General features: G+C 39.1%; 47 protein-coding genes (2 of these 47 only partly in view). 13 read left to right on the top strand and 34 right to left on the bottom strand.

What is annotated here, in order from left to right; genetic code table 11:
* The 5 genes from EZ444_RS08080 to EZ444_RS08060 form a co-directional block, all read right to left on the bottom strand.
* Nucleotides 1-288, bottom strand: partial view of a F0F1 ATP synthase subunit B gene (locus EZ444_RS08080; protein WP_131608217.1) — the 5' portion only. The gene continues 207 nt to the left of window position 1, outside the view; 288 of the gene's 495 nt are visible here — the first part of the coding sequence; its start codon is at nt 286-288; its stop codon lies off the left edge, out of view.
* Between the two features lie 77 nt (nt 289-365).
* Nucleotides 366-575: an ATP synthase F0 subunit C gene (gene atpE, locus EZ444_RS08075; protein WP_062551197.1), complete on the bottom strand. Its 210-nt coding sequence runs from the start codon at nt 573-575 to the stop codon at nt 366-368.
* A gap of 41 nt (nt 576-616) precedes the next feature.
* Nucleotides 617-1,744, bottom strand: a complete 1,128-nt coding sequence (gene atpB / locus EZ444_RS08070) for a F0F1 ATP synthase subunit A (RefSeq protein ID WP_131608216.1) — start codon at nt 1,742-1,744, stop codon at nt 617-619.
* 17 nt (nt 1,745-1,761) lie between these two features.
* Nucleotides 1,762-2,148, bottom strand: a complete 387-nt coding sequence (locus EZ444_RS08065; RefSeq protein ID WP_131608215.1) for a hypothetical protein — start codon at nt 2,146-2,148, stop codon at nt 1,762-1,764.
* A gap of 47 nt (nt 2,149-2,195) precedes the next feature.
* Nucleotides 2,196-2,417 carry an AtpZ/AtpI family protein gene (locus EZ444_RS08060; RefSeq protein ID WP_131608214.1) on the bottom strand — a complete coding sequence of 74 codons (222 nt, stop codon included), beginning with the start codon at nt 2,415-2,417 and terminating at the stop codon, nt 2,196-2,198.
* A gap of 104 nt (nt 2,418-2,521) precedes the next feature.
* Here EZ444_RS08060 and porW point away from each other — a divergent pair, with 104 nt between their 5' ends.
* The 3 genes from porW to uvrC are packed head-to-tail and all read left to right on the top strand — an operon-like array spanning nt 2,522 to nt 9,422.
* Entirely contained in the window at nt 2,522-5,353 is a 2,832-nt protein-coding gene (gene porW / locus EZ444_RS08055) for a type IX secretion system periplasmic lipoprotein PorW/SprE (RefSeq protein WP_131608213.1), read from the top strand.
* 1 nt (nt 5,354) lies between these two features.
* Entirely contained in the window at nt 5,355-7,574 is a 2,220-nt protein-coding gene (locus EZ444_RS08050; protein WP_131608212.1) for a penicillin-binding protein 1A, read from the top strand.
* A 24-nt stretch (nt 7,575-7,598) separates the two neighbouring features.
* Nucleotides 7,599-9,422, top strand: a complete 1,824-nt coding sequence (gene uvrC / locus EZ444_RS08045) for an excinuclease ABC subunit UvrC (RefSeq protein ID WP_131608211.1) — start codon at nt 7,599-7,601, stop codon at nt 9,420-9,422.
* 320 nt (nt 9,423-9,742) lie between these two features.
* Here uvrC and EZ444_RS08040 read toward each other — a convergent pair whose 3' ends face one another.
* The 12 genes from EZ444_RS08040 to EZ444_RS07985 all read right to left on the bottom strand — a co-directional run bounded on the left by EZ444_RS08040 (nt 9,743) and on the right by EZ444_RS07985 (nt 27,417).
* Complete coding sequence (locus tag EZ444_RS08040; protein ID WP_131608210.1) at nt 9,743-10,291, bottom strand: DUF3885 domain-containing protein; 549 nt, start codon at nt 10,289-10,291, stop codon at nt 9,743-9,745.
* Nucleotides 10,292-10,293: 2 nt separating this feature from the next.
* Nucleotides 10,294-15,555, bottom strand: a complete 5,262-nt coding sequence (locus tag EZ444_RS08035) for a DUF6443 domain-containing protein (RefSeq protein WP_131608209.1) — start codon at nt 15,553-15,555, stop codon at nt 10,294-10,296.
* 29 nt (nt 15,556-15,584) lie between these two features.
* Complete coding sequence (locus EZ444_RS08030; protein ID WP_131608208.1) at nt 15,585-15,971, bottom strand: hypothetical protein; 387 nt, start codon at nt 15,969-15,971, stop codon at nt 15,585-15,587.
* Between the two features lie 3 nt (nt 15,972-15,974).
* Nucleotides 15,975-19,277, bottom strand: coding sequence for a hypothetical protein (locus EZ444_RS08025; RefSeq protein WP_165503557.1), 3,303 nt, complete (start codon nt 19,275-19,277; stop codon nt 15,975-15,977).
* Between the two features lie 44 nt (nt 19,278-19,321).
* Entirely contained in the window at nt 19,322-19,501 is a 180-nt protein-coding gene (locus EZ444_RS08020; RefSeq protein ID WP_131608206.1) for a hypothetical protein, read from the bottom strand.
* A gap of 738 nt (nt 19,502-20,239) precedes the next feature.
* Nucleotides 20,240-21,181, bottom strand: a complete 942-nt coding sequence (porN, locus tag EZ444_RS08015; protein WP_225874667.1) for a type IX secretion system ring subunit PorN/GldN — start codon at nt 21,179-21,181, stop codon at nt 20,240-20,242.
* A 5-nt stretch (nt 21,182-21,186) separates the two neighbouring features.
* Nucleotides 21,187-22,728: a type IX secretion system motor protein PorM/GldM gene (porM, locus tag EZ444_RS08010; protein WP_131608205.1), complete on the bottom strand. Its 1,542-nt coding sequence runs from the start codon at nt 22,726-22,728 to the stop codon at nt 21,187-21,189.
* A 47-nt stretch (nt 22,729-22,775) separates the two neighbouring features.
* A complete protein-coding gene (gene porL / locus EZ444_RS08005) occupies nt 22,776-23,579 on the bottom strand; it encodes a type IX secretion system motor protein PorL/GldL (RefSeq protein ID WP_131608204.1) in 804 nt (267 codons plus the stop codon).
* A 49-nt stretch (nt 23,580-23,628) separates the two neighbouring features.
* Nucleotides 23,629-24,996: a T9SS ring complex lipoprotein PorK/GldK gene (gene porK, locus EZ444_RS08000; RefSeq protein WP_131608203.1), complete on the bottom strand. Its 1,368-nt coding sequence runs from the start codon at nt 24,994-24,996 to the stop codon at nt 23,629-23,631.
* Between the two features lie 168 nt (nt 24,997-25,164).
* Complete coding sequence (locus EZ444_RS07995; RefSeq protein ID WP_131608202.1) at nt 25,165-25,935, bottom strand: uroporphyrinogen-III synthase; 771 nt, start codon at nt 25,933-25,935, stop codon at nt 25,165-25,167.
* 17 nt (nt 25,936-25,952) lie between these two features.
* A complete protein-coding gene (locus tag EZ444_RS07990) occupies nt 25,953-26,945 on the bottom strand; it encodes a DUF4271 domain-containing protein (protein ID WP_131608201.1) in 993 nt (330 codons plus the stop codon).
* Between the two features lie 31 nt (nt 26,946-26,976).
* A complete protein-coding gene (locus tag EZ444_RS07985) occupies nt 26,977-27,417 on the bottom strand; it encodes a universal stress protein (RefSeq protein WP_131608200.1) in 441 nt (146 codons plus the stop codon).
* A 426-nt stretch (nt 27,418-27,843) separates the two neighbouring features.
* On the opposite strand from EZ444_RS07985, the gene EZ444_RS07980 reads away from it, so the two are divergent.
* From EZ444_RS07980 to EZ444_RS07955, 6 genes are all read left to right on the top strand, one after another.
* A complete protein-coding gene (locus tag EZ444_RS07980) occupies nt 27,844-28,515 on the top strand; it encodes a DUF6266 family protein (protein ID WP_131608199.1) in 672 nt (223 codons plus the stop codon).
* A gap of 1 nt (nt 28,516) precedes the next feature.
* Nucleotides 28,517-29,155, top strand: coding sequence for a DUF6266 family protein (locus tag EZ444_RS07975; RefSeq protein ID WP_131608198.1), 639 nt, complete (start codon nt 28,517-28,519; stop codon nt 29,153-29,155).
* Nucleotides 29,156-29,223: 68 nt separating this feature from the next.
* On the top strand, nt 29,224-29,814 hold the full coding sequence (locus EZ444_RS07970) for a hypothetical protein (protein WP_131608197.1): 591 nt from the start codon (nt 29,224-29,226) through the stop codon (nt 29,812-29,814).
* Nucleotides 29,815-29,924: 110 nt separating this feature from the next.
* A complete protein-coding gene (locus EZ444_RS07965; RefSeq protein ID WP_131608196.1) occupies nt 29,925-30,245 on the top strand; it encodes a Dabb family protein in 321 nt (106 codons plus the stop codon).
* A 9-nt stretch (nt 30,246-30,254) separates the two neighbouring features.
* Nucleotides 30,255-30,782 (top strand): protease, encoded by a 528-nt coding sequence (locus EZ444_RS07960; protein ID WP_131608195.1) that lies wholly within the window; start codon nt 30,255-30,257, stop codon nt 30,780-30,782.
* A gap of 136 nt (nt 30,783-30,918) precedes the next feature.
* The gene (locus EZ444_RS07955; protein WP_131608194.1) at nt 30,919-31,779 is read left to right on the top strand and encodes an SDR family oxidoreductase; all 861 of its coding nucleotides are present in this window, start codon (nt 30,919-30,921) and stop codon (nt 31,777-31,779) included.
* 5 nt (nt 31,780-31,784) lie between these two features.
* On the opposite strand, the gene EZ444_RS07950 is transcribed toward EZ444_RS07955, so the two are convergent.
* From EZ444_RS07950 to EZ444_RS07915, 8 genes are all read right to left on the bottom strand, one after another.
* Nucleotides 31,785-32,825, bottom strand: coding sequence for a DNA topoisomerase IB (locus tag EZ444_RS07950; RefSeq protein WP_131608193.1), 1,041 nt, complete (start codon nt 32,823-32,825; stop codon nt 31,785-31,787).
* A 102-nt stretch (nt 32,826-32,927) separates the two neighbouring features.
* Nucleotides 32,928-33,506, bottom strand: a complete 579-nt coding sequence (locus EZ444_RS07945) for a YdeI/OmpD-associated family protein (RefSeq protein ID WP_131608192.1) — start codon at nt 33,504-33,506, stop codon at nt 32,928-32,930.
* A 122-nt stretch (nt 33,507-33,628) separates the two neighbouring features.
* On the bottom strand, nt 33,629-33,835 hold the full coding sequence (locus EZ444_RS07940) for a hypothetical protein (protein ID WP_131608191.1): 207 nt from the start codon (nt 33,833-33,835) through the stop codon (nt 33,629-33,631).
* Nucleotides 33,825-34,664 carry a class I SAM-dependent methyltransferase gene (locus EZ444_RS07935; protein WP_131608190.1) on the bottom strand — a complete coding sequence of 280 codons (840 nt, stop codon included), beginning with the start codon at nt 34,662-34,664 and terminating at the stop codon, nt 33,825-33,827. The genes EZ444_RS07940 and EZ444_RS07935 overlap by 11 nt, the downstream gene beginning before the upstream one ends.
* Nucleotides 34,665-34,914: 250 nt before the next feature.
* A complete protein-coding gene (locus EZ444_RS07930) occupies nt 34,915-35,403 on the bottom strand; it encodes a YdeI/OmpD-associated family protein (protein ID WP_131608189.1) in 489 nt (162 codons plus the stop codon).
* A 139-nt stretch (nt 35,404-35,542) separates the two neighbouring features.
* On the bottom strand, nt 35,543-36,334 hold the full coding sequence (locus tag EZ444_RS07925; RefSeq protein ID WP_131608188.1) for an SDR family NAD(P)-dependent oxidoreductase: 792 nt from the start codon (nt 36,332-36,334) through the stop codon (nt 35,543-35,545).
* A 48-nt stretch (nt 36,335-36,382) separates the two neighbouring features.
* Nucleotides 36,383-36,964, bottom strand: coding sequence for a TetR/AcrR family transcriptional regulator (locus EZ444_RS07920; RefSeq protein ID WP_131608187.1), 582 nt, complete (start codon nt 36,962-36,964; stop codon nt 36,383-36,385).
* Between the two features lie 473 nt (nt 36,965-37,437).
* Entirely contained in the window at nt 37,438-39,243 is a 1,806-nt protein-coding gene (locus EZ444_RS07915) for a hypothetical protein (protein WP_131608186.1), read from the bottom strand.
* Between the two features lie 548 nt (nt 39,244-39,791).
* On the opposite strand from EZ444_RS07915, the gene EZ444_RS07910 reads away from it, so the two are divergent.
* The 3 genes from EZ444_RS07910 to hepB all read left to right on the top strand — a co-directional run bounded on the left by EZ444_RS07910 (nt 39,792) and on the right by hepB (nt 44,016).
* Nucleotides 39,792-40,472 (top strand): helix-turn-helix transcriptional regulator, encoded by a 681-nt coding sequence (locus EZ444_RS07910; RefSeq protein WP_131608185.1) that lies wholly within the window; start codon nt 39,792-39,794, stop codon nt 40,470-40,472.
* A gap of 154 nt (nt 40,473-40,626) precedes the next feature.
* Entirely contained in the window at nt 40,627-41,397 is a 771-nt protein-coding gene (locus EZ444_RS27800) for a LuxR C-terminal-related transcriptional regulator (RefSeq protein ID WP_131608184.1), read from the top strand.
* A gap of 300 nt (nt 41,398-41,697) precedes the next feature.
* The gene (gene hepB / locus EZ444_RS07900; protein WP_131608183.1) at nt 41,698-44,016 is read left to right on the top strand and encodes a heparin/heparin-sulfate lyase HepB; all 2,319 of its coding nucleotides are present in this window, start codon (nt 41,698-41,700) and stop codon (nt 44,014-44,016) included.
* Between the two features lie 14 nt (nt 44,017-44,030).
* On the opposite strand, the gene EZ444_RS07895 is transcribed toward hepB, so the two are convergent.
* Both EZ444_RS07895 and EZ444_RS07890 read right to left on the bottom strand, forming a co-directional pair.
* A complete protein-coding gene (locus EZ444_RS07895; RefSeq protein ID WP_131608182.1) occupies nt 44,031-44,831 on the bottom strand; it encodes a GNAT family N-acetyltransferase in 801 nt (266 codons plus the stop codon).
* Between the two features lie 39 nt (nt 44,832-44,870).
* Nucleotides 44,871-45,620: a DeoR/GlpR family DNA-binding transcription regulator gene (locus tag EZ444_RS07890; protein WP_131608181.1), complete on the bottom strand. Its 750-nt coding sequence runs from the start codon at nt 45,618-45,620 to the stop codon at nt 44,871-44,873.
* A 121-nt stretch (nt 45,621-45,741) separates the two neighbouring features.
* Between EZ444_RS07890 and EZ444_RS07885 the strand changes: the two genes are divergently transcribed.
* Nucleotides 45,742-46,914 (top strand): MFS transporter, encoded by a 1,173-nt coding sequence (locus EZ444_RS07885; protein WP_131608180.1) that lies wholly within the window; start codon nt 45,742-45,744, stop codon nt 46,912-46,914.
* A 128-nt stretch (nt 46,915-47,042) separates the two neighbouring features.
* Here the strand turns inward: EZ444_RS07885 and EZ444_RS07880 are convergent, their stop codons facing one another.
* From EZ444_RS07880 to EZ444_RS07850, 7 genes are all read right to left on the bottom strand, one after another.
* The gene (locus EZ444_RS07880; protein WP_131608179.1) at nt 47,043-47,855 is read right to left on the bottom strand and encodes a hypothetical protein; all 813 of its coding nucleotides are present in this window, start codon (nt 47,853-47,855) and stop codon (nt 47,043-47,045) included.
* A 17-nt stretch (nt 47,856-47,872) separates the two neighbouring features.
* Nucleotides 47,873-51,100: a TonB-dependent receptor domain-containing protein gene (locus tag EZ444_RS07875; RefSeq protein WP_165503556.1), complete on the bottom strand. Its 3,228-nt coding sequence runs from the start codon at nt 51,098-51,100 to the stop codon at nt 47,873-47,875.
* A gap of 209 nt (nt 51,101-51,309) precedes the next feature.
* The gene (locus tag EZ444_RS07870) at nt 51,310-52,353 is read right to left on the bottom strand and encodes a FecR family protein (RefSeq protein WP_131608177.1); all 1,044 of its coding nucleotides are present in this window, start codon (nt 52,351-52,353) and stop codon (nt 51,310-51,312) included.
* A 133-nt stretch (nt 52,354-52,486) separates the two neighbouring features.
* Nucleotides 52,487-53,083, bottom strand: coding sequence for an RNA polymerase sigma factor (locus tag EZ444_RS07865; RefSeq protein WP_131608176.1), 597 nt, complete (start codon nt 53,081-53,083; stop codon nt 52,487-52,489).
* A gap of 138 nt (nt 53,084-53,221) precedes the next feature.
* On the bottom strand, nt 53,222-54,346 hold the full coding sequence (locus EZ444_RS07860; protein ID WP_165503555.1) for a PepSY-associated TM helix domain-containing protein: 1,125 nt from the start codon (nt 54,344-54,346) through the stop codon (nt 53,222-53,224).
* 2 nt (nt 54,347-54,348) lie between these two features.
* Nucleotides 54,349-57,171, bottom strand: a complete 2,823-nt coding sequence (locus tag EZ444_RS07855; RefSeq protein ID WP_225874666.1) for a TonB-dependent receptor — start codon at nt 57,169-57,171, stop codon at nt 54,349-54,351.
* Nucleotides 57,146-57,671, bottom strand: partial view of a FecR family protein gene (locus EZ444_RS07850; RefSeq protein ID WP_131608174.1) — the 3' portion only. Its footprint extends 443 nt past the window's final position; only the last 526 of its 969 coding nucleotides appear in the window; the start codon falls outside the window, past its right edge — the gene reads right to left on this strand; its stop codon occupies nt 57,146-57,148. Before EZ444_RS07850 ends, EZ444_RS07855 begins: the two co-directional genes overlap by 26 nt.

Genomic DNA, 57,671 nt, shown 5'->3' with positions numbered 1-57,671 from the left:
AGTTTTTGCCTCATTAAGGATGTTATCCTTTAAAGTTTTAGCTTCTTTCAAGATTAAATCACGCTCAGCACGTGCTTCTTTCATTAACTCCTCATTTTGTGAAGTCAAACGAGCCATTTCTTGTTTTGCTAATTCAGCTTTGTTTAAAGCTTCATCAATAGATTGCTCACGCTCTTTAATTGCCGCTAAAATTGGTTTCCATGCAAATTTTGCCAATAAAAACATTAGCAATAAGAAAGCAATGGATTGAAAGATAACTAGGCCGAATTCAGGTAATAATAATTCCATCTGTATATGTATAAAATATTTTGTTCTTTTTTAACAATAAATGGTACCAGATATCTCTACCTGGTACCGTTTAATTTCTAGCCATTACCCATTAGGGCAACAACTACTGCGAAAAGCGCAACAGCTTCAACGAAGGCAGCAGCGATTAACATTGCAGTTTGGATTTTAGATGCAGCTTCTGGTTGACGAGCAATACCGTCCATAGCTGAACCACCAATGCGTCCGATACCTAGACCAGCGCCAATCGCAGCTAATCCTGCACCAATTGCAGCAATACTTCCTGTAATCATGATTTTATATATTAATTGTTGTTAAAAAATAATTCTTATTAATGGTGTTCTTCAATTGCCATTCCGATAAACAGGGCCGACAAAATCGTAAATATAAACGCCTGGATAAATGCTACCAGTAGTTCGATCGCGCCAATGAATACTGCAAAAGCAATAGAGATCGGAGCTATATATAGACTGTTGAATACAAACACAAGACAGATCAATGACAACACCAAGATGTGTCCTGCAGTAATGTTAGCAAACAAACGAATCATTAAGGCAATAGGCTTAGTAAAGATACCGAACAACTCAACCGGAACCATAACGATATACATCCACCATGGTACATCAGGCATAAAGATGTGTTTCCAGTAGTATTTATTACCGTTGAATACAGTAATACCAAATGTAGCAATCGCAAGAATCATGGTTACCGCAATATTACCAGTTAAGTTTGCACCTCCAGGTAAAAATGGAACCAGACCCAACATATTGTTGAACCAGATAAAGAAAAACACGGTTAACAAATAAGGCATGAAACGCTCGTATTTATGACCAAGGTTTGGTTTAGCGATATCATCACGTACAAATAGAATAATCGGCTCCATCCATGATTGCAATCCTTTTGGAGATTTACCTTTACGTTTTCTATAACCACTAGCTACATTGAAAAACACAGCAAGCAAAACGATGATAGATAAAAACAACGTACAAACGTTTTTGGTGATAGACAAATCAAGCGGACGTGCATTTAATGCATGATGTTTTTCATCTAATTCTACATACTGTCCGTGCGCATTCGCAATTTCAGAAGCATAGTAAATCTTCTCGTGCATTTTAACAAAACGCTGCCCTTTACGTTCCACTACTACAGTAGCTTCATCATCATGATTGAAATCTCCAGAACTGAAGGTAACTAAACCACTTGGGGTATACAAAATCACTGGTAGGTTGATATAGGTATGACCTATAACGTGCCAGCTATGAGAATCGGCAATGTGATGCAAAGCAAACTTACCGATATCAAACTTCTTCTCAGCCTTAGTCTCGGCATGAGTACTATCAGTTGTTACACTGTCAACCTGGGCAAAAGCCGCCGGTGTAGCAGAGAAAAGCGCTAAAAAAAGCGTAAAAACAACAATTAACCTATTAACTTTAAATTCAAAAACGTGGCTACAATCCATTTAGTCGCAGATTTTTACTATTTATTTTGGTGGCGCAAGTTACGTAACAAAGAGTATATTTCAAAGAAGCTGAACAATAAATATAAAGAAAAAAAATTCAGGACGAAAACCATCCCCTTTTCTTTACTGTTCACACTGTAAATCAGTACAAAAGCCATAGAGAAAATCATCTTCAGTGCAATTGATGCCATAATGGCCATTACACCCGCTTCAGGATTGCGCTTCATCCCCAGATCAGCTACTACATAAGCTATAAAAGTAATCCCAGCCAGGAATCCGAAGACCACCCAAAACTTGTTGGCCAGAATCTTAACGTCAGGAAAAACAGATGGTAATAAATAAGCGATGGCACCAAGTACCACCGTAAATAACAAATAAGAAAATGTAAATCGTGCTAAACTCAAATCAGTAAATTTTCACAAAAGTATATATTTAGCCCCGATTTATGTAATCATTTCTCTTTATTTAATTGTTTAACAACCTGATACAAGGAGATCACCACACCCAACAAGCTCAATATGGCAGTAAAAATCGGACTCTTGCTATTCCTATGGGCATCAATCTCATATCCTGCATAAGCGAACACACCAATCACAGCAATCATTTGAAAACTGATCGAGGAGTAACGGGCAAAGTTATTTACTTCCTTTTTCTTCTCATTAGGATCTATCATAGAGAAATGATTTATAAATAAAACAGGTTTTGTTAAGAAGTTAATGATGAATAAAATACTTTTGCATATATTTTGTTGTTTATAAGCACTAAACCACCCTATAATTGAAAAACTACGCTATTCACAATATAAAGGTAGTACTATTTAGTATATGCGTTTGTATAATCTACGCCTGCGGTTCACAAAAAGACAATGCAACAACCCGCAGTATGCAGAATTTGACTGCCCGTTATAATTATATATATAACTCCAATGTAATCCTTACTGCCCATCAGCAAGAACTTGCCGAAAGCTTCCCGGAAAATTATGATCAGATTTTACCCGTTTACCTCGGACCAGAGATCGATGATAACTTTATGGTAAAGGAAGGTACAGGTGGTAAATCAATAGATGAAGTCATTAAAAAGGCCCAGGTCATCATCCTTGAAAAAAACTATAGCAACTACCTCGACGATGCCTATAACCTGATGGGAAAGGCTCAATTTTATAAAGGAAACTATTTTAATGCCACAGAGTATTTCGACTATACCACCAAAAACTTTAAAAAAAGTACCAATAGCTATATCGAAGCTTTAAACTGGAAAGCCAGAAGTTTAATGCAGGTAAAAAGACTTAGCGAAGCCAAACAAGAACTAGACACCTTGGCTTATGCCATTGCCGCTTCAAAGAAAAACAAAGCAGAACCTTTGGCAACCCTTGCCCAAATGGCTATTTATCAGCATAAGTACCCTGAGGCCATTTCATTTTTAAAAGAGGCCATCAAAGAGGGTAGCAATAGTCAAAACAAAATCAGGTGGACCTATATTCTGGCGCAATTGTCAGAACAACAGAAAAACTATAAAGAGGCTTTATTAAATTACAGAAGAGTCGAAAGAAGCAATGCTCCGTTCGAAATGTATTTTAATGCCAACCTAAACCAGATTAAGCTCAATGCCTTATTGAGCACTAAAAAAACCAATCGCCAGGATGAACTGCTTGCACTTCTAAAGGACGATAAAAACACAGACTATAATGACCAGGTGTATTATCAGATAGCCGAAAGTCTATCCGCAGATGGAGATTATGACAACGCGATAAAACAATACAAAAAGTCTATCCAAAAGAGTGCTAAGAACCAATATCAAAAAGGTCTTTCTTATTTAAAAATAGCCGACCTCAACTTTAAACAGTTGCATAATTATCTAAATGCCAAACTGTATTATGATAGCGCTGTAAATACACTACCCAAAAGCTATCCGGGCTACGACATTATTGTTAAAAAGACTCAAAACCTGGAATACCTAACCAGTCGTTACCAGATCATTTCAAAAGAAGACACGCTACAGGCGATCGCTAGATTACCAGAACAAGATCGCTTACTTAAAATACAATCCCTATTCGTTCCTGTGGCAGACAAACCACTAGTTATTGCTCAAAATAACGCGGTCCCATCACCATTTGGAGCTTACGAATCTGGCAGTAAGAAAGCACCAGGTTCCAGCACCTTCTATTTTAATAATCCAGCTGCTTTAAGCACTGGTTATTCAGATTTTAAAAAGAAATGGGGAAACAGAAAATTAGAGAACAACTGGCGTCAAAGCATCCGTTCATCTGCACAAACTACCATTCAGGAGATCACAAATGTCATTAATAACCCTGCTGTTACAGATCCAGGTCAAAATGCATTGGCGCTTGCAGGTAAGGAAGCAGAAATCAAAGCCTATGCTGATGCTTTACCTGGTACTCCGGAGCTATTGGCTAAATCAGATCAAAAAATCATTGATGCCTATTACGACATTGCCAACTTCTATTTGCAGGAACTCAACGACCCTGAAGAAGCTGACGAAGTTTATCAAATTCTTTTAGCTCGTTTCCCAGCAAACAACCATTTATCGGCCACCTATTATAGCCTATTCCTCATCAATAAAAATAAAGATGAAGCCAAAGCCGAGCAATACAAGAACAAAATATTAAAAGAGTTCCCGAACTCTGTATATGCAAAAACAATCCTTGATCCTTCTTTCTCTATCAAACAGACAGAAATGGAAACAGCGATCAATAAGCAGTATAACGACATCTTCGACCAATACCAACAGAAAGAATTTAATAACGTTATTCAACGTGTTGATGAAGCTCAGCAAGCAAACGCAGCGAACTATCTGTCGCCACAGTATGCCTATTTGAAAGCCATTTCGATCGGACGAACCAATTCTATAGATCCGTTATTAACCGCATTGAATGGGATCACTACAGCATTCCCTGATGACAGGCTGATCACTCCGCTCGCAAAAGACCACATTGCTTATATCAATGCGCATCTGGCTGAATTCAAAAACAGAAGAATTGCATTGCCTGATTTCGATCCAGGAGAATCTCCTTTCAAAGCAGCACAAGTATATACGCCAGCACCAATGCCTGTACAAACACCGGTACAGAAACCTGTCGCGACAGTAGTACCGACACCTGTGCCGACTGTAGTACCAAAACCTGTAACTGTTCAACCAACACTCCCGGTAACCAAAACTGACACAATTGCAGCTATTAAACCAGTTGAAATCCCAGCAACACCTGTTCCAGTACCGGCTAAAGTAGAAAGTATTTTCAGTACGGCTACCTCTACAGTATACTATTATGTGATTGACGTAGCGGATGCGGCTTTAACGCTCAGCTCATCCCGATTCGGCATCGGACAATTCAATAGAGGGAACTATGCCGGATCCAACTTAAAACATCAACTGAAAGAATTTGACAATGATCAGCTGGTATATGTAGGGAACTTTAGTAATTTTGACGACGCGAAAGCTTACGCATCGGGAATTGCGCCTCAATTGAAACAGATCATGAAAGTCCCTGCTAACATCTACAGTAGCTTCATCATCAGTAAAGAAAACTTTGATAAATTAACCAGTAAAGATTTGTTAAACAAATACCTGGTATTTTATAAAAACAACTATTAGAATGAACAAACAACTTTCGAAAGAAGATATCAGGAAGTACAATTTTGGGTTATGGAAGCTATTAATAGGTGGGATCGTAGTATTTGCACTGTTCATTATGGCTATTGGATTTGGTGTATTTGGTACCCTTCCCTCTTTCAGAGACATAGAACACCCTAAAAGTAACCAAGCATCAGAAATTCTAGATGATGAGAACAAGGTATTGGGTACTTATTTTATACAAAACCGTTCCAATATCAACTATCAGGAAATTTCTCCGAATGTTATCAATGCCTTAATTGCTACAGAAGACATCCGGTTTAAAGAGCATTCTGGTATCGATTTCAAACGTACATTCACCATATTCCTATATGCCTTGGTTGGAAAAAAACAAGGTGGTAGTACCATTACGCAACAGCTTGCTTTGAACCTTTTCTCTGAAGAAGGCAGACAAAAAAACTTTGCCAAACGTCTCCTTCAAAAATTCCAGGAATGGGTGATTGCGGTGAAGTTAGAACGCAACTATACCAAAGAGGAAATTCTGGTGATGTACCTGAACACTGTTGATTTTGGTAATCAGGCGTACGGCATCAAATCGGCCGCCAGAGTTTATTTCGATACCACTCCAGATAAATTAACCGTTGCACAATCAGCTACCCTAATCGGTATTCTGAAAGGTATTAGCCGATACTCACCTACCCGCAACCCTGACCGTTCATTGGCGCGTAGAAATACGATTATGGGATTAATGGTAAAGAACGACTTATTGACTGAGCAACAATACGAGACTGAAAAAGAAAAACCACTTGGTCTTCACTTTAGTGCAGCAACCGTAAATGATGGCATTGCTCCTTATTTCAGAGCAGTCCTAAAAACCGACATCAAAAGAATCTTCCAGGAGCGTGACATCACCAATAATGGCGTGCCTTACGATTTGGATAGAGATGGGTTAAAGATCTACACCACCCTAAACTACGACATGCAGACCTATGCCGAGGAGGCACAGAGAGAATACATGAAGACGCTGCAAGTTTCATTTGACAAGAGTTGGAAAGGCAGAAATCCTTTTAAAGGCAAAGAGCTTCAGATAGAACAAGGGATGAAAAGATCAGACCGTTACAAGGCGCTTCAGTCGGAAGGTAAATCTGAAGAAGAGATCAAAAAAGACTTCAACACCCCTACCAGGCTAAACATCTTTACCTGGAGAGGAGACATTGATACGTTAATGAAACCGATCGACTCGGTAAAATACTATAAAATGCTACTTAGAAATGCCATGATGGCTATGGATCCGCAAACAGGATTTGTTAAAGCATGGGTTGGTGGTATCAATTATGAGCATTTTAAATATGATCAGGTAAAAATGGGAACAAGGCAAGTGGGCTCTACCGCCAAACCATTCACCTATACTGTGGCTATAGAAAATGGTTATTCGCCATGTACTACCGTATTAAATGAGCCTGTAACTATCGAAGTTCCGGGAAGTCCAGCATGGACGCCAAAGTCTGGAGGAACAGTCCCAGGTTATATTACCCTACAAAAAGGACTGGCACTATCACAAAACTATATTGCGGCCTATTTAATGAAACAAGTGGGACCAAATGCAGTAGCTACATTGGCAAAAAAAATGGGTATTACCTCCGATGTGCCGGCTTACCCTTCTATCGCACTAGGTTCATTTGATGCTTCTGTGTACGATATGGTTGGCGCGTACAGTGTTTTTGCCAATAAAGGAGTATGGACTAAGCCTAGCTATATTGTAAGGATTGAAGATAGAAATGGTGTTGTACTTTATAATGAAAAGCCCATTCCAAAACCGGTAATTAGTGAAGAACTTGCCTATGTGATGACCCGAATGCTTAGAGGTGTGATCACCCATGGTACCGGTTGGCGCTTGGCTGCTAAATACGGCGTTAAAGGAGCTATCGGCGGCAAAACAGGAACTACCCAAAACAACTCTGACGGTTGGTTTATGGGGATCAGTCCGCAATTAGTTGCTGGCGTTTGGACAGGCTGTGAAGACCGTGCGTTCCATTTCACCAGTACTGCTGGTGGTGATGGTGCAACAACCGCATTGCCAATCTTTGCCGGTTTCATGAGGCGCGTGTATGCCAATCCAAAGTTGAAAATTTCACAGGCAGATTTTGCTCCGCCTAAAAATGGAGAAACAATTGTTTACGACTGCGATAAATATCAACAACAGGAACAAAAACCTGAATCAGAAGAAAAATTAGGTTTTTAATAAACCATAGCATATTATATTTCAATGAGTGCTTTCGATTATAAAAAGGCCCTGTCCGACATTCCAAATAATCCTGGTGTATACCAGTATTGGGACGTTGATGGCACGCTCATTTATATCGGTAAGGCCAAGAATTTAAGAAACAGGGTTGGCTCTTATTTTAATAAGGACAACCAGATGAACGGAAAAACCAAGGTACTGGTTTCTAAAATCCGTAACATCACGTTTACCATTGTCGACACTGAGATTGATGCCTGGCTTTTAGAGAACAGTCTGATTAAAAAGCACCAGCCGAGGTACAACATCATGCTTAAAGATGATAAGACCTATCCATGGATCATCATCAAAAAAGAGCCCTTTCCGCGTTTATACTGGACCAGGAAAATGATTAAGGATGGTTCTACCTACTTTGGCCCATACGCCTCTGTAGGGATGATGCACACCATCCTTGATTTAATTAAAGAAACTTATCCCTTACGTACTTGTAACCTTCCCCTTAATGCTAAAAACATTGATGACGGGAAGTTCAAAGTATGTCTCGAATACCAAATAGGAAACTGCAAAGGTCCTTGCCAGGCTTATCAAACAGCGGCAGACTACGACTCAAATATTGAAGAGATCAAGGATATCCTGAACGGGAAAATTGGTAACGTGATCAAAGACGTCAATCAGGTCATTAAAAAAGCCGTTGCCGATTTAAACTTCGAGCTTGCCCACCAATACCAGCGCAAATTGCTGGTGCTTGAAAAATACCAAAGCAAGTCGACCGTTGTAAACAGTGCCATTACCAATATAGATGTGGTCAGCATTGCTTCAGATGAACGCTATGCATTTGTAAATTACCTGAAAGTGATGAACGGTAGCATCATTCAAACCCAAACGATCGAGATCAAGAAGCGTTTGGATGAAACCGATGAGGAACTATTGACTATCGCCATTACGGAGTTCCGTAACCGATTTAACAGTACTTCAAAAGAGATCATCGTTCCTTTCGACATTACACTGATCGATAAGAACCTGAAATTTACCGTCCCAAAATTGGGCGAAAAGAAAAAGCTACTTGAGCTTTCACAGAAAAATGTACTCTTCTTCAAAAAGGAGAAACTGAACCAATACGAGAAGTTAAACCCAGATTTACGGACAGACAGGATCCTTACGCAAATGCAAAAAGATCTTGGGCTTACTAAATTACCTCAACATATCGAATGTTTTGATAACTCCAACTTCCAGGGTGCCTATCCGGTTTCTGCAATTGTAGTGTTCAAAGATGCCAAACCTTCCAAAAAAGATTACAGACACTTCAACGTAAAAACCGTTGAGGGGCCTAACGATTTCGCCACAATGGAGGAAGCCGTTTACAGGCGATATAAGCGCATGCTTGAAGAAGAGGACCCGCTACCTCAACTGATCATCATTGATGGTGGTAAAGGCCAGCTTTCCTCTGCTATGACCAGTTTAAAAAAACTAGGCATCGAGAAGAAGGTAACAGTAATTGGAATTGCGAAACGACTGGAAGAATTATTCTTCCCCGGAGATCCTTATCCGCTGTATCTGGATAAGAAGTCTGAGACCTTAAAAGTGATTCAGCAGTTACGAGATGAGGCTCACAGGTTCGGTATTACCTTTCACAGGAAAAAGAGGGATCAAGGCACACTCAAAACGGAACTTGAACAAATTCCAGGTATTGGAAAAACTACCGCGGATAAGCTGCTTCAGCATTTCAAATCTGTAAAAAAGATCAAAGAGGCGAAGGAAGCGGAATTGGAAAAGGTGCTGAATAAAGCACAGTTGAAAGCCTTGCAGGGTTATTTTGGAAGTGATGGAAAACGGTCTATCCAACCCGATTAACCAACTATAATTCGAAAACAAGCTCGATGAGGAAGATCGTACAGTAGTCTTTAAGATCATTGACACCATGCTCATAAAAAAGAAGTTCAAGGATTTTTTAACAACAATATTGCTGCTTTATAGCGGATTTTCACAATAAACATCATGACAGAAACCAAGTTACACAGCTTTCTCTCTTTTGCCAAAGCAAAAGCAAACAGATTTTTGGACACCCAAAAACACAACTCGCAGGTATAACAACAAAATAGGCTGCATAAACACTTATACAGTCTATCAGCTAATTAGCAAAGCCCAGATCAACGACCACAGACTTTAGGATTTTATACATCATTAATCGCCCAACTAGAAAATCTATTTAAAAGTCCCTCAATAATTGCTTTATTAGGAGAATAAACATCCATCCCTCTATCATCATAAATGTTCATTATTATAGACCTATCGAAATCAACAAAATAACATGTTATATTTGCAGATGGTTCTTCAGCCATTTCATAATTAATTATTGAAGTAACAATTGGGCTTACTATAAGAGGAGAATACTTTTTTAGATACAAATACAATATATCTTCTTCGTTCTCATCTCTAAAATTCTTATCAGAAGTTTCTATAGCTAGACCAGCATTACTCAAGTCCATTTCACCCTCTTTATCCCATAATATAATACGCAACCATATTGGTAATCCATTAAAACAATATTGTAAAATTTGACTACTCCTGTCTTTCGCCTGGCTGACTCTATTTAGATCTGTTTCATCACCACCAAGTTCAAAGCGTAGTTTATTCTTAGTGAGCGATCGTAATGTTATCCTATCTATATCTCCAAATTTTTCAATAAATTGATTCTCAAAATCAATTGGGTTTTTTATCATGACTATCTTTTAAATATATTTAAATCCTTATCAGCCGTACCAACTCTTTTCAATTTAGTCCCCTGCTTTTCAAATACTTTCCAGCTACCGCCATTATGTCCATCAGCATCCTTGGAATAATATTTATTCCCCTTTTTGTATACCTTTTGCCCATGTGGTTTACCAAACTCTTTAGTCTCCTTAAAGCCATCAGGAAGTTCATCAGATTTCTCAGTAGAATTACTTTGGGAAAGTCCTAATTTATTACCATCCACACCTAATTTCACAAGAAAACTTGCTATAGCAGTTGTAAAAGCTAAATTATTTTCAGGTTTTGACTGCCATCTACCGAAATTCCACCCAACACTCCAACTAATAGTTCCTGCAGTTACAAAAGGCATAGTTCTAGCTAATGGTTTTGCTACAATAGATACTTCATTAAGTGCAAGGACTATTCCTACCGCTGCTGATCCGCCAGAATCAGGTTTTGGCGCGGGGGTAACCTTTCCTGTATCAGCAGCCATCCCATCGGGATCTATCATTAAAATAGGGTTATTCATCGCATAATTATACGGTGACTTATGATCAAATTCATCAGCAAGCGGGTCTATTGTACTGAAACGGCCTATCGCCGGATCATAGAAACGTGCCCCGTAATCTAACATCTTCTCCTGATCCTGCTTCTCTTTTCCGTTATACTGGTACTTATTTTCTGTACCTGACAAACTCTTCTGGATATCTAAACCAAAAGCATAGTAATCCGTCTCCTGGATTTTAGTAGCTACACCACCTTGAATATCAAAGTACACCCGTCCATTACCCAGGTGATCAGTTAATGTATATTCATATGAGTAATTAGTAGAGCCATTGCGCACAACCCGACCTGCCTCAGTATTTACAAACTTCAACACCCCATCCTCGTAATGGATATCACCAATATACTCATTATTTAAACTTACAGCACCACTTACTGTTTTTTTTAGTTTATTTCCCCCCGCGTCATAAGTATAGGCAATTACTGCACCATTGGCATTCATATCCGTTGGCAGGTTCAAATGATTATAAGTAATGTTACTGATGTTGTTTTCGGCATAACCGGCATTTGTTCTGGAGCTCATATTACCGTTCAGATCATACACATAACCAGTCGTACCAGGAAGCTGGAAAACAGAATTAACATTTGACGGAACATTATCTGTCACTGACTGTAACCTATTCCCACCGATCCCATAGTCGTAACCTAACTGATCCACCAATCCATGAGTCTGGTGATATCGGGTCAGAGACTGAATATTACCCATCACATCATAAGTCAATGTTTCATTGTTGCCCTCACTGCTAATACCTTGTTCCAAACGGTTCAGCTTGTTATAAGTATAATTGTAGTAATGACTAGTTCCCCATTCCTGCCTGCTGATGTTACCATTGTATTGAGCTGTCACTCCAGGCAACAGTTCATCATATTTCAGGTGTTGAGTAAACAATTCCGCAGTTTGGCTACTCAACCAACCCCTTGGATTATATTTATATTCCACGCTCTGCGCAAAAACCGGAGAACTTAAATTTGTGCTATGCAGATCCTTAAAATTCAGTTGGCCGATCTCATTATAGCGACTCTTTGATAACAACACCAACGGGTTTCCAGTTGAATAATTATCCCCGGTCTTTTGTCGCGTCGCGGTCTTTCTCCCCATATGATCGTACACGTATTCATTATACACATACAGATTTTCACTACCACCGACATAATGCTTTCGCGTACTTTCTTTCAACTCACCAACAAAACTATAAGTATTAGTGATCTCATCGTAATTATTCGAGCTTACAACACCGCCTAGGTAATGCTGGCTCTTGCTCTGGATTACCCGACCTTCCTGATCATAATAATTTATCGTTTGCAGCATATTACTTGTCCCAAGCACCCTGATCTTACTCGCAGTAAGCAATCCCTTTGTTCTCTCTGAACCAACCTGCCCCAGTGAGCTATTAGGTTGTCCAAATATATTACCAGGAAAATCATAATCATCATAGTAGTTTACACTATGAAAAACTATATTTCCATATTCTTCACCAGCCATAGGATGCGTCCGCACGGTATAACCATCAGTCCGACCAGTCGTACGTTCCTCCCATAATGGACCTGCTAGGGTATTGATATAATCATCCTGAACTACTTGCCGGCTTAAAGTGTTATTATTCTCCACCCCTGTCAATATCACTCTTCCAAGAGCATCATACTTTATCCAACTCCATTGATGATTAAATTTCTGATTGGCATCCTGAGTGTAAACAAGCTGGTCCAGTTTATTATAGACCATACTCTCCCAACCCTTGCCCGGAATTTTCTTTTCAATCAATCGCTTACGACCATCATAATGATAACCATAAATGTAATTCAGAAAAACACCATCAGCCTCAGTAAAGCCGGCAACACTTACCGCAGGAGGCAACACATACCTTAGGTTATCCAGATCATCATACACATAGTAAGTGGAAATATAGGTTCCGACTCCATCCTGCACTTTCTTTAAAACTACCTTTCCCTGCAAGTCTTTATACTCGATGCTTTCATTACCACTCTCATCTTTACTCACCATCTTATAAAGTGTTCCAGCATTGTAAGGAGATGTAACACTAGCCCCTCCAGTCTCAGAAACGATCCAGATATTCACCTCTCCGGCGACATTGGTTTCATAACTCATTCCTATCGTGTGCCCGCCACCAATCTGCCAGGATACCCCCGGAGCCCCTTGCTCCAATACCCTGTTTAACGGAGAAGGCTCAAACCTGGTCTCTGAAAACGGTGTATTAAATGCTACCGCATGCCCTGCATGCGGAGCATTATAATAATTAATCACTTCGGTTAACCCTCCCGCTTTATACGCCCCGTTATTATCTATACTGGCATATGGCAGGTACTTTTTGCTCTCCCTACCAAAGGCATCATAAGTTATCGGTACAACAATATCCTTCTTATCCGGACTGCCCTTAACCTGTACAGTTTGTAATGGTCTGCCCAGCCCATCAAAGTACTGAATCCCAGTCTGCACCTTATCCGGGTCACAACTTGCAGCTGTGACCGCTGCTACTGTCGTCAAACCAGCTTCCCTTGGGACATACGTCGTAATGTAATTCTGATCCTGACTAGCCTCCACACAAGCCAAAGCCGCATTAACCGCAAAACTCAATGTTGTACTATGGCTCCCTGCACCATTATATGCCGTAATGGTATAAGTCGTTAGTGGCGCCACAACTGTGGGTGTACCAGTGATTGTTCCATCTGTATCATTAAACGCCAAACCTGCAGGTAAAGCAGGACTGATCGTATAAGCCTTTATCAACGTCATCTTACGGACCAGATTAGCTGCATTTTCAACTACATACATGGCCCCATCAGCACCTTTGGAAATCCCAAATGGAGAGTTAAAACGCACCACAGCCCCTGTACCATTCACAGAACCAGCTGCAGTCGTGCCCGCAAATGTGCTGACCTCTCCCGCAGGGCTCACCTTACGGATCATGTTGTTCCCCTGATCAACAACATAAATATTCCCATCTTCATCCAATACCAGGTTATTGGGTGACCAAAACATTACACTAGCACCAGAACCATTTGCAAACCCTCTTGATCCGTTTCCCGCAACCGTACTCACCACACCCGAAGAACTAATTTTTCTTATCTTATCATTGGCCCGATCAGCTACATATAAATTACCTGCTGCATCAAATACCAGTCCCATAGGCAGGTTAAAACCAGCAGAGCCCAGCGCCCCATTTGCTGCCCCAGCACTCCCTGAACCCGCAAAATCACTCACCACGCCCAAGGGACTGATCTTCCTGATTTTATGGTTATAAGCATCCGATACATAAAGATTCCCTGAACCATCAAAAGCCAAACCCATGGGAAATTGGAAACTTGCAGCTGTTCCTGTTCCATTTGCAGAACCAATAGAACCACTCCCGGCAAAGGTACTCACGACACCAGATGGAGTAATTTTTCTAATCCGGTGGTTTTGCTGATCGGATACAAATATATTCCCGGATGAATTTATAGCCATAAAAGATGGATGACGAAATAAAGCCGAGGTACCAACTCCATCCGCATACCCTGCATAACCACCACCAGCAAAAGTTGTCACCACTCCCGACGGAGTAATCTTACGGATACTGTGATTACCCACATCAGCCACATACACATTGCCTGAAGCATCTACCGCTGCATTCAGCGGATTATTAAAACTCGCTCCAGTGCCCGTTCCATTTGCGGAACCTGGCCAGCCACTTCCGGCAAGCGTTGTCGTACTTTGACCACCAGACCAAACCGCACCGCCAGTATTAGAAGGACCTAATTGGTTAATGGCCATCCCTACTGTAAAAGAAGCAGGATTGCCATAAGCAATAACTGGAGCAGCCCCTAAAGGAATTGGCATCACACTAATGTTTGTGACAATGTCACCCACATTTGTACCGGCTCCTTCCGAAACCACATAATAAGTCCCGGCAGGAAGCGTCATTTGAATATAAGACTGGATCCCTGGACAAGCCGGCCCCGTATTATCATCATTGGTCGTGATCACCGTACCAGAACCATCCAACAAATGCATATAAGTATCAAACCAACTCCCGCAATGAGAAAGCGTTACTTCTGATTCACTTGTTAAAGTAAACTGATAGTAAATATCATTACTGGCTTGTCCGATGTTGTTTCCAAGACAATCATCGGCATTGCTACGGGTATCTGTATAACTTCCAGATCCACTAAAACTACCTGCATAAACGGGATTGTATATATCCGAGCCAACAGACGTCCCAGCCCCATTAGCCGCAAAGTCTAAAACAAAGTCTCCGGTATAGCTGCTGTATCCCTCCACAACAATATAGTAAGTCCCAGCTCCAAGAGTTGGATTAATAGCTGAAGCATTTCCCCCACAACCTTGATCATCATCCATATCTACCAGCCCCCCATTAATATCCAATAAATGAAGGTAAGTATCAAAATTACTGTTGCAAAGAGAAATGCTAACATCAGCAGTACTACTCAATGTAAAGGTATACCATACATCAGGACTCGACTGCCCATAGTTGTCGCTGAAACCATAACCATTGTTCTGGTAATCCGTAAAGCCATTATACCCGCAGCCATTTACAGGAATTAAAAAAGCATCATACATTGATGTGCCACTCTGGGCATGGGCACTCTGCCAGTTAAAATTTAACAATATAAAAAACAGGAATAACCAGTACCTGCATGAGGCTTTGGATATCGAGAAATGCAGAACTTTCATATATGGGGCGTTAAGAGAGCCAATGCTAATTAAAGTTGGTTTATTGGTTTAGCGGGAACCCGCTCTGTGGTCGGGATAATCTTCTCCTGCTGTGCAGGACTAAGCAGTCCTCGAAGCTTCTGGTTCTTTACCTCCATCAATGCGCTAATTCTAGTCCGCTTTGCCGCTTCATTCAGACTTGTGTCGGCTACAATGATGTTTAGGGCAGCTTTATAAGCATTCTGAACCTGGGCAACCTGCACAGCCTTTAGCGAATCTACGCCAAGGCTCTTCCGATAATAGTTCCGCTCCTGTTTTTGTCGCTGCACCGCTATTGAAGCATCTTGTTTCTGACTCTTTTGCTCTTGTCCGTAACTGTTAAAGACCATTCCCGTTAATATCAAAAACAGAAAAGTAAAATAGGATAGTAATTTCATTGCTTAATTTGTTTGGGGTTTATAATGATAATCGTAACTATTTACAATATTCCCTTGCCGGTCTTTAATACACTTCAACCGTTGAAAACTATCGTATTCATAATAAATCGTTTCACCTTTTGGATCAGTTTGGCTTGTCATACCAACCAAAGGAGAGTATGTGTAGGTAGTGATCTGAGATTTGGGCAAATTTGTACGAAGTGTATTCAAGTAATCCCTCAATGTATTATCATCAGTAATTCCAGATAAATAATCCTGGTTGATAAGTCCCGAAAGTTGTATATATTCTGCATTGATGATTTTGGCAACTGGATACAGTCCTTTGTACCCATATAGATATAGTTCTTTCATATTATCTGTATATTGCTGCTCTATAACATTTCCATAAGCATTATATATCGAAAAATTCAAATCAGCTTTATAACGTAGATCTTTTACAAAGACCCCATTACTATTTATATAACTTTTGCTAAATGAACTTAGAGGAACAGGAGTAATGATAGATAAAGAATAGGCTGTATCTGCCAAACCTCTATCCTCTTTAAAAGTCATTAAACTTCCTTTAACAACGTGATCTATTCCATTAATCGTCCGAATCAATAAGGATTCAATTGGCAGTAATTTATTTAAATTTGCTAATTGCTTCAATCCTTTCGCTTCATTTGAGGAAACAATGGTAGTATTGTAATCACTAGAATAATAAGTTTTTGTTTTAAGTAATCCCCCCGAACTTTCAGTAACAGTTTGAAAAGTTGGCAAGGCATGGTAAACCGAACCATGTGAAATATTATTTACAGAAATAACATTTGATATCCCATAATAATCCTTTGCTATTGATTCTTTTAAATAGTACCTGCAAACCGAGAGTCCGGACTCTGTGATCTTCAAAGCCCTATTAGGATCCCCATTGCAGGCTCCGGGCATTGGAGCAGGAATAAAACCACTAGTGAAACTAATTAATTCTAGCGTTTTAGGATGCATTTTAAAACTCAAGGTATCAGAAGAAAAATATTTGTTCTCAATAGAACGGACCAAATTATAGTTACCATCTTTAAAAACATAGTCTTTTTTGGATAGTATTTTCCCTGAAATCCAATTGGTCATCCATGGCATCATGTTACCACTCGACAGATTTCGTGTCCTATCAAATTCATAGCTTGTTTTCCCATGCAAACCTAAACTATCCATGTATTCTGTTACAAAAGGATATTCAATAACACTTCCAACAATTGGTACTATTGGATCACTTGATATAACATGAACGGTCGCGCTTGAATAGTCTGCTAAACCAAAATCCACCGATTCCTGATAGCGCTTTTCATAATAAGGAATGATTTCAAAATTCACCTTATTTAAACTATCGACATATTCATAGTATTTTCCAGAAATAACCTTTCCATTCTCTCCAATACTAGTTATGGACTTAATTCTATTGCCTCCTACAAAGTATGGCGGGAACACATCTGGATCCTCCGTAAGCAATTCAAAACTTGCTTCCAGTGGTACTAATCTATCATACTCATCAAAGGTATATCCTGCATTTAGCTGCACCCGGTATTCTCCAGGACTCAGATACACTCTTTTAGGAACAGACGTCCCTGTTGGATACATTGCATAACTTATTTCATTAGCAGAGGCTTCAGGGCCATAAATCCAAATTGATGAATGATTATCATGATAGTAATTATCTTGCTCTATTGAAGCATTTACATAGGCATACTTCCCCCTGGTTATCGTAAATGTTTTAGATATATTCGTTGTAAATACAGGAACATTATACATAACAGAGGCTGCACAAATTGTATCATAAGGCAAGTGCCATGATAAGAACCTATTATTTGTAATATCGGTATATAGCCTGACCTTAATCTGATTAGGCTCATAGGTTAATATTGAACTCCCGCCAGTTGGGTATTTAATTCCCTTAAGCAAACCACGCATACTATACGACGGATCAGCATTTCTATCTCCAACACGAATATCATTTGGCATTCCAAGCTGTTGATGGGGTTGATACAATGAAGATGGTGTGAATAATTCCTTATAATGAGCTTCAGGAAGTAGAGAAGCATTATACTTTCCATTATAATAGCCCCAATGATCCTTACCCTTGTCATAAAAGGCAGGAAAGCTCAAGTTTTCACCATAATATGAAAATTGCCAATTCCTAGCAACCTTGTTCTCTGAAATCTCTCTCACTGAGGTCAGTTTTAGTCTTTTGTCCGTATCAAAATACGATTGCAAAAACTCAAATTCTGACACCTTGTTATTTTGATAATTAGCTACTTTAAAGCCCATAATATAAGACATACTCCCTGTAGAAATTTTACTAACATCCAGTCTCCCTGTACTACTGTGAATAAACTTTATATATCCATTGTCTGTTATAATAGAATCAGGAAGTAAATGAGTCATTGACAAATAATATTTGGTGGTATCTAAATCAGACCTATATGGTATCATTCCAAAAGTACCCCCGGATCTAACGCCAGTAACTGATAGTCGTTCTCCCTTCTTAACTGTCTCAAAACCTGTCTCTTTATAAGTAAATCGCACTTTTCTGCCCTTTGCTGTTTCAATCTTCGTTAAAAAGATAGATGATGGAACATTTATCGGACTAATAAATGGATCTTGTTGAAAAGAAGTAACTCTACTTAATTCTGATTGCTGGAAATAGAAAGTATTTCCATTATTATCAATAATTTTAAATGAACCACCGCCAGGACCTACAGTAGAAAATTTAAGATCTGACTCTGGGTATGCTCTTATTTTTTGATCAACATCAAAATAAAAATTTCCAGAATGGCCTAGAAAGTTATAGCTATAAGTATCAGGCTCTCCTTCATACCGACCTGAAACCATACCTTCCTCATAATCACACCTTTCTACATAACTCAAATTCTGTCCTGCCTGTTGATAATAGTATAAAGATTTTCCGCTATACAAACCTGAGCCTATTTCAGAAAAATCATAGTTACCCCTTTGCGTAAGCGATATTACACCTCCCCAAAACAAATCCCATCCTAAACCTATCGAGGAAGGGATCTCATCAGTTTTTAAGCCATTATTATAATAATTTAATGAAATAGGAATTTCTAAATCTCCCAAACCAGCGGATAGCTTATAAAGTTCAATTGAAATTGAACTGGTGCCATTATTTAAAGAAACCGGAACTTCACCGTATTTTTGTATACCTGACGCAGTTGGCGACTTAGGAGTTATTTCTTCTAGCTTATAGCTATTTTGGCTATAGCATTCAATAGAAAATAACAATAATAGAAAGACAAACGGATAGACTTTATTCATATTTATTAAGTTAAAAATACCACGGATAGTTGTAGGCAATCCCATTATAAGGGGATTGTTAAGTCTGGAGTTCCAGTATAAAGACTAACCTGATTCTCCCCATAAGCTCCTAATGACACCGCATTTATGGCCGAGGGGATTATTGGATTGGGAAAATAAAATGAATTTAACACCAGAATCCTTAAAATAGATATGTCAGCATTTGACAGATTTAATATCATCATTTATAGAGTTATGTACACACAAGAAGAATTAATAATGCTTAATATTAACAAACCTCAGTGCAGTCTAGATGCATTTAAAAAAATAATGAAAAGAAAATTAAAGAATAGAAAACTCTGAAGTAAAGGCTAAAATCGCAGTGTTAACCAATTTTAAGAAAAAATCAAATTATCTTCAGTGCACAAAATCGACAATACCATTCTTAAAACAATAGAATATCCATCAAGAGCAAATTCTTCACCATCCATTGGACTGAACTTACTGAGATACAGAGCAGTAATATGAATTCGCATTACGCGATCGTACAGCCCTCAAAAAAACACCGCTTAACCTGAAACAGCCAGTACTCACTAATCTTTATTCTTAAGAGACTCAGTCCTCCCTTAATTTCGACTGAATCTCACGCGTGTTGGCATTTCAATTCAGGAATTCGCATTCTCAACTCCTATGATCGTACTTGACAGCTAGCTGATGAGATCGAAGACCTCGAACCCACTGTTTAAGCACAATTGAAAGCGCTACTAGATTACTTTGTTAAGAGCAAGGAATTGTAGGGTCTTAGCGTTAACACGGCCGTCGTAACTCGGTCGTCATCCTGAATTTATTTCAGGACCTCGCACCTGTTATTCAAAAAATATGCTCAAGAGTGATCCTGAAATAAATTCAGGATGACGACCGCACATAAAAAAAAGAGGGTGTATCCTGATACACCCTCTTTTCGTTTTCCTTCGGAGTTTAAATTAATACTCCCACAAGCTTTGCTCGTAATCAGAAATAGATTTCTTAATCCTTTCCGACTCATATAATTTTTTTGTGTCCTTAGGATCAGTCTGACCTAGGATATCGATAATGTTTTTATTAGCTGGGTTAGTTTCCTTCACTACATAACTTGAGAACAAGCGTCTCACAAAGAAATCGTCAAAAGTGAGTTGCGAAGCATCATTAAGCGGATTCGTCATACGCTTTTTGCTCAATAACTCTCTTGCATCATCATAATAAATCCAGAATACTGGTTGCCAGTTACCTTCTACCATTTTCATAGGTGCAAGACCTATAATTCTTGGTTCGAAAATAGAACGCTTGATATCCAGGATCCAGTCTTCCTTAATTCTGAATTTAAGAAACTCGTCAGACCTTAGTCTTCTCAATTTTGGTTCAGCAATTTTACCAGTTGCCGAATCAGCTACCCCTTCGCTTACCCCTCTCGCGCTTTGTAAAGCCTCCTGAGCGGTTAATGCAATTCTAAATGAGTCATTGTCCTCCAAAAGCTTTCCTGCTGTTGTATCCTTAGAAGAATACACCGTCAGCTCTTCGTTACCAACTGCTTCAAGCAGGATATCGATTAGCTTTGCATTTTCTGCTTTTAATACAGAGTTGATGGTATCTCTTAAATCAATTTCACGCCAGATGCGTTTTGCATAAAAAACATCTTCTTCCCTTACATCAGCATACTGAACCATTACATTACTGTCAACATCTACTCTAACAGAGTAGCCGTCTTTAGGAGGTGTTTTTATTTTTTTCTTCACCTTCGGTACAGTATCTACAGGTACAACCGGGGCTGTTACCACAGGAGCCGCCGTTGCAGCAGCTGGTTTAGTGGCTCGTCTCTTGTTGCTTTGCGCAAAAGAAGCTGAGCAAATAAACAGGAATAAGACTGTATACAAAACCTTTTTCATCATCTCTTCTATTTAGCAATAAATGTTATTCCATCTAAAACCTTTTGTCTACCATCAGGTCCTTCACAAACAATATCTTTAAAGATAATGGTTGCGCCTGGTTTAATAGAGTTTAAAGCTCCTTTTATTTGTCCACCAAAGCCGCCACCAGGATTTGTAATGGTAACCGCGTCAGAACGTGGGTTAATAAAAGTTGCAGCAAACCTAACCACCCTAAATTTAACATCAAAAACAAAGTCTTCCAGTTGAGTATCAATAGAACCCGCACCTTCCATCCATTCTAAAGGCACATTACCTCCAGATTTACCTTTGATGTATGCTTTTGGTGTAGGCAATGCTTTAACTCTGAATTGTTGAGCACCCAGGTTCAATGTTTTACCTCCCTGACTTGCAGAAACATTGATACTTAATGTTTTTCCTACCTGATCACCACCAACACTTACAGCATATTTTCCGCTGCCCTCTTTTCTAATTGACCCGCCAGAAATGGTAGCGTTTACGCTTTCTAATGGGAAACCAGCAGCCGAAACTGAGAACGGGTTCGGAATACCAGCATAAATTACATTCATTTTATCAGGAGAAACCGTTGCCGAAGGCTTGGCGACCTGATAGCTTTGTTCTGCAGTTGGATATTCTTTTACAGTACCGTCTGTTTGTTTCACACGGATTACACCTTTCCACTTAAACATACCTACTGCACCAGTTCCACCGGTATAAGTTCCTTTACCGTCTTTTACAGAAAGGCCACTTCCATTTACAGTGATCTGTGGGTTAGAACGGCTATCGCTAGCAGTTAAAAATACCTCAGCAGTGTAAGGCTGACCTTGTACCACATAAGAGCTTGGCGCTACAGCCACAGCCTCAAAATGATCCAAATTAACCAATGCTTTATCCATGTTACCGAATAATTTTTTAACTACTTCGGCTTCTGCATTTTTAACATCGGCTTGAATTTTACTTAAGATGGTATTGGCAGCCGTAAGTGGCGTACCCTCACCAAAATTAACGTCTACCCATTCTTTTTTGCCATTTATGCCTTTTACGGCATCTTTAGCTTCTAAAGAAAAAGTTACACCAGCACGATCTTTTTCGTCCAACAGGTCGATCAATTTCTCACGGGTCTCGTTAATTTTAGCTTTTAACTTAAATCCTTCCTTACGGTTAACCATGATGCCTTGAGCAATATCCATGTTATCCCGAAGCTTGATATCGCCAGTTTCTTCATTGATACCTTCACCGGCTTTAAGGAACTCGTCTTTCAATTGTTGAACAAGATTGTTCAACTCATCAGCAAGCGCCTTTGCCTTGTTGGCTTTCTCCCAAATAGGTTGTGCTCGGGCTGGTTCGTCTTTTAATTTTGTATTTTCAAACGATGCAAATAACTGATCAATACTTGTATTTACGTTGGTTTTAGAAGAAACCAAACTGTCGTTTATATTTTTAAAGGCATTTAGTATGGTATCTGATACGTTTAAAGCGAGCATCGCTAACAATACCAAATACATGATATTGATCATCTTCTGCCTCGTTGTTTCTTTTCCTCCGGCCATTTTATAATTAGGTCTGTTTGGTTAAATAATAACTAATTGATTGCTAATTATACACGTTGCTGATTCATAGCAGACAGCATATTACCATAGATGGCATTTAATGAAGATAAGTTTTTGGCCAATTTACCAACCTCGTCTTTAAACTGTTTCGAATCTTCCATAGATTCATTAAAGTTGCCCATTGTTAATGATAGATTCTGATAGAATTTATTCATTGATTTAAGGTGTGCACTTGAATCTTGTAATTCCAATTCGTAAACTGCATTTAAAGCAGATAGATTTTTAGCTAAAGCGTTCACCTGATCATGGTATGCGGTAGCTGAAGTATTGCTTTCGCCCATTTCTGCTAACTGAGAAGTTGCTTTTTGGAAAGCACCATTCAATGAATCAAAACTTGCAGAAGCAGTTTTTACTTTAGCTGTAAATTCTGTTGTAGCGGCTGAAGTATCTGCAACGTTTGAGATTGCAGCAACTTTATCACCAAAAGTACGCAAACCGTTACCTAAGCTTTCAATCAATTCAGGACCGATTTTAGCGTTAATCATGTTGTCTAAGGCAGCGGTTGAAGAATTACCTGCTACAGCCACCTGAGCAACTGGAACTTGACGTTTCTCTCCGTTATAATCAGCACTTAATTCAGGATATACTCTTTCCCAAGGAAGTTCTTGTTCTGGTTGTCTAAAGCCGGTTAAGAAGAATAAACAAGCTTCCACTCCCAAACCAATACCTATCGCATAGTTACCAAAGGCTCCACCAATATGTAATATTTTAAATAAGGCGCCAATAATTACAATACTGGCTCCCCAGGATATTGCAACGTGTAACCAATCGAATTTCTTTTTTGCTGCCATTTTGTTCGTTAATAAGGATGTTTGAGATTATTGAGTTTTTGGGTTTATTTTAGTTTTTATAGCTGATATCAGTACCAGGATATGCGGTTACACATCTGAAACCAATATATGATCTAGCTTGATCCTGGTACTCGTACGTACCCACAGAATTTTGAAGGAAGAAGCCAATATCTTTCCATGATCCACCCCTTACTACTTTACGTTTCATGTATTTACTGTCGCCAGTTTTAGCTACATAAGTAAAGTTAGGGTTAAAATCAAGCAGCATTGGGGCTGAAGACTGGTTATAAGCAGTTATTGTCCATTCCGCAACGTTACCAGCCATATTGAATAGCCCGTAATCATTAGGGAAATAAGATTTTACATTTACAGTGTATAGTCCACCGTCATCAGAATAATTTCCACGACCTACCTTAAAGTTTGCTTGCATGCAACCTTTTGTATTGCGCACATATGGGCCACCCCATGGATACTTAGTCTTCACATTACCACCTCTGGCAGCATATTCAAACTGTGCATCACTTGGCAACTGGTATTCAGGTCTTGAGTTTGCAGGTAATTTTCTTGAAGCGGCAACTGATTCGTAGAAACGGGTACGCCACACACAAAAAGCACTGGCTTGCTCCCATGTAACCCCTACCACAGGATACTCATCGTAAGAAGGGTGGTTAAAATAAGTTTTCACCATTGGATCATTCTGAGAATATGAATAATCTACTTTCCAAACCAATGTATCTGGATAAACAGGTACAGATGGGTGATGATTTGGATTAGAAGGATCAGGATTATCGGTATAAGTGATGATGAAATCCTGTCTTTTTTTCGATGGGTCTTTTCTACCTTCAACCGCTAAATCAGAGCTCACATAGCTATAAGCATATTTAAGTTTTCTGATATCGATTTCATTTTTGCCCGGTAAAGCATCAGCACCGCTATAATACATATCGGTTAACTTGTTGCCCATACCACCGTTCTTTTTACTCCAAAGTAAAGATCCTTTTCCAACTTTTCTCCAGTCAATATCTCGATTGGCACCTAAAGCACCTGCTCCATCTGCCCCTTTTGGTGCAGGCTTAAAGAAAGCCGGAGCTACCGTTGGACCTAAAGAGGTTACGGCAACAGAATCTCTAACCCAAGTCACAAACTGTCTGTATTCAGCGTTTGAGATTTCGGTTTGATCCATAAAAAAGGCACTGAATGAAGTCATCCTACTCGGAGAACTTTGCGAGTTATTGATGTCCTCATCAGACATCCCAATTAATGTCCTTCCAGGTGGGATATATACCATTCCCAATGGAATTTTATTGTTTCTGAATTTCCTATTATAAACTCCTACTAGTTCTCCCTGTCCTCCTTTTCCACAACTAGAAAATAATGCAGTGATCATAATAAAAGCAACGAAGTATAAGTTTCTCATAATAGCGCTAAGCAATTTTATAACAATTTTATCAATAATGATTGATATAAACAATTATTAGGTCATAAAAATGTGACCCATTGTAAAAAAGAAAGGGGTTTTGCTATTTATACCATCACCGCTACAATTCACAAGAAACTTATTAAAGTAAAAGTAAATATCAAAGGCCTATTTATTTGATTTCTTTATATAATTCTCAAGTGCCATAATCATAGATGGAGCTTCCGGCGAAGGGGCTGCTATATCTACAATCAAGTCTGCATCTTTAACAGCTTTATGTGTATTTACCCCAAAGGCGGCAATACGTGTATTGTTCTGCTTGAAGTCAGGGAAATTGGTAAATAACGACTGAATACTTGAAGGACTAAAGAAAGCGATGATATCATAAAAAACTTCTGCCAGATCAGATAAATCAGACACTACAGTTCTAAACAAAACTGCTGGTGTAACGTTGTATCCGTTCTTTTGCAAAAAGTTCATGGTATCTTCGGTAGCTACATCAGAACATGGATAAAGGAATTTCTCCTCAGCATGTTTCTTTAATACTTCGGCCAGATCGGCTGCAGTTTGCTTACCAAAAAAGATTTTTCGCTTTCTGTATTGGATGTATTTCTGCAGATATAATGCTGTAGACTCCGAAATACAGAAGTATTTCAAATCTGCTGGCACATCGTATCTCATTTCTTCACAAATTCTAAAGAAGTGATCTACTGCATTTCTGCTTGTAAAAACTACTGCTGTAAAATCACCCAAGGTGATTTTATCTTTTCTGAAATCCCTGGCTGGAACACCTTCAACATGAATAAATGATCTAAAATCAATTTTCAAATTGTACTTCTTAGCCAAATCAAAATAAGGAGACTTCTCTGTTTCCGGTTTTGGTAAGGTTACCAATATACTTTTCACCTTACGTAGCCTATCTTCTGTCTGTTCTTGCATTTTACCTAATTACCGCGTTATAATCCTATTGCCTTGATTAATATTAATATAGGGCAGATTTCGAGGGCACAAAAGTACAAAAACAAATAGACTTTTGAAAACCGATAATGAGATAAAATATTAACTCCGGCTCTAATAAATTGAAATACAAAGACAATAGTTAATAGAATAAATGAAATGGCGATGTAATAAGGCCCATACTTTAAAGGAGATAGCGCAAAAGCGATCACCAAAGGGATGAACATTAATGCGATATTAAAATAACTTAAATATAATATCGACACATATTCACTTACGGCTTTTTGAACGTCAAAAAGGTAACCGAGTAGCCGCAATAAAACAATCTTTAACACGTATAAAACCACTATTAAAACAGAAATGCTTAGATAGAAACGGAAGCCACTATCGGCAAAAGACATGTGATAATATTGAGTAACCAGGTAAAAGAACATACCAATGGTAAAACCAAATTGTACAAATAGCAGCAGGAAGGGCCAAGATGTAAAAAGGTTATCTTCTTTATTGAGGTTATTTAGGATTCTGTTGCTAAAAAAAGATTGTACAATAGTTTGTAACTGCTTTGAAAAAGAGATTTTTAAGGATGCAAACAAGACCATCAAGAGGGCAATTACACCTAATACCCACAGGTTTCCTTTTGGCACGGGTGTTCCAGTACGGTATTGACTAACTTTTTCGGAAGTTTTATAATCTTTATAGCGGGTATACAAGCCAGAGCGGCCATATACCTGTGCTTTTAAAATGCTATCGATAATGATGTTTTTATCGACTAAAGCTGGGGGCAAAATCCAGGTATGCGAAATGATAGAATCGGTTACAAATTTTTGCCTTGCATAGAAAGCAGAATCCCTTACCACACGCCTTGAATAGCTTTTTTTCACAGCAGCAGTAGTGTCTGTCAAAGGCAAAGGGCTTAGTACCTGGGCTTCTGCCCGGTTAATGCTTATTGCAAAAAACAGACAGGCTATTAAAATAATGCGGCTCCAATTCATTGCCGCAAATTTAGACAAAAACTATTTAGTTTTAGCTAAGCTTCTGCGGTACAATCAGCAGCGGGCAAGTTAAAGTATCCATCATACTTTTGCTGTGGTTCTCCAATAAAAACCTGGCAAAGCCCTTACGATGTGCACCGATTACAATCATGTAAAAATCTTCCTTTTGTCTTGCGCTTTCCACCACGTCGACAAGTCGGCCAAGTTTGCACTGGTAACTGATCTGCGGATGGAAGCCGGCATTGTGGTCTGTCTCTTCTAAATGTTTCATCAACTTTTTCAGTTCTTTGCTACTATCAGAGATCAGGGCATCATAAGCTTCAGCAGGCCATAACATATTTGCAGTTTCCGCGAAGTCAACCGCATTGCATAAGGTCACATTGGTCTCTAAATCTTTAGCGAGACGATATCCATACTCAACTGCATGGTTACCATTTTCAGAAAAATCGGTCAATAACAATAATGGTTTCATAGCTAAAATCAATTAATACAAGGAATTAACACGATACAAATTTACCAGCATTGCCCCGACCAAATCATGACGCCGGTCAAAAATGGAACTGATTGTCATCAAGCTCAAAAGGGAGGCGAGTGGGGCTGGCTGTTCTACTTATGAATAAGGAATGAGTAGCTAATAAGTTGGGAATAAATATGGGGTTGCTTTACCCTTGCCTTACCCTTGCTTTAGGGTTGCTTTACCCATAGGGTAAGTCAAGGGTAAAGCAAGGGTAAGCCAACCCTAAAGCAAGGGTAAAGCAACCCTCTATTTAAACTCTATTCATTCCCAACTTATTCGCTATTAATGTTACACTCTGTCTATTGCATTTCGGGCAGTTGTGTATTATATTTGTTTAAGCCTCAGGTAATGAGACCTATTATCTAACCAAATATTAACGCAATGGGAATTATCAACAACGGTCCGAATGGACCATTCATCGGAAGAATGGGCAACATGGTTTGTTACATGTTAAATGGTCAAAATGTATGTCGACAAATCGGAGTGAATAACAAACCACCTTCGGAATTACAATTAAGAAACAGAGTGGCAACCAAACTATCTGGTGAGTTTACGTTAGTGATAAGAGATTTTATCGAAACAGGCTTTAGCATTGAGGCCAAATTAAGGAACGATAACGCTTATAATCAAACTATAAAGTACAACAAAAGTCGGATGATTGAGGGAACTTATCCAGCACTTAAGATTGCCTATTCTCAAATTTTATTAAGCAAAGGACTTTTAAAGCCCGCAGAAAATTGGAAGGTTACGCAATTCCCTATGGGACTACAGTTTACCTGGCACACAGACCCTAAGATGGCCTGGCCAGAAGCGGCTGAACAAGTGATGATACTGGCTTATTTCCCTAATGAAAAGCGGGCAGAATACCTATTGTTTGGTAATGACAGAATTTCTGGAAGCGCAACATTGGAACTTCCACCGAGCTTACAAGGGAAATATATGGAGACCTATTTATCTTTTATTGCCGCAGACAGAAAGCAAGTGGCTGACAGTGTATACACCGGCAGTTTTAACAAATCAGAAACAACGGATAACTTGTTATTAAATTCTTGACATGGGCATATTAAAATCGGGGATCATGGGTCCCATTCGCAATAAAACAGGTCCCTCAGTAGGCCGTATGCACAGAAGTATTAACGTGCTTACCGGCGCTTACCGGGCAAGTACTAAACCGCCAACAACTTCGCAATTGGATGCTCAAGGAAAATTTGGACTGCTAAGCGGCTTTTTGACCAATATTGATGATTTAATCAAGGTCGGGTTTAAGCAGTTTTCTAAAGGAAAGGACCCTGTAAATGTGGCGAGTGCTTACAACTATGACCATGCGTTTCTAGTCGATGAAACTGGTTTCACATTGAATTACCCAGAGTTGATGTACAGCAGAGGTTATATTCTCCCAGCCGAAAGTCCTGCTATGTTGGCTTTACCTGGACAAATAGAATTTAACTGGTTACCGCAACGACAATCTATGTACTGTCAATACACTGATATGGCCACTTTTCTGGTTTATAATCCAGCAAAAGGGTATTCTGTGAAAAAGGCATTGGCAACTGATCGTTATGCACAGGGATATATGCTCGACCTACGAGAAGATTTTGTTGGCGATACCGTCCATTGCTATATGAGTTTTGCTTCGAAAGATGGAAAGTTGCAGGGCAATAGCACTTACTTAGGGCAATTGAAATGCGTTTAGAAAAATAAAAGCATCGCTAAGGGCTTACCCTTAGCGGTACATTCGCTTGATTAAATTTCTTAAAAATTATGGATCAGAATAGAGATTATAGCTATGGGCACGAATTCACCATAAACAGCAATGGGATTTACTATCCAAGCACCATGCCTCTTATTGAATTACAAAAATTTGCCTTCAATTTTACGCATCAAATTATATCGGAAGTTTTTTATGCAGAAGTTAAAATAGTGCAGATAATGGACGGAAAGGGGTTAGAATGGGAAATTTCTGAATTTACAGAAGATTCCAGCAACAAGAAGATCGTATGGCTGTCTCGAAAATATACTTTTATAATTGAACCTTCCTGGAAAGTTAATCTCTCCTATGATCATTGGTATAGCGGGGGAGTGAAAGAGCGTTGCCAGCGTAACGAATATTTGGATAATAGGCTACAAGAAGTTGTGATGAAATTACAAGATGAAATAAAGACAGCTTATTGGTCAACTTCCTACTTCCCACGAATTGATAAATATCTAAAAAATAGAAACTGGACGAATATACTAAGTCTTGGTAAAAGAAGTTTTAGGGAACAAACTGTAAAAAAAGACAACCTTACGGAAGGGGCCTTGAGGTTTGCTAAAAGGATCAGAAAAATCAAGAATGAGCAGAAGGATCTTTAAATTTCATCCCAAAACAAGGAATACCGGATCAATGAAAGCTAGGAATAGTTCAAAGAAGGCCAAGCTAGCCGCATTATGTGAATCATTTATTTTTCATAGATTTATGAAATATGAATAAGAATTATCCGGTTGTACATCATGTATTTTTCTGGTTGAAAAATCCAAGTTCAAAAGAAGATCGTGATCAGTTGGCTGCGGGTGTAAAAACACTTGCAAAAATACCAACGGTACGCGAAATACATGTTGGCATTGTTGCAAGTACAGAAAAACGCGATGTTGTAGATAACAGTTGGGGCGTATCAGAGTTGATCTTTTTTAGTGATCTGGAGGGCCAGGAAACTTATCAAACACATCCCATTCACCTGGAATTTATAAAGAATCATAGTCATTTGTGGGAGAAAGTCATCGTTTATGATGCTGTCCACGCCTAAAACTAAATCATGAAAAACTTTAATATACTACTATCTACCGCCGTTGTACTGGCACTTTCATCTTGCGGGATGAACAACAACGGTGCACAAAACAGTACTGATGCAGCGAATTCTTCGGCTACTGAAGTTGTAGACAGCACTGCTGAAAAAGGTCTATTTGCAAAGATATCGATGAAAGACACCGTTAAGCTTGGCGAATTGGTGGAACTGAAATTTACGGTGTACAACAATGCCGACACTGCACAACATTTTTGCAAATGGCACACTCCTTTTGAGCCTTTCATAAGCAAATATTTGGATGTAAAATCAGAGTCCGGCGAAGAAGTGAACTACAAAGGCGCGATGGCGAAACGAGTGATGCCACCACCGGCTAGCAGTTATATGGCTGTAAATTCTAAAGACAGTGTTTCTACTACCGTAGATCTTTTAAAAGGATATGACCTCACCAAACCGGCTAAGTATACCATTACTTACGTAGGCCAAAACATGAGCGGACTTATTGTTAAAGACAGTATTTCTTTCGTTTACGCCAAATAATCGACACTAAGCATTGATGAATGATGCTGAACATGAATATGGTGCAAAACCCAGGATACTAATTGTTGCTACTCATTATCATACAACAATTTAAATAATAAGGTGTTATTCTTTTACATACATGAATTTCAATGACATGAAACCAGTAAAAGAAAAAAAGCTAAGACCCAAACAACAACAAAGGAGTCAACCAGGTAAAGAGACTAAAATGGAACCAGCTCCTTTGTTTAGTCCAAAGGACCATTCCCTTAAATTGGCAGGAAAAGTAGCTTTAATCACCGGTGGAGACAGTGGAATAGGCAGAGCGGTTGCCCTTGCTTTTGCACAAGAGGGTGCAGATGTGATGATCAGTTATTTAAATGAGCATACAGATGCCAATGAAACATTAACTCACATTCAAAGTTACGGTAGACGCGGAGTTGCAATTGCCGGAGATATTTCTAATGAAAAGCACTGCATTAAGCTTGTTCAAGAAACTATAAAAGAATTCGGTCATCTTGACATTTTGGTTAATAATGCAGCAATTCAGTTTCCAACCAGTAGCATAACAAAAATCACAGCAAAGCATTTAGAAAAAACCTTCAAGACTAATATATTTTCACACTTTTATACCACCAAGGCGGCATTAAAATATCTTAAAAAAGGAGCAAGTATTATCTGTACCACTTCTGTAACGGCTTATCGGGGCAGTGCTCATCTAATAGATTATTCGGCCACAAAAGGGGCAATTGTTTCTTTTGTAAGATCCTTATCAGCTTCTTTGGCTGACAAAAAAATCCGGGTAAACGGAGTAGCACCGGGTCCGGTATGGACACCACTTATTCCGGCAACCTTTACTCCAGAAGAAGTTTCAAAATTCGGATCAGATGTCCCTTTAAAACGAGCAGCACAACCAAATGAAATCGCACCTTGCTACGTTTTTTTAGCTTCTGAAGATGCTAGTTATATAACCGGGCAAATCCTTCATCCTAATGGCGGCGAAATCATTAATGGTTGACAAACCTATTTTTGTGTCGTTTTAAGAAAAGACAAAAGAACCTTCTCATCATTCTCTAACGCGCTTTTCATTGGCTTAATGGATGTATTTATCTTTTTCAACCACTTATTTAGCCCGTCGTTTTTATAGGCTTCCAACAGCAATGGATATACATAAGCACTTTTACAGACTGCTCTGGTGTTCCCCAATTTTTTAGCTACACAATCCAATACCTGAATCTCAACTTTCATTTTAGAAATTTCTTCAGATTGTTTTTCACAGATTGCAAATTGTCTTAAAGCTTCCAATGTACCACCCCAGGTCCTAAAATCTTTTGCTGTAAAATCACTTCCTGTTATTTCCTTAATGTAACTATTGATTTGACCTGAATCTATACTTTTATGAGTTCCGCCATCGGTATAAAATTGAAAAAGTTCCTGACCAGGAATATCTTTACATTTTTTTACAAGCGGCACTAAACGTCTATCCGTTAATGTTACCTCATGTTGAACTCCTTTTTTACCCACAAAAGATAAACGCATTGAATTCCCATTGATTTTAGCATGTTTACCCTTCAATGTACTTAAACCAATGGAGCCATATTGTTGCATATAACTTTTCCCACCTACCCTTAACAAGGTCTTCTGTAATAGATCAACACAAATCGCCAGTACTTTTTGCTCATCAAAATCCTTACGTTTTAGATCCTTTATTATCCTTTTTCTTGCTTCAGGCAATGTCTTTCCAAATTCCAGTAATCTGAAATATTTATAGTCAGATCGCCTACTTATCCATTTACCGTGGTACCGGTATTGTTTTCTATTAGCAGCGTCAATTCCCGTCGCTTGTAAATAAGCATTCGATTTAGGGGCTATCCAGACATTTTTCCATGCAGGAGGTAAAACAAGTAATTTTATCCGTTGCAAATGGTCTTCATCCGTTATTTTATTCCCCTCTTTATCATGATAATAAAATTTACCTGCTTCCCCTCTCCTATAAATTCCCGGCATAGCATCAGTAACATATGCTAAGCCACTCTCTTTAATTTCATCTCTAGTTTCTGGCATAGATCAATGTATTTTATTTAAAACAAGCACTTCCGAGAATGGTTTGGCCTCCTTGCCATGCCGGCCTTGAACTTGTTATGTTTTCCATCTCCCTGATAGTTATTAAAACTGTTTCGGCAGCTTACCTTCGTTTATAAACCTAATGATTTCAGCAAGTCGCCGATTTCTTGTCTCCTCCCTTTTGGCACTAGATAACCAGTAAAAAACAGTTTTCTTGACCGAATTGCTAAGGGCAGTAAAAAAAACTTCGCAATGGCTATGCTCCTTCAGCATTAAAGCCAGGTCTGTAGGCATTGTAAGGTTTTCGGCGGCATCCAGCGCTTTCCAGGATCCATCGCGTTTTGCCGCGTTGATAGTCTTCAAACCAGCATCAGTCATTAATCCAAGATCAATTAAATTTTTAACCTTTTCCTTATTAATTCTCGACCAACCGCTTTTAGGTTTTCTTTTTGAAAAAAACTGCATAAATTTCATTTCATCGATAGGGAGTCTTTTACTATCTATCCAACCAAAACAAAGTGCAGTATCTACAGACTCGCTCCAGGATAACCCTGGTAATTCTTTTCCCTTAATCTTCTTGTTATAGATTAGCCAGACGCCTTTACATTCTAAATGGTTTAACGCAAGCCATTCGCGCCATTCGATATTGTCTGTTGGATATATCATTAATCTATCTTCCATAGCTATTGTCCTCCGTATTTTTTGTAATAAGCGGCTTTAATATTAACAAATTTAAGACGACCAGTGACAACAGTATGTCATACCGATCGTCAAATCCAACTAATTATAGAATATATGTATTGTTATCTGATTCTTCCTTTAACAGCTTTCATTACGCTATAATCGCAAACTCTATTTTCAATATGTTCAATTTTATATTCTGATAGAAGTTGAGTGAGTATTTGTCTGGTCGTATTTTCATCTAGACCAAGTTTTTCTCCAAGCTCTATTTCATTACAACGGCCATTGCTTTCCTTGAAAGCATTAAAATATTTATCTTTATTTGTCATAAGTTGATCGTTTTTTTACCGCTATCATCATATGCGGGCTAAATGGTAAAAGGTAGCTATCGTTTTCAGTGATCTGAATGAGTTCCATTAAGGTCTTTCTCTTTTTCATATCCAAAAGGTTCAAAAAGTAGTCTTTATCCAGCCAGGCCATCCCTTCAACTGCATAGGTATTTATATACGTCAAGTCCTGTTTCACGAATTCATCTTTTAACTCTTTTGGTTTATGAAAATATGCTTCCGCCAGAAGCCAGGGAAAATCACTCGGGGGATTATGAACACCTGTTGTGAGTTCTTCTTTACACATTTTAAAGAAAGTACCTTTATGAATTAGTCCTTGTAAAAGCCCAACTAAAGTTGATGCAGTATAATTTATAGAAAACCCTAAAATGATACCGTCTCTTTTTACAACTCGTTTGGCTTCACGAATCGCTTTTTCTCTATCTTCTTTTTTTTGAAGATGATACAGCGGTCCGTGTAGAATTACTAAATCAGCAAAATTATCCGGGAAGTCTAAATTCCTGGCTTCTCCTAAAGAAACAAAATATTTATTTTTTAATTTACTAGCTCTATCCTTAGCTATTTGAATATGTTTAAGTACTGGCTCAATTAAGTATACCTCATGACCTCTTTTGGCAAGCCATTCTGAATATTTGCCTGTTCCTCCACCAACATCAATTATTTTAGCCGATGCGAATGGAATATATTTTTCTACGAGTGATTTGATTCTCTCAAATTCAAATACCCCCATACCTTTGTTCAGTCTGGTTTCTTCGGATGCTTTATTATAAAAGAGTTCTATATCTCTACTTATTAACTGTTTACTATTCATCTTGAATATTATTAACCCTTATCCAATTGCAGGAGATACTAATCATCTTGCAATGTGATAAAGCAATTGATTTTGATAATCAATCTCTTTTGCTATTAAAAATTGTTGGAAAAAAAAGGTGTATATATTATCCGTTACATCCAGAACCAGATGGTTCCAATGCATTAGGCCTTCGATTTAAGGAGTGTATCTTACGAAGGATTGAATAATATATTAGATATAGTATAACAGGTCACAAAGATAGAATTAATTAAAGAGTTTTTTTTCCTATAAACGAACTTCTACCCAACAAAAAATTAATAGCTCTTTCAATATTTCGATTTCTACTTTCCTCTGTTTTTAAGGATGAAATATATCTCACCATCTCTTTTTGCATTGAAGGAGTAAGATTATCAAATTTAGACTTTGCTTCTAGATTATTTTTTAATGCCTCTATTAACTTAGGGTGTGGTTTTATCGTTCTATCCGATGGGTCAAATTCAATAGTCACTTTAATGGTTTCTCCAATACGTTTGGGAGAATTTTTAAGCATTAATGTATTAATGTAAAGTCGCCAGAGACCACTGTACTTTAGTAAAGTTTGTTGGTACGGTAGACTATTTACGGTTCCAGCAACAGGAATATGTCCTTTATTTTTACCTGCTTGATTAAAAATTTCGGTCAAAATAATTTCCGGGATCTGGACGTATGGATTAATCCCTATTATTTCTATGGTTGCATGGAAGGAATAACTTTTCATTTTCTGCTGGCAAATTTTCGTTTAGGATATTGCAAAATTATTATTTATTTCATATTATCCTTGTAGCAAGAAATTAGCACGCTCATATCTATCCCCGAAGCCATATCGGCACGGTCTGGACTCAGCGCCAGGAGGTAGATCACAGTATTTTTAAAACACCACCATCTGCCCTTATGCTAGCTCCATTTGTAGCCAAAGAAAGTGGACTTGAAAGATAGGTTACTAAATGAGCAATCTCAGCCGGGTTGATAAAACGCCCTATTAGCGAATGAGGATTTGTCTGTTGCATAATTCCAATCTTCAGCTGCTCAACACCTACGTTTTGAATATTTGCGAGGTACTCGATAGTATTAGCTACTCCATCTGAATAAGTAGGACCGCCTAAAATGGTGTTTACTGTCACCTCTGTACCCTTGGTTAATTTTGACAATCCATTACAAACTGCCATCATTGCGGATTTTGTCATTCCGTAATGTATCATATCTTCAGGGATATTAACGCCCGATTCACTACTGATAAAAACAATTCTTCCCCAATTCTTTTTCAACATCTGTGGAAGTAATTTCCTCGATAGACTAACACTGCTCATTACATTGATCTGGAAAATCCTGTACCAGTCTTCATCTGTAAGCTCTGTAAAATCCTTAAGCTCAAATATACCGACATTATTGATCAGGATATCTATATCATCCAACCGAGCCAGCAGTTCTGTTACTTGTTCCTTATCTGAAAAATCAGCAGCTATTCCTGATACAATGGCATCTGGAAATTCTCTTTTTAGTGCTGCCAGCGAATTGTCCAACTTTACCTGATCCCGCCCATTTATGACAACTTCAGCAGCCTCAGCTAACAATTGCTGAGCTATCGCAAATCCGATTCCCTGAGTAGAGCCACTTATAAATGCTCTTTTTCCTTTTAATTTTAAATCCATTCTATTTTTGATTTTTGTAATGATCAATACACAATTGTTCAAAAAAAATTAACGAAGTATGTCCAACTGCATTTCTATTTGTTCAGCAAGGACCTTCTGGTCAGGGTAAATCCTTCTAAGCGTATTCAAACCACACCAGAAGGTTACCAGATATCTTCCTAACACCTGCCCTGATAAAGGATTGCTAAGATTACCCTTAAGCTTCTCCTTTTCAAAAACATCAGTAAACATTTTTTCAACATCTTTCAGAATATGTACCGCTTCTGCTTCCAGCTCATCATCTACATAGGTCATTTCAACCACCGTATTAGCTATGATACAGCCCCTTAGATTTTCCTCCTTGGATGATTTCGCAACGCTCCTGAAAAAATCCTTAATCAACTCCAATGGTGTTCCGCTTATTTCCAATTCCTTTCTGAAATTACTAAATGCCTCCCTACGCTGTAAGATTGTCGCTTTAAAAATTTCTTTTTTACCTCCCTTGAAACTATTATAAAAACTACCAGAACCTATTCCGGTAACCTCTAGCAGATCACTTAGGGATGTCGCAGTATACCCCTTTTCCCAGAATACGCTCTGAGCCTTACTAACAAGCTCTTTGTTCTCAAATAATGTTGGTCTTCCCTTCATTGCAATTTACTTTTTGTACCGATCAATACAAAAATAGTAAAAACATTCTATATTCGAAAATTCCACCGGCTGCAAACTCAGTTGAACGACTGTTGATATTGTAAGGATGATATATCCAATTTACATCTTAATTTAATCAAAATCGGTAGTATAACTTAGCGACTTCCAGTCGTCTATTTGACCATTGAGTTGTTCTAACCTAGCTTTTGCACGGATGAAGGCATCACTACCTAGGAACTGAACTACGCATTAAAAGAACCCGTTAAAGGGGCTTCCCAAAAGCACATTTTCTGATGATTTCAGACATCAAAAACGAAAAAAAAGCCGCTTTTCTTTTCGAAAATCGGCTTTTTTTGTCCAGTAGCCCCAACTGGGTGCTTCTCGAACTATTTCCTACCTGATTTACGCCTAATAGCATATTTAGACTCATAAATGATTCTATCCAGCAGATAATTTTTATGCAAGCAAGGGTCTTATTTTCTTTTAAACTTTCCTGATCCATTTTCAGCAAAAAACTCAGCAAGTTCCATATCTAAGTCCATAAAGCCTGTGGATACCCCTGAAAATTCTACCCACAGATCTGTTGCTGTAAGTTTAGTTACTTTAAAAACAATGTACTCTTTTGAGTTTAAATAAAATTTTACACTTTTAGTACTCGAATTATAATCGAATGCGCCCATGTTTTCTTCTGAATCAGAGTAGTGCTCAATTGGATTTAATGTGCATGGCTTACCTGGTCCCCAGTTTACACTTTGCTTCGAAGTTGAGTTATCCTCATCAATTTTATAAGTTAAATCTTTATTGAAATCAAGGAGTAGGCTTTCTATACTTCTTTTGTGTTTACCTATTACACCTTTACATTCTGGTATTTCTTCGTCATTTTGATAAATAGCATTTTTATAAGTACTTAATCCTTCTACAAAAATTTCGTAAGCTTCCCACCTCCCCAATATAGAGACTCCTAATGTTTTGAAAACTAAAGGACTACCGATTATAGATTCACCATTCGATCTTTTAACTGTAGCTTCTGCTTCTTGTACCTCTGTGCTGTCACCTAAGATCCAGTCAACCTCAGTTATCCCCATTTCATTGGTTGTGGTCTCTATTGAACCTAGTTTTCCACCACCTTTTTTAACTCTCCATTGAACTTTAATGCCTCTGGCAGGAAACCCATCTTTCTCAGTTACTTTTACGCTTAATGGTTTTGTGAGTTTTTTATTTGGAACAGTAACCTGGTTATTCCCATCTATTATTTCAATTTTATTAGGAATAATGTACTGTAATGATATAATTCCTAAATAACTGACTTTCTCGCCATTTAAGGTAAAGGAGTAATTTAGATGTAGCTTTTCGATATTTTCATAATTTTCCCAGGCAGGAGGCTCAAATGTAAAGGTTAAATTACCGGTATTTTTGGAAACAGGTTCAAATGCTTTCCAAAGTACTTGCCCTGTAAGCGGATTTATAAGTTCCATATTGACCATCAGTTCAGTGATTGGTTTACCTGTCTTTTTATCGATGGCTTGTATAATGATGACAAGGAATTGATTCATTCTTTGATAATAAAGAAGCGCATTAGTTTCGTTCAACAGATATAATAGTATTTCTCGATTATCTCTTGGTACCAATACATCTTTTAAGTTTGCGAGTGTATTCAATACAGTATTCAGATCCTCAGTTACATATTTTAACTTGGAGATTCCAGAACTTGTTGCTTTAAGCATTAAGGATTGTTGCTCTATCGCCTGACCAGCTAAATTTAATTGTTCTAATGAAGATTTATAATCTTCCATTTTTTTTACCTGATCAATGATTTTCTTTACAGCTGAAATTATATCGTCCAAACCTTGATTATTATTTGAAGCCAGCCCACTGCACATGACGTATTTGAATGTTTGGTCGATATTTTTATTCAATTCGTTATGTGGATCTGGCTGTAAACATTTAAACACATTGGCTGCCTTTGGGACTACTTGGTTTATAATTCCATCACTAATAATGGTGCTTGTTAGTATTTTTGAAACTCCCGTTTGCCAATTATGGTCTAATACCGACAACTCCTTTGTTGTTGCATCGTATTGTTTGATTTCAATAATGAACTTACTTTTTACATTATTTTCTATGGCATATATTCTACTGCTAGAGGTTTCTCTAAAAATTTCAGTTACAAAAAGTTCCGTATTTTTCTTTCTTGATAAAATAAAGGTATGAGCTTCTTCAATTTTTGATGAAGCATTTATTTTTCCATATAAAGCCAATGTATCTTCATTAAAGGCCATTTTAGCGACTAACTGGGATAAACTATTAGGTTTAAAGCTTTTTTGGTAAAAAACATTTCCGGCACCCTTTATAATGTTGTCATTATAAGCAGCATCGTCAATTAGCCTATTTTCAGTTTGTTTTTCTTCCTGAGGTTTTAAATTATCCTTTTTGCATGAAATCGAGCCTATAAATAGTAAACCAAAAATGAACAAGTATGATTTCAGGTTGTTGTTGAACTTTTTCATAGTAGTCAGATAAAGTGTCATCTTTCAGCATCTAAATGCTACACAAATCTCAGTACAATAGTTCATGATATAAATACCCGATTTCTGGTATTTAAAGGTTTACGCTCCATTCTGCTTTTCTGTGTATTATTTTTCATTTCTTGCGAGTTAGTTGGTAGCAGATTTTCTGTTTAGGAAATTTGCCAAAACTCAAGGAGGGGGAAATAAGAAAAATATCCTGATTCATTACCAAATGAATCTTTTATTCGGTAAATTAGGGTGTAATCTAATAGTTAATTAGGCTTATAGATAACTATCCCATAATTTTCTATTTATCTAAAATGACAGCTGACTCAATCCAAACAAAAGTAGATAACGCTATTGCAGAGATGGCTTCTATTGCTGATCGAATGCCAGGGGTAGTAATTTTACATGACCTCAGAGATTGGTCTGTGGCCTGGATGTCGGATAGGGGCTTGCGCCAACTTAACATATCCCTGGAAGGAATTACTAATCTTACTGCCGAAGAATATTATGGCAATTATTTCAATAGTGAGGATGCTAAAGATTACGTACCTAAAATATTGGGATTGGTTGAACGAAACAACGATGAAGAATTCTGCACCTGTTTTCAACAGGTGCGGCTTTCAACTCATGCAGATTGGGTATGGCATATGGCTAGCACAAAGGTTTTTTTACGTGATGATGAGAATAACCCTTTATTGGCAATTACGCTAGCATTCCCAATTGACGCCATGCATCACATGACGGCTAAAGCTACGCGCTTGCTGGAAGAGAATGATTTTTTAAGAAAAAACCTTCAACGCTTCTCCGGTTTAAGCGAACGGGAACGTGAAGTCCTGCGGCTAATGGCTTTAGGTAAAAGTTCTGTTGATACTGCTGAAAAACTTTTCATATCACAGAATACTGTGGAAACCCATCGAAAAAACATTAGACAGAAGCTAGAAACGACTTCTTATTACGAATTATGCGAATACGCCAGGGCCTTTGATTTGATTTAATTCCATTTCCATTAAAACCACTGTTGATTTTTAGTAACTCATACAAGATTAATATTATGATAGATTAAAAAATCACCGAAAGCAGTGACAATTTGATGCATTGAACCTTTGTAAATTTGTTTATCGAATAAAACAGTTTTTAAGGTATACTGAAATGAAACAAAATGCTGAAATATTACATGGGATATGGAATAAATCAAAAGATATCATCACCAGCAGAAATATTGACTTGGATGTAAGCCCTGATCAAATTATGTCTTCTTTTTTTTGTGCTGGTCCATACTACTATTATGTAGTTGATTTTTATGACCGACAAATTAAATACATGAGCCCTTATATTGAGGATGTACTTGGCCTTGATCCTAAAACAGTTACTTTTGATGATATTATAGGCCAAATTCATCCAGACGATATATACTACGTTGCTCAGGCAGAAGAAAAAATATTGAATTACCTATATAAACATATGGGAAGGAATAAAGTAACTGAATACAAAATGAGTTATTGTTTTCGGTTTAAAATAGCTGATGGTAGTTATCAATTGTTTCAGCATCAAGCCATTCTTTTAACAACTGACGAGGAAGGTGGCTTTGCCAAATCATTGAATATCCATACAAATATTAACCATCTTACTACGGTTAATAGCCATAAAGCCACTTTAACGCATATAATTGGGAAATATGATTTTTTCCAAGTGGATGTACTCAATGAACCTGCGCTAAAATCAATGGAAAGACCTTTTAGCAAACGTGAGATGGAGGTTATCCGCTTAATTGCGGAAGGAAGGAGAAATAAAGAAATAGCAAAATTACTCTTTATATCCCTACAGACGGTGAATACCCACCGCAAAAACATCATGCGAAAATCGGGCACCAAAACTGGTTTAGAACTTATTGCGATGTGTATTAAGGAAGGGTTCATTTAGGTGAGCTTGAAGCTTAGGATCGTTCTATCCCGATAGATAGGGTATAAATACTTGATTAACTCACTGAAATATACCCTATCGGGTATCATTTAATATTTTTAAACCCCATCGACTAAAAGATGAAGAGTCTGTATGGGAAGAATTGTTTTGATATCCCAAACGCCATACTTTTAAAAATCAATAAATTCATTTCAATCTTGTTGAAAAGGCACAGTATGCCTTATTGCTGCGCAAAAATCTTCATATCTTGAAATCACCAAGGTCAGATTAAATTGATCGATCGGACAATTGAACCATAATATGAAAAAGCAGCTTTACCTGTGTGTGATTTTATTTGTTGTTGAACTTTGCGTTTTTTCAACAAAAGGTTATTCCCAAATCCAGGCCGATGTAGTTTGGAAAGATGTGGACGGCGTGTCAATGCCAGTCCCCCCAAAGGTTCATCCACGATTATATATTCGTGAACAACAAGTTCCTGATCTAAAAAACAGAATAAACGATCCCGAACTAAAAAAAGTTTGGAACGATATGGTCAAAATGCAGGAAGATTGGAAACCAGAGGAGATTCCGGCAGTCAAAGACTTTCGATTTTTTTTCAACCAGAAAGGACTTACGGTCAGAGCCGAATTAAAGGCCTTGAACTATCTGATGATCAAAAACCCAAAAGTAGGACGAGAAGCCATTACTATGATTATTGATACCCTCGAAACAGCAACCTTTAAGGAGGCTGGTGATATTTCGAGAGGAATTGGTCTGTTTATGGTAACAGGCGCCATTGTATATGACTGGTGCTACGACCAGCTGAAACCTGAAGAGAAAACGCGTTTTGTGAAAGCTTTTGTCCGGTTGGCCAAAATGCTTGAATGTGGTTACCCTCCGGTAAAAGACAAATCTATTGTAGGACATGCCTCAGAGTGGATGATTATGCGAGATCTGCTCTCCGTAGGAATTGCCATTTACGATGAGTTTCCTGAGATGTATAACCTTGCTGCTGGCCGTTTTTTCAGTGAACATCTGGTTGCCCGCAACTGGTTCTATCCTTCCCATAACTATCATCAAGGCATGTCATACCTGAATGTTAGGTTCACCAACGATCTTTTTGCCCTTTGGATATTAGACAGAATGGGAGCCGGAAATGTATTTCATCCTGGACAACAGTTTGTTCTTTATGATATGATCTACAAACGTCGCCCAGATGGACAGATTATGGCAAGTGGTGATGTAGATTACTCTAGAAAAAAGCCCAAATATTATTCCTTACCGACATTCCTTGCAGGTAGCTATTATAAAGATGAGTATTTGAATTACGAATTCCTGAAAGATCCTAAAGTTGAAGCCCATTGCAAATTATTCGAATTTTTATGGCGTGACACTAAACTAGGCAGTCGTAAACCGGATGATTTACCCTTATCCCGATACTCAGGTTCTCCTTTCGGATGGATGATTGCCCGCACTGGATGGGGTCCGGAAAGTGTGATTGCAGAGATGAAAATTAACGAATATTCCTTCCTAAACCATCAACATCAGGATGCAGGCGCATTCCAAATTTACTACAAAGGCCCACTAGCTATTGATGCCGGATCATACACTGGCTCTTCGGGTGGCTATAACAGTCCGCACAATAAAAACTTTTTTAAGCGAACGATCGCGCACAATAGTTTGTTGATTTACGACCCCAAAGAGATTTTCAACACGTCGGGATATGGCGGAGCAGACAAGACTGACTTTGCGGCTAATGATGGTGGACAACGTTTGCCGGGAAAAGGTTGGACCGCTCCACGCGACCTTAAAGAAATGTTGGCAGGCGATTTCAAAACAGGCCAAATTCTTGCCCATGGCTTTGGTCCCGAAGCTCAAACGCCTGATTATACTTACTTGAAAGGTGATATTACCGCAGCTTATTCAACCAAGGTAAAAGAAGTAAAACGTTCGTTTCTATTCTTAAACCTTAAGGATACCAAGGTTCCGGCAGCGATGATCGTTTTTGACAAAGTGGTTTCTTCCAGCCCTGATTTTAAAAAATTCTGGTTGTTACACAGTATCGAGCAACCTGAAATAAAGGGCAACCAGATTACTATAAAACGCACAAAAAATGGCGATAGCGGCATGTTGGTCAACACGGCTTTACTACCTGACCTGGCTAATTCTGACATTAAATCTGTGGGTGGCAAGGGTAAAGATTTCTGGGTGTTTGGCACCAATTACACCAATGATCCTAAGCCTGGTACCGACGAAGCATTGGAACGAGGTGCATGGCGTGTGGAAATAACACCAAAAAAGGCTGCGTCAGAAGATTACTACCTAAATGTGATGCAAATTGCTGATAACACGCAGCAAAAATTACACGAGGTGAAGCGTATTGATGGCGAAAAGGTAGTTGGCGTACAACTTGCGGATAGAGTGGTAACTTTCAGTAGGACTTCGGAAACGGTAGACCGTCCTTTTAACTTTTCGGTTGTTGGGAAGGGACCATACAAATTCGTAATTACTGATCTTTTACCCGGTACCTGGCAGGTATGGAAAGATGGAAAAGTAGTTCATCCTGCGCTTTCTGTCAGAAGTGATGATGGTACCCTTTATTTCGTCGGAACTGAAGGATCGTATCGCTTTCTGAGATAAGAGACCAAAGCCATTTATCCTACATTCCCCCCTATTCTGTTGTAAATATTTTCGAGTTTGAAGGATCTGATATTTCCTAGTCTCATATGTTTTGCAACATCATATTCCTTAAAGCCATTATTGTGCAAAAAATCTGTAGCCAACAGGTTATCTATAGGAAAAGATACTTTGTCATTAGATTTTAAATGAAGCTTTAAAAGTTCAAGGCCGGCGGCTGAATTATTTGCAACAATTAACCCATCACCAAGAGCCGGCAAATAGAACCCTTCAATTCTATGATTATTAATATACACAAATCCATTTTCAAGAGAATTTTCAAGATGCATCATTCTTTCCTCTCCCGTAGTCATTTTATCAAGGATTGAAATTTCGTCTTTGAAATCTTGATTATAAGGTATTACCTGATCTGAAATCACCAGTTCTTCATCAAATTTTACATCTTTAAAAAACAAGTATTCTGTATCAGTAACAAAACCCAGCTTTTCATATACTGGAGCACCGAGCTTAGTCGCGATTAAATAAATAGTCTCACATTTATTTTGCTTCGCAATATCAATCAGCGCTTGTGTAACACATTTTCCGATTCCATTACCTCTTTGATCAGGGTGGACTATAATGTGGCCAAGCCAAGCTACATCATTATGAATAATGGTTGCACCTAATCCAACAATTTTATCATCAATCACAATCTTAATTGGAAAGCAAAAGGATGATTGTACATAAAAACCGAAACTCGGTTTGATATCATTCCACCCTTCAGGTGTTAAATCTGATATTGAATTTAATTCCTCGTATTCTAAAGCTAGTATTTTCATTGGTTTTTGGGCTATTTAATCTCAATGATTAAATAGAAATTAGATAATCTTCAAATTCTTAAACCGTAACTCATCCAGCCTGGGATCATCACTTGGAAGTTCAGTTACTAAAACGTTAATTCCTTGTAAGCCGCAGACTACAAAAGGTTCGTTGGCACCTACTTTATTGCTATTGCTGATCACAACCACCGTTTTCGAACCTTTGAGCATTGCCTTCTTTACAGCGCCATCCTCTCTTATTGCCGAGGTTATGCCGAAATCCTTCGAGATTGCGCAGGTGCCCATAAGATAAAGATCCACAACGAACTCAGCCGCCTCATCACACGTTCTGGCACCAGTATTTGTTTGTGTATCCCGGTCATAGTTCCCGCCAAGTACAATTACTTCTATGTTCCGGAACCGCGCCAACAAAGGAACCAGAGCCATATTATTGGTGATAACCCTTAATGAGGTATTAGTTGGTAAACATTCCGCAACCGCACATATCGTGGTTCCACCATCCATGAACACACTCATACCAGCCTTAAGTAATGGCTGAACCTTCATCCCGATTACCTCTTTTTCCGTAGACAGAAAATCAGTGCGGTCTTGAAAGGAAAGGGGATTTTTGTCACGCGATATCGCTCCGCCTCTCACTTTTGACAACAGACCATTTTCGTGTAGGTAGTCAATATCCCTGCGGATGGTATCCTCAGAAACTGACAGGTCTCTAGACATTTCGCTATAGGTGATCGTACCTGTAGTCTTTAAACTAGCGATTATATGCTCAAACCTTTTTTCTCTGATCATTTACCAACAAATGTAATTCTTTCAGTCCATTGCATAAAATCCTCCTATCATTAAAGCAATTTCTAATTCACACCAGATACAGTTATTTGCAAATTTGCAATATATTGCATTAATTTGCATAATGGATGATAACCAGATCACAACAAAAGCCAAAAAAGCGACACAATATATATTCCTGGTATGCGGGTTTGCCCTCTCCAGCTGGGCACCCATGGTGCCCTTCGTAAAAGAAAGGCTCCACTTAAATGATGCTAATCTTGGGCTACTGCTGCTGCTTTTAGGGGCTGGGGCGATTTCAATGATGCCACTGAGTGGATATCTTTCTAAGCTTTATGGTACAAGGGTCGTCATATTGATTTCGGGACTGGTCGCTGCTATCTTCCTTTCCATATTGTTATTGATGCCAAATCCATGGATGATGGGGGCGGCACTCTTTGTTTTTGGAGCGGGGATCGGTGTCATTGATGTAGCGATGAATTCCCATGGTATCCATGTTCAGAACCAGTATCGTCGCCCCATCATGTCATCCCTTCATGGTCTTTTTAGTGTAGGTGGCCTGTGTGGCGCTCTGGGACTGGGATTATTGATGCGTGCAGGACTCAATCCATTAACTGCCGCAATTTCAATTTCGATACTACTTATAATCATCCTGCTATGGAAATATCAGTTTCTGTTCTCCAAAGAGCAAGAAGGTGATATGCAGGAAAATAATATACACCCAGAAAATAAAATAAAACCCAGATCGGGATGGCTCAGTTCCAGCGTAATTTTTCTTGGCGCAGCATGTTTTGCCGTATTTCTGTCCGAAGGAGCCATGTTGGATTGGAGTGCGCTTTTTTTAAAGGAGAGTAGAGGAATAGATGCAGAGCTTGCGGGAGTTGGGTATGCGACCTTTTCTATTGCAATGGCAATCATGCGGCTCTTAGGGGATCGCATAGTTGAGCGATTTAGTGGAAAAACAGTGGTGGTTGGTGGTGGCCTCATCGCTGCCATAGGAATCTTTATTGCTGTTGCAACGCCATGGATTCCGACTACCCTTCTTGGCTTTGCGCTCCTGGGAGTAGGTGCAGCAAACATAGTACCGGTATTCTTTAGCGAGGGCGGCAGACTTAAAGGAATACCCGCTTCAACCGCTATTCCAGCGATTAGCACCATGGGCTACGCAGGTCAGCTTGCAGGGCCTGCACTTCTCGGATTTATCGCCTACCACTTTTCCTTAACTGCTGCACTGACCTTTACTGGGGCATTGCTTTTAAGTGTCGCTTTAACTTATGCATTCAGGAAAGCTAATTGAAATCTATGGGTGATGAACTTCAAAGTCTAAACGAGGAATTGAAAAAAATAAACTAAGAGGTTAAAAAGTATTATTAATTTTAAAAAAGGGAGCCTTTTTAGGGCTCCCTTTGAATATCAAAGCAAAATTCAATTTACTTCAAATAACTTATTTACCGATACATCATAATATGAGCCATTTCTGAGAATATAAGTAGCGTTGGCAGCAGGTCTCAGAACATCTGCAAAATAAACTGTGTAAACGTTTTTTGGATTTGTGGAAGTGGTAAGAGCGGCAAATCCTTGAAATAAAGTTCCACTACTATTTAACAATGGCTGCTTCGTATCGTGATCTAAAAATGAAAATTTGTATTGATTTTGAATTAGCCCACTCCTAAAAGGTTTTTTTACTAGATAATAACTTGCGGTGTCCAGACTTGATCCAATGGCTATGAGCGTATCAATGGGCAAAAATGTTACTACATTGATATAATTACATTTAACAATGACATCTATTTTAGGATATGGCATACCTGAGGGAGAGGTAATTGTCTGCTTACTAAGGTTGGCAAATTTTACTTTAAAAAACCCAGCTGGAGCTGCAGGCTCATTGACCTGGGTATTTTTTATCAATTGAGGTGCAACTGCGCTGTCTGGTTGAAAAAGATACAAGGTGTCTTTTAAATTGTATTCCAGATTAAATTCTTTCTCTAATAGTACAGCACCTGTATTTTTGTTGTAAAAGGTGAATTTACCCGGACCACTCAAAAATATGCCCTTGTACAACTCAATAGGGATATCATTCAGTTTAGTCCCTATTTTATTTCCTAAAATACTGTTATTGATAAATACCGGAATACCTGCATAGCTCGCTGTTTCCTTTAAATAAGCTTCCTGCTTTTTACAAGAAGTAAAGCCGACCATGATTAAACAGGTGATGATAATATTTAATAGTGTTTTCATATCTGAATATTTATTCGTTAAAATTTATAGCTAAAAGTGATACTAGCCGTTCTGCCGTTCTTTACCCTGTAAGTCTTCCGATCGCCATCGGCTGCATTGTATTTCTCTGCGCCTTTAAGCCTGCTATATCCGCTGGTGCCAGGCTCAAGTACATATCCACTCGGATTTGTATAAAAAAAAGTTTCGGCATCCAAGAGGTTACTGATGTTCAGTTTTATTTCTGCTTTTTGTTTTAGCAGACGGGTACTCAGCTGCAAATCAACCATATTCCTCCCATTTTCATACTCTACCTGTCCCGGGTGAACGTCGACCACGTAAGAGCGGTAATCAGAACGGTTGTAACTGATGTTTGCGCCAAAGATTTGGGAGTCATAACTTAGTCCCGCGTTGATGATCCATGGCGATTGACCATATAACGGGCGTTTTACGCCAGGCACTTCTGTTTCAACAAGTTCATAAGAAGTCCCACCATCATGGGCAACTACGGTATAATTAAGCGCCTCTACTTTCGATTGCATCCAGGTTCCATTTCCGAATATCGTAATGTTACGTAGCCATTGCTTATCTGCTATAAAGCCTAGTCTTTTCCGGAACTCTACCTCAAATCCTTTATTGACGGCCTTTTTTTGGTTCTGAAACCTTAGGTAGCGTATTTTCCCCGATCCTCCAGTCACGTTCTGCGCCACCAGCTCCAGTGGCTTGTCAAAATCCTTGTAGAATCCAGATACTGAAATGATCTCTCCTGCAGCAGGATACCATTCATAGCGCAAATCATAGTTCTTTATTTTTGTGCTTACGACGTTCCAGCCACTGATCCATGATTCCAGGTAAGGGTCAAACAACTCAAAGTAAGAGGTTTCCCTAAAATCCGGTCGTATCATAGTGGTCGAATAAGCGGCCCTGAAATTCATTTGATCAGTCAAGCTATAGGTGGCATTCACTGAAGGCAGAAAACGCCAGTTCTTTTCACCGGTCACAAAAGGGTCGACTTTTGAATCGGCTAAACTACTAAACGGATCACGTAAAAACTGTTCCTGTGCGTTTGCCAGGTTAAAATTCTCTGCTCTGATGCCATAAACCAGCCTTAATTTCTTAAAGAAGCGCTGATCAAGCATCAAATAGGCGGAGTGGTATTTAGACGAACCTGTATACTGCGTTCCGTTCCTGCCCGCATCGGCATAATAAAATGCAGAATCTCCACTGAGCCCCATACGTTCTGGTGCCATCAGGTCTTCATACCTTCCAATTAGCGGACGCCCTAAAACCTGTTCCTGCTTAATGATCTGTACCATGGTCGAGTTTAAGGCACGTTCCTTATACCAGCCTGCATAACCCGCCTTCAGTACACTTTTATCATTTAAAAAATTAAAAGGCTGGCTCAGGCTGGCCGACCAGTTGTAATCTGTCTCCTTTAATCTGGTAGAAAGGCGGTAATCATATGACCCTGATGCATCACTAAAGCCGTTGGTCTGTGGTTTGTCGTAATAATCAACACCGTTAACATCGGTGATTATCCCATAACGCAACCTGCGCATATCCTTTATATCTTGGCTGATTGTAGTCCTCGCAACACTCCAGTTAAACTTGGTTCCTTTGCTACCGATCAGATTTTCACCTTCCAGCTTGTTCTGAAATACGGTCGTATATTCCGGAACGGCCAGCAGCTCCTTAAAGCGGAACTCATTATCCTGTTCATACCGGGAGGCATCCTGCATGGTTTCATTAAACACATGCGAATAGTAGTTTTTCGAGGCGATCTTGAACTTCTCTCCCTGTAGCCCGGCATTGAATACACCACCAAGTGTAGTATTGAATTTGTGTAGGTTCCCCTCTCCCCGTATGGATGCAGTATCTATTGGTTGGGCACCTCCCAGATTGGCAAATCCTGAATTCCTGATGGTTTGGTAGGGATTGGTTTCCTGCGTATTCCGGTAGGTTAATCCCCCAGAAAATCCAATTTTTAAATCCTTTTTTAGCTGATAGATACGGCCCAGTGAGAAACGATAGTTTTGATTTGGAATGGCCTTGCTGACATTTGCCTTCAATTGTTCGCTGTTGAAACGTTTGCTCTGTTCCATTGCATAAGAAGGAACGGGTTCATTCCGCTGTGTCCATGATTGAAGATCCATTGGTGTATTCCTTCTGCCGTTGTCAAAACCCAAATAATCAGAAGTTGTCCGGCCCCCAAGGTTGACAAAATCTTTGCCTGTAGTGCGGCTATTGTATCCTGTACCTAATGCAATAGACGTAAAATTTTCCTCGGGTATATCCAAAGTATTGATCAGGATCTGTCCACCGGAAAACTCGGCAGAAAGATCAGCACTTGCAGTTTTATTCACCACCACATTGCTCACCAGTTCCTGCGGCACTACATCGAAAGAGAAGTTTCGGCGGTTCATATCAGTACTCGGGATAATTACTCCATCTAGCATCGCCTGATTGTAACGCTCCGTCATTCCACGTACCACTACATAACGGGTATCAATTGTGGTTACGCCGCTAATGCGTTTTAGTACCTGCCCCAGGTTGTTATCTGGTGTTTTAGCAATCTGCTCAGCAGAAATTCCATCGGTAATGGAAGCATTATTCTTCTGTTGAACGTAGAGGCCATTGACAGATTCCTTTTTGAAGGATGATTTTACCACCACTTCTTTCAAAGAACTTGATGCGACTTTAAGCAGTACATCCAGTTTCGTAAGTCCGCCTATTTTCACCGCCACATCTGAGATGCGTTTGGTCTGAAAAGAGATATAGCTGACTTCAATGGTATAATTTCCAGATGCAACATTGAACTGGTAAGTACCATCAACACTGCTCTGTACCGTCTGGCCTGTTTCTATTAATTTAACAGAAGCTCCAGGCAGGGGCTCTCCCTTTTCGTCAACGATCTTACCAGAGATCCGGCCGGGCCGCTGAGGAATGGGTTTTGCATCAATGATAATATAATCGCGTTCTAAACGATAAGTGAGGTTGGTTCTTTCTAAAATATTCTTTATGGCTTCACGTACTGAAATCTGACGGGCATCTAGGGTTATTTTTTTAGTCTCTTTGGCCAGCAGCTGGTCTGCAAATGAAATTTGTACTCCACTCTTTTTTTGAAGGGTAAGTAAACTCTGTTGTAAGCTGCTCTGCTGAAATTTCAGGTCAACCTTTACCTGATCGATGTTTTGTCCGTTCGCAGTTGCGGCCCATATCACGCCCGTGAAGGTAAGTTGTGCCATCAGCACGATTAATGAACACTTCATGATAAAATTTATTGTAGGGGACTTTTGTTCTCCTTTTTGCATACTTTTGAATGTTTGCTGTGTTTTTTAATTAAAATCTGTAAACTGCCCGCAGGGCCTTGCCATGCGGGAATAGTGCTTTGCAGGTCTTCGGACGTCGAAATCTCGGACTTGCGCTGCATTGCTAAACGGGGGTGGCCTCTAAGGTTACCCTCTTTTTTGTTTGGTAGCTATCTGTTCATATTTCTATTTATTTGTTTATGGGTAATGGTAATCTTATTTCCGGCCACCTTATATTTGAGATGCGCTGTACTACAGATAATATCAAGGGAATGCTGAATAGGAACAGCGGCCTTTACGATCAGGGAAAGTCTGGTCCTTGCCATCTTTTCGTCGGCAAAGCTGATCTCTACGTTGTACCATCTTTCCAGCGTTTCTACTATCTCTGCTAGTGAAGCATTGGCAAAGGTTACTTTGCCTTTAGTCCATTCCCTAATTTCATCTATGTCTACAAGGTCAAGCTTTGTCTCGTTGGTATCCGCATTCCAGCTCACCTGCTGTCCAGGCGTTAAGATGGCTAATGGTTTGTCTGTTGTGCCCTCACTATTGAGTTTGGCTACCTGAACCTTACCAGTCGCGACCGATACCATGACCTGTTTAAATGCATTTATCTTAAAAGAGGTACCCAGAACCTTGGTTTGGACGACACCTGTCAGAACGGTAAATGGATGTCTCTTATCAGGTTTTACATCAAAAAAAGCTTCACCTTTGAGGATTACCTCACGATATTTTGAACCGAATTTTTTGGGATAACGGATACTGCTCAATGCACCTAAATGTACAACAGAACTGTCGGGCAGGGTAATTACAGAACGCTGCCCACTCGGATTGACTTGTTCCATCATCACAACCTGCTGATGTTCCACTACGGATGTCTTCTGATTGACACTGAAATACCAGAACCCCGCAGCGAATAGGATCAAACAAGCGGCAGCATAGCCCATCCATTGACTGTATCTAAAAAACCTGCCTGATTGTTTATGCGTATAGTTTTCCCGAAAATGCTGGTTCCAGCTAATGTTTTCACTTTCTGTATAGGATACATGATCAAATGCTTCGAAATCTTCTTTCAGCAGCTCTTCCAATGCCTGTTGCCATTCTGGCTGAAATAGGAATGCCTCTACCCGCTGCTTTTCCTGAACAGTACATTCCCTGCGTATATACTTTGCCAATAACTCCCGATCAATAGATACCTTCATATGGTGGTCTTTCATAATGTTCTCTACTAGTTAATTCGTAAAAAATGGAAGAGTTCCCCATATGAAAGATTACTTTTTTTAAAAAAACACAAACAACCATCTGATTATCAGCTATTTTTTTTCAAATAAAACACGAAATAAATTGAGACTATAGAAAAAGGCAGTAGATATAGATAAGACTGATAACCCCAATGGTAAGGAATTTGGAAACGTGTTTTCTAATTGACGTCATGGCATCAGATAGATGCCTATCAACCGTTTTGGTAGACAGCTCCAGTTCTCCGGCAATTTCACTATAGCTCATTTCTCTTTCGCTACGCATTTCAAACACCAGTTTTTGCCGGGGGCTTAAGTTATCCAGTCCAACCCGATACAAGGTTTGCAATTGGCTGGTGAGTAATCTGCTATCTGCATTTTCCGTACTCTGTGGTTCTACGGTCAGTAATGAGATATCCGTCGTTTCCAGCTTTCTTTTTCGGTAATGGTCGATAAGGGAAACCTGAAGGATACGGAACAATAAAGGTGCAAGTGAGACAGCATCGTGGTGCAGTTTACTTTTCTGCTGCCAAACTTTAAGCATGGTATCCATTACCAGTTCTTCTGCAAGCCCAGTATCATTGGTATGTCTCAGGGCAAACTGGTGAAGTTTGGCAAAATGCAAGCTAAAAAGCGCATCAAATGATTTTTCATCCCCATTTCTCCAACGGGCAATCAATTCATATTCGTCCTTCAGCTTTGCAGACATTTCAACCAATCTTTAATTGCCCAAAACTACATAACCAGCGGATAACGGTATATTAAATATGCATTAACTAATTATTAAAAGAGCATCCATCATGCCTCTACAATTTACACCATAAAAAAGACGCTGCCAGCTATTAACTCATGGCAGAATTTTATTTACACCCTTTAGCTGCTTCCCTCGTCTCCACCAGATCAAAAAACCAGTAACAGGCAAGCCAGCGGCAATCAGCCCAGCCAAAAACGTCAGTAATTTCCCGCCAAGCCCCAATACACTACCCGTATGCAGGTCATAATTCATGGCGATCACCTTAGCTCCCAAAGAAAGTTGCCCAAAAGCATCTCCTTTTTGCAACAACTTTCCACTGTACCGATCAAATTTATATTGTACCCGATCATACAAACGCATTTCACTCTGGTAAGCTGATACATTCACCGTTCCACTGTTGGCAGAAGGGAAATTATACAGGAAATAAGCAGTTCTGGGCGAAGCCTTTAAGGCCTGGCCAAGAATCAGGTCGTTTGGCATGATCTCCGATACCTGTGTAGTATCAGACAATACCTTCGCCTTATTTTCAGTGGTCAGTTCAAAAGACCACATCAGGCCTGTCAGCGCAATCACCATCAATGCCAGAAAACTATAAAAACCCAGGACATTATGCAGGTCGTAATTCAGTCTTTTAAATTTTGCGTTCCATTTTACCTTGAAACTTTTCTTCAATTGTTTAGGCTTCCAGTTCTTGGGCCACCATAACACGATCCCTGAAATCAACAAAATCACGAAACAAACCACCGACCAGCGCACAACGAAGTGTCCAACATTGTTCCCTAGCAGCAAATTCATGTGCAAAGCCAAAACCACAGTAAAAAATTCCCTTTTGGCATCCTCCTTAAATACCACTTGCCCAGTATAAGGATTCAGGTAAACCTTATCATAATACTGATAATAATTCCAATAGCCAAAAGCCTTCCTGTTTAGCTTCATTGCCCTGAACATGTACGTTCTTCCTGGTGATTGAGAAAGTTCCGCCCTCGATATCTTCCGATCTTTGCCTATCGCTTCTTCTGCGATTAATTTTAACTGGCTCAAAGGCAAACGTACTGCCCCGTCAGGCACGCTTACCTGCAGCCGATCCTTATAAATCAGCTCTTTTATTTCATCTGAAAACGCATAAATCGCCCCTGTAATTCCCAAAATAAACACCACTAGCCCGGAAGCGAGTCCGAGCCAGAGGTGAATTTGTCCTATGATCTTTTTAACCTTCAAAATTAAAACTTAATGGTAACACCAGCAGCCAAAGTTCTAGGCATTTGCACGCTTAATACTCCTTGTCCGGTAAAATACAATTCATCTGTTATATTTTCTACCTTTAAACTCAACCGGTAACGTTTGGTATCATAAAAAGCAGTAGAAGTTAGTAGCACATAAGAAGGTAAAGTAAACACACCGGTCACTGCTGAATTAGAGGTTAAATGTTTTCCAACATAATTACAAGCCAATCCCAGGCCAAGGCCTTTGAGCTCACCCGCAGGCAAACGATAACTCACGTAACTATTGAACAGATCTTTAGGACCTGCAGAAGCTGGTCTTCTTCCTTCCAGTGCAGGAGTAGACTTAACGAGTTTGCTGTCATTATAACTATATCCAGCAATGATATTCAAACCTTCCAGAGGGCTGGTGATCAATTCTACCTCAACACCTTTACTTTTTTGCGTGCCATTTTGCACCGTCACATTATAATTAACACCATCTACCACCAAATCTTCATTACGTGTCAAATTATCCACTTTGATGTCATATACACTTGCCGTAAAGCTTAGCTTACCATCCAACAAATCCATTTTGACACCTCCCTCAAATTGATTGGCATGCTGGGGTTTAAACGTACCTGAAATGGTAGAAACTGGTTGTGTAATTGGTGCCACATTCATAAAGCCATTCATATAATTACCAAAAATTGATAAGCGATCTTTTAAAACCTGGTAAACAAGGCCAAACTTAGGTGATACAGCAGTTTGCATATAAGTACTATTTGGGACCAATACATTCGTTGCCTGATTACGCGTACCGCGATTCTGAAAACGATCTACACGCAAACTCAGCATTGCAATTAAGCGGTCACTCACATTCAGCACATCAGAGGCGTAGACACTATAGATATTACTTTTAGTATTATTTTTGGTTGGTGCAGCGGTACTTGCAGCCAATCTGGCTTCTACAGCCGATCGCGATAATTTTACATAATTTGCATCCGGTACCAAGCCGCTAGTATTGTCAAACACGATGTAAGGTGAGTTGTCATTGTTTATCGTTTGGTTCAGGTAATCCAGACCGGCAACCAGCCTATTACGTAGGCCTAAAATTTTGAAATCTCCGATAAAATTCTGTTGTAAATCGCTCGCAGTATTCACTGAATTCTGCAGAGATATGTTACGCTCCAGCATTTCATCCGAAGTCGCCCCGCGAACAAATTCATACTGATAAAAACCATCCGATTTACGACTATTGTTCGAATAAATGGTTTGTGAAGTCCATTGATCAGAAAGCTTATAGGTAATTTGTCCTCTGATATTTATCGTAGGGTTTTTCATGGTCAGATCATTACTGTTATAAGAGCGCTTCCAGTCATAATTCAGTTCCTTTGGCGTGGTGGCGATAAATGGACGCACCCGGTTCAAAAAGATCGACGAAGAACTGGTTCCTTCCGATTGATAAAAGCTAGCACTTAAACTCAGATTCAGACGTTCACTAGCCCTATATTCAACTGCTGGCGCTAAAAAAGTTGATTTTCTGAAACCAGCATCCTGAAAACTATTTTGGTTTTGATAAGCTGCATTCATCCTGAAAAGCAACTTTTTATCTTTATTTACCGGTCCGTAAACATCTGCCGAAATTCGATTTAAACCATAACTACCGGTGGTATAAGCCAATTCACCACCAAGGGTATCGACAGGCTTTTTGGTGACAATATTGATCAAACCACCGAAAGAGATTACCGCTCCCCCAAATAATGTTCCTGAGGGGCCTTTAATCAATTCCACTCTTTCTATATTGGCAGGATCGACCTCCCCATTCGTTTGTCCAGGAACGCCATCTATCAAAGAAGCCTCAGTTCGGAATCCTCGCATCACATAATAAGAAGCGCCATCACTGTTAATTCCGCGACTCCCCTGAATTTTATATACACCAGGGCTGTTTTTTAATGCCGTACTGAAATCGGTAATCATCAATTCACTGAGCAAAGCCTTTGGAATAGTGGTATACACCTGAGGGTTTTCCAGGTTACCCAGTGGCATCTTAGCTGAAGTAGTCGTTTTCTTTACAGAGAACTTATTGGTAGTTCCGCCATTGACCACCACCTCTTCTAACTGCTGGTTATTTTCGCTCAATACAAAATTTACATTCAGCGTTTCATTTGCCAAGATCTGAACCTCTTTTTGCTGTGCATTTAATCCTACAAAAGTGGCAATCAGGGTATAAGTTCCAGCTTCTATATCTTTTAATACATAATTACCTTTGGCATCAACCTGGGCACTTTTTACACCTTTAATGCCTACAGTAACAAACTCAGCGGCTTTTCCATCCCTTGTTTTCACTGTACCTCTAATCCTGCCCTTCCCACTGGAAGTCTGGATGGTTAGCTGCGTACCATTTACACTGATTCCTTTAAGCTGGCTGCCCAACAAATCTGATAGTGCATCCTTTAGCGACTTCTGTTTGAAGTCTACGCTTACTCTTTTTTGTACATTTAGCTGTGTACTGCTGTAGGAAAAGCGTACACCAGTCGCCTCTGCAATGGCATTCAAAGCATCAGCAAGGCTTACATTGCTCAGTTGCAGTGTCACTGGTTTTTCCAGTACCGTATTTTGCTGGCCATAACTGTTGTAGGGCAGATATAGGATACTGCAGATTAAAAGCAGAAATTTTACGAATTGTTTCTTTTGGGTACATCCTTTGTACATACTTTTGTTTGTTGTTAAATTAATGATGAATTGATTTTTCAATAGCCCGGTATGAAGTTTGGCGACCGAAACCGGGTTTATTTTTAGAATTGGATTGGAGTGATCAATAGAGAATAAATGTCTGGCCATGCTGCTTATAATTGAACTTTACTGCGAAGCCCATACTTTCCAACACCACGCTTAGCGCCGGGTTGTTAAAACTACCTGTATAGCGCTCCTTGCGCAGTGCTTGCCTGTTAATCGCAATTTTCACATTATACCAGCGCTCAAGTACCTGTGCCACCTCTTGCATTGTTACATTGTCAAAAAGCAACTCGTTATTTCTCCAGGCTGTATATTTACCTGCATGCACCTCCTCGGTTTTCATAGATAAAACTCCTGATCTGCCTATTTCAAACACACCGCGTTTATTGGCGGTCAGGATTTGATGCTGTTTACCCGAATCCCCACTAAACTGAACTTTGCCTTCTTCGACGACTACTGATGTCGCTGTTTCAGCTACCAGGGCCCTTAAGTTAAACCTGGTCCCCAACACTTGAACTTTGGTTTTTGCGGTATGGATCACAAAAGGTTTTGACCGATCTTTAGCTACATTGAAATAAGCTTCCCCGCTAAATTCCAGCTCCCTG

The organism is Pedobacter hiemivivus (assembly GCF_004331685.1).
Taxonomy (GTDB): domain Bacteria; phylum Bacteroidota; class Bacteroidia; order Sphingobacteriales; family Sphingobacteriaceae; genus Pedobacter; species Pedobacter hiemivivus.
The sequence above is the reverse complement of the archived record's forward strand: the minus strand, read 5'-3'. Positions and strand labels throughout refer to the sequence as shown.

What these genes read in the sequence shown, in the direction of transcription:
- atpB (WP_131608216.1), bottom strand. Translation starts at nt 1,744, where the DNA reads ATGGATTGTAGCCACGTTTTTGAATTTAAAGTTAATAGGTTAATTGTT.
- EZ444_RS08060 (WP_131608214.1), bottom strand. Translation starts at nt 2,417, where the DNA reads ATGATAGATCCTAATGAGAAGAAAAAGGAAGTAAATAACTTTGCCCGT.
- EZ444_RS08050 (WP_131608212.1), top strand. Translation starts at nt 5,355, where the DNA reads ATGAACAAACAACTTTCGAAAGAAGATATCAGGAAGTACAATTTTGGG.
- uvrC (WP_131608211.1), top strand. Translation starts at nt 7,599, where the DNA reads ATGAGTGCTTTCGATTATAAAAAGGCCCTGTCCGACATTCCAAATAAT.
- EZ444_RS08040 (WP_131608210.1), bottom strand. Translation starts at nt 10,291, where the DNA reads ATGATAAAAAACCCAATTGATTTTGAGAATCAATTTATTGAAAAATTT.
- EZ444_RS08035 (WP_131608209.1), bottom strand. Translation starts at nt 15,555, where the DNA reads ATGAAAGTTCTGCATTTCTCGATATCCAAAGCCTCATGCAGGTACTGG.
- EZ444_RS08030 (WP_131608208.1), bottom strand. Translation starts at nt 15,971, where the DNA reads ATGAAATTACTATCCTATTTTACTTTTCTGTTTTTGATATTAACGGGA.
- EZ444_RS08025 (WP_165503557.1), bottom strand. Translation starts at nt 19,277, where the DNA reads ATGAATAAAGTCTATCCGTTTGTCTTTCTATTATTGTTATTTTCTATT.
- EZ444_RS08020 (WP_131608206.1), bottom strand. Translation starts at nt 19,501, where the DNA reads ATGATGATATTAAATCTGTCAAATGCTGACATATCTATTTTAAGGATT.
- porN (WP_225874667.1), bottom strand. Translation starts at nt 21,181, where the DNA reads ATGATGAAAAAGGTTTTGTATACAGTCTTATTCCTGTTTATTTGCTCA.
- porM (WP_131608205.1), bottom strand. Translation starts at nt 22,728, where the DNA reads ATGGCCGGAGGAAAAGAAACAACGAGGCAGAAGATGATCAATATCATG.
- porL (WP_131608204.1), bottom strand. Translation starts at nt 23,579, where the DNA reads ATGGCAGCAAAAAAGAAATTCGATTGGTTACACGTTGCAATATCCTGG.
- porK (WP_131608203.1), bottom strand. Translation starts at nt 24,996, where the DNA reads ATGAGAAACTTATACTTCGTTGCTTTTATTATGATCACTGCATTATTT.
- EZ444_RS07995 (WP_131608202.1), bottom strand. Translation starts at nt 25,935, where the DNA reads ATGCAAGAACAGACAGAAGATAGGCTACGTAAGGTGAAAAGTATATTG.
- EZ444_RS07990 (WP_131608201.1), bottom strand. Translation starts at nt 26,945, where the DNA reads ATGAATTGGAGCCGCATTATTTTAATAGCCTGTCTGTTTTTTGCAATA.
- EZ444_RS07985 (WP_131608200.1), bottom strand. Translation starts at nt 27,417, where the DNA reads ATGAAACCATTATTGTTATTGACCGATTTTTCTGAAAATGGTAACCAT.
- EZ444_RS07980 (WP_131608199.1), top strand. Translation starts at nt 27,844, where the DNA reads ATGGGAATTATCAACAACGGTCCGAATGGACCATTCATCGGAAGAATG.
- EZ444_RS07975 (WP_131608198.1), top strand. Translation starts at nt 28,517, where the DNA reads ATGGGCATATTAAAATCGGGGATCATGGGTCCCATTCGCAATAAAACA.
- EZ444_RS07970 (WP_131608197.1), top strand. Translation starts at nt 29,224, where the DNA reads ATGGATCAGAATAGAGATTATAGCTATGGGCACGAATTCACCATAAAC.
- EZ444_RS07965 (WP_131608196.1), top strand. Translation starts at nt 29,925, where the DNA reads ATGAATAAGAATTATCCGGTTGTACATCATGTATTTTTCTGGTTGAAA.
- EZ444_RS07960 (WP_131608195.1), top strand. Translation starts at nt 30,255, where the DNA reads ATGAAAAACTTTAATATACTACTATCTACCGCCGTTGTACTGGCACTT.
- EZ444_RS07955 (WP_131608194.1), top strand. Translation starts at nt 30,919, where the DNA reads ATGAAACCAGTAAAAGAAAAAAAGCTAAGACCCAAACAACAACAAAGG.
- EZ444_RS07950 (WP_131608193.1), bottom strand. Translation starts at nt 32,825, where the DNA reads ATGCCAGAAACTAGAGATGAAATTAAAGAGAGTGGCTTAGCATATGTT.
- EZ444_RS07945 (WP_131608192.1), bottom strand. Translation starts at nt 33,506, where the DNA reads ATGGAAGATAGATTAATGATATATCCAACAGACAATATCGAATGGCGC.
- EZ444_RS07940 (WP_131608191.1), bottom strand. Translation starts at nt 33,835, where the DNA reads ATGACAAATAAAGATAAATATTTTAATGCTTTCAAGGAAAGCAATGGC.
- EZ444_RS07935 (WP_131608190.1), bottom strand. Translation starts at nt 34,664, where the DNA reads ATGAATAGTAAACAGTTAATAAGTAGAGATATAGAACTCTTTTATAAT.
- EZ444_RS07930 (WP_131608189.1), bottom strand. Translation starts at nt 35,403, where the DNA reads ATGAAAAGTTATTCCTTCCATGCAACCATAGAAATAATAGGGATTAAT.
- EZ444_RS07925 (WP_131608188.1), bottom strand. Translation starts at nt 36,334, where the DNA reads ATGGATTTAAAATTAAAAGGAAAAAGAGCATTTATAAGTGGCTCTACT.
- EZ444_RS07920 (WP_131608187.1), bottom strand. Translation starts at nt 36,964, where the DNA reads ATGAAGGGAAGACCAACATTATTTGAGAACAAAGAGCTTGTTAGTAAG.
- EZ444_RS07915 (WP_131608186.1), bottom strand. Translation starts at nt 39,243, where the DNA reads ATGGCCTTTAATGAAGATACATTGGCTTTATATGGAAAAATAAATGCT.
- EZ444_RS07910 (WP_131608185.1), top strand. Translation starts at nt 39,792, where the DNA reads ATGACAGCTGACTCAATCCAAACAAAAGTAGATAACGCTATTGCAGAG.
- EZ444_RS27800 (WP_131608184.1), top strand. Translation starts at nt 40,627, where the DNA reads ATGAAACAAAATGCTGAAATATTACATGGGATATGGAATAAATCAAAA.
- hepB (WP_131608183.1), top strand. Translation starts at nt 41,698, where the DNA reads ATGAAAAAGCAGCTTTACCTGTGTGTGATTTTATTTGTTGTTGAACTT.
- EZ444_RS07895 (WP_131608182.1), bottom strand. Translation starts at nt 44,831, where the DNA reads ATGAAAATACTAGCTTTAGAATACGAGGAATTAAATTCAATATCAGAT.
- EZ444_RS07890 (WP_131608181.1), bottom strand. Translation starts at nt 45,620, where the DNA reads ATGATCAGAGAAAAAAGGTTTGAGCATATAATCGCTAGTTTAAAGACT.
- EZ444_RS07885 (WP_131608180.1), top strand. Translation starts at nt 45,742, where the DNA reads ATGGATGATAACCAGATCACAACAAAAGCCAAAAAAGCGACACAATAT.
- EZ444_RS07880 (WP_131608179.1), bottom strand. Translation starts at nt 47,855, where the DNA reads ATGAAAACACTATTAAATATTATCATCACCTGTTTAATCATGGTCGGC.
- EZ444_RS07875 (WP_165503556.1), bottom strand. Translation starts at nt 51,100, where the DNA reads ATGAAGTGTTCATTAATCGTGCTGATGGCACAACTTACCTTCACGGGC.
- EZ444_RS07870 (WP_131608177.1), bottom strand. Translation starts at nt 52,353, where the DNA reads ATGAAAGACCACCATATGAAGGTATCTATTGATCGGGAGTTATTGGCA.
- EZ444_RS07865 (WP_131608176.1), bottom strand. Translation starts at nt 53,083, where the DNA reads ATGTCTGCAAAGCTGAAGGACGAATATGAATTGATTGCCCGTTGGAGA.
- EZ444_RS07855 (WP_225874666.1), bottom strand. Translation starts at nt 57,171, where the DNA reads ATGGCCAGACATTTATTCTCTATTGATCACTCCAATCCAATTCTAAAA.